We start from the raw sequence: 57,671 nt of genomic DNA on the forward strand, positions 1-57,671 counted from the left end.
TTTTACTCATAAAATTATCCCGCTCCTTCAAGTTAGGTATAGTATAGCGGGTTTTTTCCATAGAAAAAACCCCGAAAGGGGTACTTTTTTAAAGTGTCCGCTTTTCGGGGTTCAGTTCAATAATTCTATTCCTGTGCTTTTTCTTTATCCAGTTTTTTAACCAATAGATTTATAAACTTTCATAGTTTATTGGAGTCTGTAGTTGATTGGAGTGGAGGGTGGCGACTTCTAAGGGAATAGAGGGCAAAGAGGGAAAGAGAAAGTTCACTCTTTCCTTATCAACCGAAAGCCCCGCAGAAAGAGCCGTCACGAAGAACGCCCTTTTGCGACCGAAAAGCGAAGCGTTTGGGAGCACGGTTTTGGTGACGAGGAGACCCCGGTGATGCCCGTGGAAAGCGCCGCCCGCAACGGAAATCAATGGTCTCCAGGACGTTTTTTATTCCGAATAAAACAAGCCGTGCTTTTTTAGGTTGTCCAAGCATAAGCTTATTGTATGAAATCAGAAAGGGAGTGCGACATGTATGGTTCAATAACGAAATACATGGGGACAGCTTATACAGGTCTAGGAATCTCACATAAATACGATGAACTCATCGCATCGGCAGACGAAACGGTATTTTTGAAATGCCCGCCAACCACCGCATTATCAACAATCTTAAACAACACAGGCATGCACTTTGTAAAACGTGGTTTTGATATCGACAAATTTATGAATCCGGCACAACCAGATATTACCGACGCAGTTTTCGTCAAGGAACCCAATCTGCTATTCATTCAAGCATCGCATCCAGTAGCACTTGAACCTTCAGATATCGGAGGACGCCACCGAGTCATCAGTTTTTACGATATGTACGACGAAAAAAAGTTGCGCGAACAAAATGGATACATTGTTGAAAATCTAGCTTTAGCAGAAACGGCCTTGGATAAATCGCTTGGTGCATTGGCCGAAGCGAAAACGATTCACGATCAATGGGAAGCGCTTAATATTAAACGTATGAAGTGGCATGAACACGAACATCTGATTAAATCATTAAAAGAAGAGTTATTTGGGACAATCCGTCTAAACAAACAATCGACAATTTCACATCGGCTCATCGGATCTTTAACATCCGCCGGCGCTTGCGATTTTGTCCCCTCGATTACTAGCCAAGTAAAACGACGGATGCTGATTAAAGGGCTTCCTGGAACAGGAAAGTCGACTTTGATGAGAGCGCTTGGAAAAGAGGCCGAGTCAAGAGGATTCGATGTCATTTATGGTTGGTGCGGCTTGGATCCTGCAGGTATCGACCTCGTCTTATTTCCGGAGTTGTCCATTTGTTTTCTAGATGCGACAAAACCGCATGAATACGACCCTGAACTAAAAGGCGATGAAATTGTCGATTTAATATCGATGTGCGAGGAAAACGAAGAAATCGAAGAAGAAATCCTGCCAATTAGCATCGCTTACCGAGAAAAAATTCTAGATGCAACAGGTTATATGCAAGCCTATGCGCAAGCTGAAAAAGCCGTCAAAATAACGATGGATTCGGCAATTAAAGACATCATCTTTCAAGATAAATCCCAAAAGCTTATAGCCCCGCACTGACAGGCTGAAGGACTGTATGGTACTATGAAGGCATATACAGTCTGAAAGGAAGAGTGCCTTGTCTAAAATTTTAGATGCATTTTTAACAGAAAACTTAGAAGAGCTTAAAGAAGCAGGGTTATACAATGAAATCGATCCTGTTGAAGGACCAAATGGTGCAATCATCAAAATTGATGGAAAAGAGTTAATCAATCTATCCTCGAATAACTACCTTGGGCTTTCGACAGACGAAGACTTGAAAAAGCTTGCGAAAGAAGCTATCGATAGATACGGCGTGGGTGCGGGAGCTGTTCGTTCTATTAACGGAACCCTCGATATCCATATCGAACTTGAAAAGAAACTTGCTGAATTTAAAGGAACTGAAGCGGCAATTTCTTATCAATCAGGATTTAACTGTAATATGGCGGCAATTTCAGCAGTCATGAATAAAAAGGACGCCATTTTATCCGACGAATTAAACCACGCTTCAATCATTGACGGATGCCGTTTGTCCGGCGCGAAAATTATTCGCGTAAATCACCAAGACATGGACGATCTTCGTGCGAAAGCGAAGGAAGCAACTGAATCCGGTTTATATGAAAAAGTGATGTACATTACGGACGGCGTATTCTCCATGGACGGCAATATCGCGAACCTTCCTGGAATCGTGGAAATTGCTAAAGAATTTGACCTCATCACATATGTTGACGATGCGCATGGATCAGGCGTAACGGGTAAAGGAAAAGGAACGGTCAAACATTTCGGTCTTGAAAAAGAGATCGACATGCAAATGGGAACGCTATCGAAAGCGGTCGGAGTTGTCGGCGGATATGTCGCCGGTAAACAGAACCTGATAGATTGGTTGAAAGTTCGCTCGCGTCCATTCCTATTCTCGACAGCTGTAACTCCAGCCGACGTTGCAGCAACAATCGGTGCATTGCAGCAAATTATTGATTCAACAGAACTTCACGATAAACTATGGGAAAACGGAGACTACTTAAAAGCAGGTCTCAAAAAGCTTGGCTTCGATATCGGCGCATCCGAAACGCCGATTACGCCATGTATTATCGGAGAAGAAAAGCTCTCACAACAATTTTCCAGACGTTTAATGGAAGAAGGCGTTTACGCCAAGTCAATCGTCTTCCCAACAGTGGCAAGAGGAAAAGGCCGCGTTCGAAACATGCCAACTGCAGCGCATACGAAAGAAATGCTAGACCAAGCACTTGCGATTTATGAAAAAGTTGGAAAAGAACTAAACATAATTTAATGGAACGAAATAAACCCTAGACAGCGGTAATTGTCTAGGGTTTTTCTATTTCTACTGCAGCGTATCTTTTCCCAATCGCCGCATGGTATGGAAGAGCACAAATCGTTGTATCCCGAGCGCGCTCTCAATCGATTTATTCGCTTCAATTTTAAAAGCTCCCAAATCCCTGCGCTTCTTTGCATCAGCAGCTTTTAATGAATGAATCATCCACGGAGTCCGCACTTTTTCAGAGAACTCGATGGCATCCATGAATTTTCCTTTCAAAATATAGGCATAAGCTTTGAAATAGTAGCGGTGGTCATCACTTTTTATTTTCTCGGCATGACGTAATAACGCCTGGGAATTATTCTGATGAATGGCGAGATTGGCCCCGTAAATATCATGCATATCTTCTTCGGTATATGTATTCATGATTCGTTTTAAAGCAACCTCGACATCTTGATCCGTGCCAGTCGCCAATGCATAGGAATAACCGAAAATTGGTCGCTTATGGTTATTATTGATGTAACGGCCGATTGCTTTGATCGATTTGGATTTGTAAATAATATGCGCCGGCCAAAAAGCTGTGAATACAAGATAGGAAACAATAATCAACGCAATGATAATCAACTTCGGAACGCCATACGATGTTAGGATGAAAGAAAGCAGGGCAACGACGGTAATGATGATGATAAACCGAAACACTTTCGAAAAGATAGATGGTTTTTTGTGCAAATCTCCACACCTCGAGTTTTCTTTTAGTATAACAGAACAAACAATTAAATATTGTTGTCTTTTCTGTGTGAACATTTTATAATGAAGGAAAGTTATTGTATGCATGTTTAATTAAATGAATATTTAGAGTGTCCTTTCTAAAAATACAAATGACCGCCAATGAAAGGGGTATGAATTTGAAGAAAATAATTGTCACCGGAGCCCTCGGACAAATAGGTTCCGAGCTGATTACTAAGCTTCAATCTGAATACGGTGTGAATAATGTGTTAGCTACCGACATTCGTCATCCAAATTCGGATGCAGCTGTCAAAGGCCCATTTGAAATCCTAGATGTCACGGATGCCAAAAAAATGCACGCACTTGCAAATGATTTCGGGGCAGACACCATGATGCATATGGCCGCGCTCTTATCAGCAAAGGCAGAAGAAAATCCGATGCTCGCATGGAATTTAAATATGGGGGGACTCATGAATGCGCTTGAAGTCTCCCGCGAATTAAAACTGCAGTTTTTCACACCGAGCTCGATCGGCGCATTCGGTCCGACAACTCCGAAAAAAGAAACCCCGCAAGAAACTTTACAACGTCCAACAACAATGTACGGGGTAAACAAAGTAGCGGGCGAGTTACTCTGTGATTATTATTTCAATAAATATGGTCTCGATACTCGAGGTGTCAGATTCCCGGGACTAATTTCGAATGTAGCCAAGCCGGGCGGGGGAACGACAGATTACGCGGTCGATATTTATTATAAAGCGCTTGAAGAAGGAAAATATACATCGTATATCGCAGAAGGGACGTATATGGATATGATGTACATGCCCGACGCGCTTCAAGCAATTGTTGATTTACTGGAAGCCGACCCTTCCAAACTTGTTCACCGCAACGCATTTAATGTCACAGCGATGAGCTTCGAACCATCAGAAATCGCGGCATCCATTAAAAAACAACTACCAGATTTCGAAATATCGTATGAAGTAGATCCAATCCGCCAAGCAATTGCCGACAGCTGGCCAGACGCCATCGACCCATCCGCCGCAATCAAAGAATGGGGCTTCAAAGCAGAATATAACCTCGATAAAATGACAATAGATATGCTAGAGAAATTAAGAATAAAGCTAAATAAATAACAAGCAAAACCGTGAGTATATGAACAAATAACTCACGGTTTTTTCTTGTTATTAAAGGGGAAACGACCAAAGTAGGTGCTGAAACGACTAAAGAGGTTGACGATGCGACTAAAGTGAATGTTGAAACGACTAAAGCAGATTCTCAAACGACTAAAGAGAGCGAAACGACCAAAGCGGAAGTCGAATCGACTAAAGTGAATCAGCAAACGACCAAAGCCACCCCCCGCATCACACCTGATCAATCAACCGATGACTCGCGAACCTTCCCGAACTTTATAGAATGCAGATTCATCAACACCAAACTAACAATCATCAACGGCAAACCGATAGCAATCCCGATATGAAGCGGTTCATCTAAGAACATAACGCCCAGCGCAATCGAGACAAATGGAACGATAAACGTCACCATGACCGCAAGGATTGGTCCACTTATCGAAACAATCACGTAAAAAATTACATAGCCGAGTCCCGAGCTTAAACTTCCAAGCACCAAAAGTGGTAGGAAAACAGAAGGGGACCCAAGTTGTAGAAATGCTGTCGGTTCAATCAGCAAACTAATCGGTCCATTAATCACAACAGCAATCGCAAGCGTCCAAAAACATAATTGGAGTGCAGGAATATGAGAATAGTATTTGTTCACATAAATCGAATTAAGTGCGTAACACGAAGTAGTCCCGAACATCAATAACGCATGGAACAATGAGAATTGAGCGCCGATCGCCTGTCCGGAAAAAGCAAGTAACGAAACAACTGCAATAAACCCGATAATCAAACTGAATACTTGGTTTCGCAGCGGTTTGACTTTAAGTAAGAAAACAGAAAACACGACAGCCAATAATGGAGTCGTCGCATTCAAAATACCGCTTAAGCCCGAATCGATACCTTGAAGCGCAAACCCCATAAAGTTCCATGGAATCGCGCCAGCCAAGGCGACTACAAGTAAAAACTTGGGCGTTACTTTTTTTAAGTCGATCCGATTTTTCGATCGCAATAAAAAAGGGAGTAACGCCACGATTCCAAATAAACAACGTAGAAAAACAATTGTCGTCGGTTCAAAATAATCGAGAAGCTCCTTTGTCCATAAAAAAGAAGATCCCCATAATACACTAAGAAATAATAAATATAGCACTGGCTTCATCAATCGTTCACCTATCATTCATTTGAAATTTCACTATTATATCAAAAGCGTTGTTACTCATCGTAGCATGGAAAATAACGAAATGCCGAAATAGCGGCCTAAAAATAAAAAAAGACCTCGCCATTCATCATGCGAGGTCATCATCAACCACCAACTCAAAACAACAAATGCGCAACACCCGCAACAATCGGCAGGGCAATAAGCGTACGCAATAAGAAAATCAGTACTAGATCCAAGAAGTTAACAGGTATTTTTGACCCTAACAGCAATCCGCCAACTTCCGCCATGAAAATAAGTTGTGTAACCGAAATTGTCGCAACAACGAACAACGTCAATTCAGAAGTAATCATGCCTTCTGCTAAAATTACTGGCAAGAACATGTCCGTAAATCCGACAACCATTAGTTGCGCGGCTTCTGCAGCTTCAGGTATGCCGAGTACTGATAAGATTGGCTCGAACGGTTTACCGAGTATAGCAAACACCGATGTATACTCCGCTAAAATTAGCGCGACCGTACCGAAAGCCATAACAACAGGAATTACACCAATCCACATATCAAGAACGTTTTTAAATCCATCCGCAAACGTCTTGCCAAATGAACGATTTGTATCCGCCTTTGCCAACGCATTTTCCAATCCGTGAGAAAGAGAATTATAACCCTCAGGCAACTTTTCTTCATCGCCAGTAAACGGTCGGCCATCGATATACTCTTCGGCCTTGCCGCCAAGCGGGTAAATCCGCGGCATAATGAATGCTAAAATGAGACCAGTTAACACGACAGTTCCATAGTACGGCAAGAAATAAGAACTTAGCCCGACGTAATCAATAATAACAATAGAAAATGTAATGGATACAACCGAAAATGTCGTTCCAATAATCGCCGCTTCTTTTTTCGTATAATAACCCTCTTCATATTGCTTCGCAGTCAATAAAACACCAATCGTTCCATCCCCAATCCACGAAGTTAGCGCATCAATGGAAGAACGGCCCGGCAGTTTGAATAGAGGACGCATCACTTTCACCATCATTGTCCCGAAAAACTCAAGCAATCCGAAATTGAGAAGAAGAGGCAATAGCAATCCTGCAAACAAGAAAATTGTAAACAGGAATGTGACAAGACCGTCCTCGCTCAGAAGAAGTCCGCCCGTATTTTCATTCCAAATCGCCTCAGGGCCTACTTGTAAAACAACCAGTAAAGCAAATACTGCACCGATAATTCTCGTAATCACCCAAAAAATCGACACACTAAACAAATTTGTAGTGAATGATGTATCTTCTGCATCTTTACCTTTAATCAAATAAAGTACAGAACCTAGCGCCGCAATAATAAGAATAACGGTTGCGGTCCAAGGCATAATCGGTGCGATAAACCCGGAAAGAATATCAGCCAACGTCGCAATCGGCACTTTCCAATCCCCAGTAAGTTTTACCGGTATCATAAATAATAAAATTCCAAGAATAGATGGAATAAGGAATAATAACCATGTTGATAATGTATATTTCTTCATTTCAAATATCGCCCCTAATAGTAGTCTCTAAGTTGTATATTAATACAATATAACTGCTTTATATGCATAAGTAAAGAGTAAAAATCATGTAAGCGGTTGCATTTTAATTCTAACAGAACGAGAGAGAAAATGTGACGTTTAAATGTAAAATTGACTATTCCTGAAATTGGTTAATTTTAAATGCATCATCAGTTATGAGGAATCACGGAAACATTGGCCAAAGCCGCAACGACATCGGGCTTTAGAGTGAATACCATTGCACCTGGGTTCATCGCCACAGAAACGACGGCAGATTAATCAATAAAAACCGTAAAAGCGTATCACAGCGCTCTTACGGTTTTTTCGTAGCGATTATTCAAAGTCCTTATCCCATTTATATGAGAAGAAACGTTCGTAGCGAACCCATTTCATTCGTTCTGGATCTTTCGCGGCAAGCTTTTCATCAAGTTCTTTCATCATCCATACAGTTTGAGACTCATGTGCGCGCAACGCAGCAAGTTTTTGCTCAATCGTATCCTGGATGTCATGAATTATATCGGGCGTACCTAAATCTTCTTCTGTATTATTTGCGAATGCAACCGCATAAAGCTTTGGACGGTTTGTTTCATCCATCCGGCGAATTGCTCGAACAACTGCACGTGCAGTCGCTTCATGATCTGGATGAACGGAATAGCCAGGGTAAAACGAAATGACGAGTGATGGATTCGATTCCTGAATTAGATCTTCAACAAGTTTGACCATTTTTTCATCATCTTCAAACTCTAACGTTTTATCTCGAAACCCCATCAGTCTTAAATCATCAAGTCCCATCGCTTCACATGCTTTTTCTAATTCAGCTTTACGAATTTGCGGCAATGTTTCGCGAGTAGCAAACTGCGGATTCCCGAGGTTACGACCCATTTCTCCTAAAGTAAGACATGCGTACGTAACTGGAACCCCCATTTTACGGTACGCCGCTATCGTGCCGGAAATTCCGAACGCTTCATCATCTGGATGCGGAAGGACAATAAGGACGTGGCGTTCTTTTTTTATCATGAATTTGTTCCTCCTTAATATGTGAACGGTGTTTCACTTATATGCAAGGCTACCGAAAGTTTCCCTTCATGATCAAGCCCCGCGAGTAACAGTCGATCGTGTTCGTCAACTGTGTAATGTGTAATTCCTTGTGCATAAATCCAACCGGAAGGAAGTTTTAAACCGACCCGGTGCGGAGAATCCCCAACAATCTTTCCGAGTTCGAATTTAATAACGACATTGCGAATAAATGCCCCGGCATTTAAAAAACCTTCCTTGAAATGGCTTGCATACGACCCATTTGTCGTTTCCAAATGGATGTAAACGTCTTTATTTGCGAAGGATGTGAGTAACTCCTGTACGTGTTCTTGGTTCACAATTTCCATAATATATCCTCCTAAACGAAAATCACAACTCTCCATAGTATATAGATAAAATCTCAGGATGATAAAGAAAACGACCTCGGAATCTCCGGGTCGTCGCTTGTATTTATGATATTAAACTTCTGTCGTCTTTATCGATGGTCCGCCGAATTTATTCTTAGCTCCGTGATAGACAGGTCCAACGTATTCGTTAAGCTGCCAACCATTCGCGATTGCAGCTGAAACGAATTTCTTTGCTTCAGTGACTGCTTCTTTAATATCAAACCCGTTTGCAAGATTTGCCGTAATGGAAGCAGCAAGCGTGCAACCGGCTCCGTGGTTATAATGATTTTCGCTTTTTTCCGCTTCAAGCAATGTGAAAGTTTCACCGTCAAAAAGTAAATCAGCTGCAGCGTCATGTTTGATGGTCTTTCCGCCTTTAATAAAGACGTTCTGCGCACCAAGTTCGTGAATTTTTCTCGCAACTTCTTTCATATCTTCAATGGTTTTCGGCGTTTTCATACCTGCCAATTGGCCCGCCTCAAATAGATTTGGCGTGACAACAAGTGCATTTGGAAGTAAATGTTCAATCATCGCATCGACAGTTCCAGGGTTTAACACTTCGTCTTCACCTTTACATACCATTACCGGGTCAATCACGACTTTAGAAAGTCCGGCTTCTTTAATCGCGTTACCCGCGGTTTCAATCACTTCTTCAGTACTAAGCATTCCTGTTTTTATGGCATCGATTCCTGTCGAAAGAGCAGTCGCGATTTGCGCTTTTAGTACGTCTACAGGAAGTGAATATACGCTGTGACTCCAATTAGTCGGATCCATTGTGACCACGACAGTCAATGCTGTCATGCCGTATGTTCCATGTTCTTGAAAGGTTTTCAAGTCGGCTTGAATACCCGCGCCGCCTGAAGTATCTGATCCTGCTATAGTCAATATCTTCTTTAATGTCATTTTGAAGTCCCCTTTTATTGGAATGGAATCAACCTTTATTTTATCAAATTAATATCAAACTACAAATTTCGGATATCACCCGCGGTTATTAATTTAAACATCGCGTAACTAAATAAGCCGGAAATAATGATGAAAATGACTGCGATAATCCAATATCCGTAGAACAGTAAAGCTGTAGAAAGTCCGACAAGGGCTATTATTCCGAGTGCAATGAAAGCTAAAAAAACTGTGAATCCGATACTTTTCGCACGTTCAGTAACATGTTCTCCATTTTTCGTCGCTTCGGTAATTTTGATCAATTTATTTCTCATGTTCATATCGGACATATCGAATCCCTCCAAGAATAGTTTAGCACTAAATTCTAGTTGTTGAAACTTCGATTTTGCTATAATGTGAGTAGAATAGATTCAGATGAAAAGGAGGGTTTTTATGTCGAAAAATGAAAGAATAGATGAGATTGAACGGCTCCTGAAAGAATTAAAAGCAAGTGAAGAAGAAACAGCCGTCACAGTAGAAGAAACGGGAAATCATCAATCAGGCTTTTGGAAAGTCGGGAAACTATTCTTTTCTGTCTGGAAGAAATCGTTTTTGATCATAGCCCTTCTAATGCTAACGTTAATCATTGCGTTGCCGTTTGCGACGTTTTATTTCTTGAAAACAGGGAGCACATTCACGGAAGAAAAAGGCGTGTTTTTAGAGCAAATAAAAGACTTGAATGAGCTCGCGACAGCAGAAGCCTATACCAAGGTGATTATTGAACGACAAGACAATACAGTATTCGGCAAAGACATCGGACTGAACCTCCCTGGCACGAAGCGTCAACTTTTAGTCGTCATTCCGGGATCTGTGAAAGCCGGCGTGGATTTATCCGGATTATCGAATGACGATATCGTTTTCAATGAAGTGAAAAAAACGGCCAAATTGACTTTGCCGCACGCAACATTTTTGGGCGGCGCTGAAATATTCTTCGATAACGTCGAGATTTATTCATATGAAGGTTTATTCCGTGAAAAAGCCAATATCGAAGAAGCCTATGAATTGGCCGAAGAAGCCAAAAAGCTAATTCTAGAAGAAACGGCTGGACAAGGTGTTTTGCAAATGGCAGAAAAAACCGCTGAAAAGACATTGCGAGAAATGTTTTTATTCGCGGGCTATGATGTAACGATTGAGTTCAAGGAGTGACAAAGTGAGCATCGAGATTTTCGGGAATGATTGGGACGACGCTTTGCATGTAGAATTTACGAAACCATATTATGCGAAGCTTCGCCAGTTTTTGAATAAAGAATACGCTGATGAGACGATTTATCCACAGCAAGATGATCTATGGACAGCTTTCAAATTAACACCATTTAATGATGTGAAAGCCGTCATTTTAGGACAAGATCCCTATCACGGACCTGGACAAGCGCACGGCTTAAGCTTTTCCGTAAAACCGGGCGTGAAAATACCGCCTAGTTTGCGAAATATGTTTAAAGAACTCGCGGAAGATATAGGATGTCCAATTCCGAAAGATGGCACGCTTACCGGCTGGGCTAAACAGGGTGTTCTTATGATGAATACCGTCTTGACAGTGAGGGAAGGGAAAGCCCATTCCCACAGAAATAAAGGATGGGAATTATTTACCGATGAAGTCATTCGGAAGTTATCAGATAGGGAAAAACCAATCGTATTTATCTTATGGGGGAGGCCCGCGCAGGAAAAGAAAAAGCTGATCGATGTTTCTAAACACGCCATTATCGAATCATTTCACCCGAGCCCATTAAGCGCAAGCCGCGGCTTTTTGGGAAGCAAACCCTATTCAAAAGTAAATGCCGTGTTGAAATCTTGGAATGAAGAGCCGATCAATTGGTGCCAAACAAGCGACATTCTTTAATTCGAACGGAACGCGTGATAAGGTAAAGTGACACTATATATTCGAAAGACAAAGGGATGATAATGTATGATTTCCTACAATCAAGTATTGCTTGAAATGGAGCGCCAACTAGCTGCCGCCAAAAATACTGAAGATGAACGTGAAATGAGGGAAGCCCTCGCTGCGATCAGATCGCTTTGTGAAGTCGCACTCGGGGGAAAACCTAGAAATGATGAAAAGGTGATTCCAAAAATGCTATCATCGCATTCAGTTCAACCACTTACACCAATCCAATCGCTTGAAGCGAAGCCGATGGAGGAAGAAGGAGCAAACGGCGGCTCGATATTCGATTTTTAACAAATAGATAGAAGGTAGGAATAGATATGCCATTTTTCATTATTGCCGGCGCGGTGAACGCGGCAATCGCCGTCATGCTCGGCGCATTCGGTGCGCATGCATTGAAAGAGAAACTATCCGAACATTACTTAGCCATTTGGGAAACTGCCGTTCAGTATCAAATGTTTCACGCCCTCGGCTTGATTGCCATCGGAATATTGATGAGTTCATCATTAATAGGTCCGATTACTCAACTGACATGGGCAGGGTGGCTACTACTTGCCGGAATCATTATTTTCTCGGGCAGTTTATACGTTTTGAGCCTATCGGGCATCGGTGTTCTTGGTGCCATCACGCCAATTGGCGGCGTCGCATTCATTATCGGATGGATTATGCTCATCATCGCAGCGCTAAAATTCTCAAATTAAAAAACTTCCGCTAGCCATAATCAGGCAAGCGGAAGTTTTTTTTCATACTTGACGCGGTTGCATCGTTTGCGGAAAATATTTCACTTCGCCTTCAAACTCTGCAAAATCAAAGTAAATCATCGGGAAAAGGAATTCGTTACCCGTTGCTGTTTCATGGACGATGACGTGATCACGGCCGGCGGCAACTACGTACCCGGTGACATTCCTCACGTTCAAAGCCTCTGCAATTGTATGTTGAAATGAAAAGTGGAAAATCCCTGGATTACCGATATTTAACCGTAAAATGTTTTCGATGTACGATTGTTCCCCCATGGGTAGACCAGTCGGTATTCCGCTTGGAATTGGGGGCGGGACCATCAGCTGTTGCATAGGCTGCACTGGTTGCATCGGCTGTTGCATTTGTTGCATTTGTTGTTGCATGGGCTGCATCTGCTGCATATTCTGGTTCGGCATTCTTGGTTGTTGAAGATTTGGGTTCCAATAATATTGGACCATTCATTCATCCTTTCATTGTATGTTAAAACATGTGGACGCTTTAAATCTATCAAGTTAAACTGTCGGACATACATCTACGAGCGGAGAAAAAAAGCAATGCGACTTGTAACGGCCAGTATTCCATTGACCATACCACTGAGCCGGGCAAGCGCCTGTCGGCATGAAAAACCATAACGAACGGGTAGCGGGATGAAAACGTTCGCCAGCGAGAACTCTTCTGGCAAGTAGTATATCTTGCGGACGCGCACGTTGGTAAAAGTAGCCCTTTGTTGTTGCTTCAAAGCCCCCAGGTCGTTGGAATACCATCTGTTGCAAGGTACGAATATCGGTGAAATCGAGGCAGTCACCAAGCACGCGGTTTACGCCAACGTTTCCGACCATGAGCATGCCAAGCTGGCCATCTCCTTCCGCTTCGGCGCGCATTAACCGGGCTAGTAATTCGACCTCTGCCGTATTGTGAGCAATCACTGCCAAAGAAAAACCTCCTCACGTAAAAGATATGCAAAGGTCGATATAAAGATGACAAAAAGCATGAATCCCTATGGTAAACTATGGGAAAGGGGGATTTCTTATGCACATAGAAAACACCATTCCAGACTTTTTAGCAGTATATGAATCAAACAAAGATTTTAGAATGCCTGATTTGGAGAAGAATATATATGGATACTCCGAAATATTTGATCAATACTTTCCGAATCACTGTCCGAAAACAGAGGAACGTCTTCAGATAATAGCAAAATATCCATCCAAAATCGATGACATCCGTAGAATTTCAGAACAGCTTCCAACGATTATTAAAGACATTGAAGCGCTCGCCCGCAGGAAAGCGTCCGCCCGGAACGGAATCAACGATCCATATAAAAAACGAGTACTCGAATAAAGAACTCAAGTACTCGCCAAAATTATAATTGTTAATTAGTTAAATCTTAAAAAACTCAGTAGTCTTATCGCCATCTAAAATCGTACCAACGAAAAACGATCCGAACTCGGCATAACGCGCGCTCGCTTCATCAAAACGCATTTCATAAATGATTTTCTTGAACTGAAGAACGTCATCTGAGAACAACGTAACGCCCCACTCAAAATCGTCGAAACCGACAGATCCTGAAATGATTTGTTTGATCTTACCAGCATAACTACGACCAATCATACCGTGATCGTACATCAACTTTCTGCGCGTCTCCATATCAAGCATGAACCAGTTGTCGTCGCCGTCGCGCTTTTTATCCATCGGGTAAAAACAGATATACTGGCTGCGTGGCAATTCCGGATATAAACGTCCGCGAACATACGGGTTTTGATACGGATCTTCATCCGACTCGCCTGCAAGATAGTTTGACAACTCAACTACAGAAACATAAGAATACGCCGGGATTGTAAAGTCCGCAATCGCGAGCTTATTGAACTCCGTCTCAAGCTCTTGTAATTCATCCATTGTCGGACGCAAAATCATCAGCATGAAATCCGCTTTTTGCCCAACAACTGTATAGAAAGCATGGCTGCCTGTTTTTTCATCATGTGCTTTTTGGAGCTTGTCCAGATATTGATGAAACTCATCAATTACAGTTTGGCGTTCTTCCTCAGAAATTGTCTTCCAAGACGACCAGTCCATCGTGCGAAGATCGTGTAATGCGTACCATCCATCGAGCGTAACTGCTGCTTCATTCAAAATAATTCAGACTCCTTCATAAAAAATTTTGCTTACTAAGAATAGTTTAGCACAATTGAATAGAAAACTACTTGTCGGGCGGTCTTTGTCATGAATTCGACAAAGTGTGTCACTGTATACCGGCAGTCAAATCGTGTATGCTAGATGTATAAGAAAAGGTTGAAAGGTGGACTATTAATGACTGATTTATTCAGTGAAATTCAAGAAAGTTTAAAAGGGACCCAAAAGACAATTGTATTGCCTGAGGGAACCGACGAACGCATACTTCAAGCGGCAGCACGCTTACAAAGCGAAGAACTTGTGCAGCCGATTTTACTCGGGAACGAAGACGAAGTGAAAAGTGCCGCTTCCGCAGCCGCTATAAATATCGAAAACATCTCAATTATTGACCCCGCTACAGCGCCTTATTTTGACGAACTTGTTGATCAATTCGTCGAACGCAGACAAGGCAAAAACACAATCGAGCAGGCAAGAGAGCTCCTTCTAACAGTAAATTACTTCGGTACTATGCTTGTCTATTCAGGACGCGCGGAAGGGCTAGTTAGCGGAGCTGTGCATTCTACAGCAGACACAGTTCGCCCTGCACTACAAATCATACGCACAAAACCAGGAATATCAAGAACCAGCGGCGCTTTCATCATGATGAAAGGCGAAGAAAGACTCGTCTTTGCAGATTGCGCAATTACAGTCGCACCGAATTCGCAAGAACTAGCAGAAATCGCAGTTGCAAGTGCGAAAACAGCCAGTTCATTCGGGATAAATCCTCGTGTCGCCATGCTGTCATTTTCAACAAAAGGTTCTGCTGTGACAGAAGAAACGACAAAAGTAGCCGATGCTGTCGCGATAGCAAAAGACATTGATCCGGACTTAACGATAGACGGAGAATTCCAGTTCGATGCGGCGTACGTTCCAGAGGTCGCTATCAAAAAAGCGCCCGATTCAATGATTCAAGGCGATGCGAACGTGTTTGTTTTCCCATCACTTGAAGCTGGCAACATCGGGTACAAATTAACAGAAAGACTTGGAGGGTACGAGGCAATCGGACCAGTTTTACAAGGGTTAAACGCGCCAGTCAACGATTTATCTCGTGGTTGTTCCGCTGATGACGTGTACAAGCTAAGCCTATTGACCGCAGCTCAAAGTCTTTAATCAGGAGAATTAATGATGTCATCATATGAATCTTATTTACGCATCCCCGAATGGCGGTTTTTGGATGAATCGATTAGCGCGCAAAAGCGTTCCGCTCTCGAATCATTCGCCGCGGACGATACGCTTTGCCATCTCGTCGGACAACAGATGAGCATCCCTGCGGTTCGAACTTGGGTTCACGATAAAACAATCGTCCTCGGTATTCAAGATCACCGGCTTCCGAACATTTCGGAAGCTACTTCACTATTAGAGAATGCAGGTTATCAATCGATTGTCCGGAATTCTGGCGGTTTAGCAGTCGTCTTGGATGAAGGAGTTTTAAATGTTTCGATGGTCCTTTCCGAGCAAAACACATCGATTGATATTCCGACAGGTTATGAAATCATGCTGGAATTCGTCAAGCTGCTATTTCCAGAAGCGGGCGACCGAATTCAAGCCTATGAAATTGTCGGCTCGTATTGTCCGGGCTCCTATGATTTAAGTATCGAAGGATTAAAATTTGCGGGGATTTCACAACGAAGACTTCGACAAGGAATCGCTGTCCAAGTGTATTTATGTATTGAAGGAAGCGGCGCAAAACGTGCGGAGTTGATACGTGAATTATACGAAGCAGGATTAAACGGTGAAGAAACGAAGTTTGTCTATCCAACGATAAAACCAGAAGTGATGGCATCCCTTTCTGAACTGCTTAATCTCAAACTGACAGTCAGCGATGTAAATGTCCGTGTTCAAATGTTATTGCGCTCACTTGCTGAAAATGTTGTTACAGGCGGATTTCGCGACGACGAAATGGACATGTACGCATTTTATTTGAACCGAGTCGTAGAGCGCAATAAAAAAATGCTCATAAAATAATTACTTTTAACTTATCAAAAAAAAGCCACCAATCAGTAGCTGATTGGTGGTTCTTTTGATACGAGATTTCCGTTTTGTTCCATTTGGAAAACAGGCGCGGTACGTTCTTCTTCACTGTCAAGCGTGACTAGCCTGCGAGCGCGGTTCATGATCTGAACAAATGCTTCGTAATCGGAACGAAGTGTTTCATTCTCGTTTTTGAGCTTAGTAATTTCCTTTTCAAGCTGTTTAATAGTGTCGTTTGCTGCTTTTGCCGTTTGTCTCCACCGGAAAGACTCGCTATCTCCCGCACCTGAATGATGCAGGCGGACAAGGTAAGCGATGACCGTATCTAGCGTTAGTGCAGATAGTGGAACCGCCACCCTATTATCCTCGTTGCTTCCTTGTGTAGGTGTGTATAATTGTTGACCGCGTCTCTTGAAATCTTTACCAAGCATGCGAATCGCTTGTTTTCTTTCTTTTTTGGCATCCTCGAGTTCTGCTTCATAATCGCGTCTAACCACTGCGTTCCATCTAAATCCACAAGCAGCTGCCGTACGATTTAAAGCATCACCGACTTCTTCAAAGGCGCTTAATTGCGTACTACCTTCTCGAACGTGTCGAAGTACTGTCTCTGCCAATAAAACATCATTTTCTTCCATCCAAGCATCCTGCCTAACTTTCACCATAGTAGTGCCTCCCTGCCATGTTCATAATCTCTTTCTATCGATAGTGTGTACATCGAATCGCTATTTTATTCACTTGATAAATTCATTGTGTCCAGATTTTTATTATTTCATTCTGATTTCACGCTTTATGAGCCGACTTTTTTTGAGTACAATAGAATTAGGGAGTAACGGAGGTGCGAAATGGACTATAAAAATGAAAAGTTAATTGAAGAAAAAGTGTTTAAAGATCCGGTTCATCGCTATATTCATGTCCGTGACAAAGTGATTTGGGATGTGATCGGGACACGCGAGTTCCAACGTCTCCGCCGGATTAAACAACTCGGGACTACATATCTGGTCTTTCACGGAGCCGAACATAGCCGATTTCATCATTCGCTCGGCGTTTATGAAATCGTTCGGCGGATCGTAGACGATGGTTTCAGCGGCCGGCCAGAATGGGATGATGAAGAACGTCTCGTCACGCTATGTGCGGCGCTTTTGCATGATTTGGGACATGGTCCATATTCACACGCTTTTGAAAATGTTTTCGATCTTGATCATGAAAAATTTACGCAAGCAATTATACTCGGTGAAACTGAAGTGAATGCGGTACTCAAAAAAGTATCGCCAACCTTTCCGCAAAAAATTTCAGATGTCATTGGAAAAACTTATCCTGACAAACTTGTCGTTAGTTTAATTTCGAGTCAAATTGACGCCGACCGAATGGATTATCTACAACGAGATGCTTATTTTACAGGCGTTTCTTACGGCCATTTCGATATGGAACGAATATTACGCGTGATGCGACCGACAGAAGAACAAGCAGTTGTTAAATCCAGTGGAATGCATGCTGTAGAGGATTATATAATGAGCCGCTACCAAATGTATTGGCAGGTCTATTTTCATCCTGTTTCCAGGAGCGCGGAAGTTATTTTAAAGAAAATACTCCATCGAGCTAAATATTTATTTGAAACGGGGTACGAGTTCAAGCAAAAACCGGTCCATTTCCAAACGTTTTTCGATAAAACATTGGTATTGGAAGACTATATCGCTCTTGATGAGGGCGTTATGACGACTTATTTTCAAATGTGGACGAAAGAATCGGACCCGGTCCTCGCCGATTTAAGTAGTCGGTTCCTTAACCGGCGCCTCTTTCAATACGTGGAATTTAACCCGGCGATTGAATATGAAAAGATGCATGAAATCAAAAAACTTTTTATAGAAGCAGGGATCGATCCAGAGTATTACCTTGTGGTCGACTCGTCATCGGATTTGCCATATGACTTTTATAGACCGGGGGAAGAGAATGAGCGGCTTCCGATATTTTTAAAAATGCCAAACGGCGAGCTAAGTGAAATATCGCGTTCTTCCGATATCGTTGAAGCGATTTCAGGAAAACGCAGAACAGATCATAAACTTTATTTCCCAGAGGATTTGCTAGAAGCGGGAAAAGCAGAAAATCCGTTGTATCGTCAAATTTTAAAGATGTTGAAAAACTAGAAAGGGTGGGCAACTTGTTGCAAGAACACGCAAAAATCGTGCAATTCATTTCATTGGCCGGAGAAGTAACAGGACGAAAAAAACTTCAGAAAATGATTTACATCGCAAAAAAGATGAATTTCCCTTTCTCGGAGAAATTCGAACTACATATGTATGGTCCTTATTCGGAGGAATTGACATTACGAGTGGAAGAATTATGCGAGATGGGTTTTCTGGATGAAGAGCGCATCGACAAAGGCGCCTATTTTCAATACCAATACAATGTATCCGGAGAGGGAGAGCGGTTTCTAGAAACGGCCGGCAAAGTGCCAGGCAGCCTTTCGGATTTCATTCAAAAAATGCAAGTGAAGAGTTCGCGTTTTCTAGAGTTGGTCTCAACGCTTTTATACTTCGACCATTTCGAGAAAAAGGAACAAATTGAAAAAGTTCAAGTTGTGAAAAACAAGCTGAAGTTTTCCGAAAAAGAATTCGAAGAGGCATTCGTATTTTTAAAGGACTTGGAGTTTATTTCAAATAAAAAATAAAATGGCATTTGCAAGAATAATAAAAGCTGGCTACCAGTGACGAATCGTCGTGGTGCCAGCTTTTATTTTGGATGAATCATTCATCAACAGGGCGTTTTCCAGCTACGGAATAATCATTTTTTGACATTTCTTCAATGAAAACAACGACATTCTCCGCAGGTGCACCTGTCGTTTCTGAAACAGCTTCTGTCACTCTTTCACAAAGTGCGCGTTTTTGCTCATCAGTACGACCTTCGAACATTTTCACAGTCACATATGGCATTTTCTTTTCCCTCCTCCAAAGTATTCAGTATACTAATGATACTATCAGAGTTGGAGGGGTAAACAAATGGGAAATGAAAAACCAAAGCCGAAAATGGGTTTTACAATCATAAAAGATGATCCGACAGACGGTCATAAAGGATTCGGAATAGGGTCATTGTCATTGGAAAATGTATCGCCAGTCATTATCGACGTTGAAGAAGAAATAGCGACGATTGAAATTGGCGCGATGCATGCGAGAAGCCCTCTCGAACGAGGCATTCGATTTTTACCGACACGCGAAGAGTCCGCGAATGGGAAACCCTATTGGCTGATCTGGGTGACCATTGATTATAAAGAGGATGGCCCATATTATTCAGGAGTGACCGCATGTGAAATGGTGATCGACCGATCCATTCGCCGGGGTTATAAAAATTTCGTAGATCATATGAATCGCATGGATCGCTCGATGAAAGGAAAAATCATGGTCGACAATATGGATGACACGTCGAAACGCGTACTTGCAGACTTTTTAAAAGAACATAACGAAGAAATGTGGAACCGAAGCAATCCGGAATTACATGATGGACTTCGTGTATAATCGTCAAGATTATGAACAAATATCGACGTTTTTCGATAACTTTCGTCAGGATAGTTGAATGTCCGGATAAAAGAAAGTACACTAATTAATAGCTTGCAAATGTAAGCTAGGACTACCGATTAGTTCTTGTGAGCACATTTAGGACATCAAACCAACCCAAGCATGATTTTCTATTTGTGTAAGCGGTTCTAAAAGGTGAAAAAAGCTTCCACTCCCTTGAGATCAGGGAATGGGAGCTTTTTTAATCTTTGCGTTTAGTCGTTTTAACAAGTGTTTTAGTCGTTTCTCGGCCGCATTAGTCGTTTTGAGGGCTAGTTTAGTCGAATCGACATCAACTTTGGTCGTTTTACCCTCATTATTGGTCGTTTTGCAAAAAACGCCGCATCACCGCGTCAATCAAAAAATGAAAAAGGGAATAAATTGAAGCCGCCGTCGTCATTGGAATTATGTTTTTCTTGCAATGATTTATCCGTGCATAATTTTTGGGGCATATCTTTTTCCTTCACATAGACGAGTCGCTGCTTTTCGCACTCCGTTACGGCGAGGCCTCCCGTTTCAACATCGATAATAACGCCGTTCACCCCATCAGGCGGAATGAATGATTCAACGGGCTTGCCACTATGCGCCGCCTCCATAAATTCAATCCATATTTTTTTCGATGCGGCTTTATCCTCTACACTTTCCAGACGCAAGTCAACATCATAACCTGTCCAAATCCCGGCTGTTAAAGAAGGCGAATAGCCGATTAGTTGTTGATCCCAAAGTGTCGTGCCTGATTTCGCTGCATAAGGTCTCGTCATTTTGGGGCGCATCGACAACCCTGTAGAAGGTAAGTGATCATTGAAAACGGGATCGAACATTCCGGTTAACAGATGCGTTAGAACGAATGCATCTTGCTCGGAAAGAACGCGTTTGACTTTTTTGGTCGGTTTTTCGTAAACAACTTTTCCTGTCGCATCTGTTATCGAACGAATCGTAGTCGCTTCAATATCTAATCCGCTTGCCGCGATCCGACTGAATGCATTCGTTATTTCGTATAAAGATACTTCAGTAGTGCCTAAAGCAACCGCGGGCGTCGCTGGCAATTCCACGTCCAAACCAAGCCGATTGGCCATGCTTTGGTAGTTTTTAAATCCAACTTCTTCAAGCGTCTTGACCGCAAACACATTATCGGAAATGGCCAAAGCTTGGGCAAGCGAAATCGGATGTGACGCAAATTTTCCATTCACATTTTTCGGTTCGTAAGTCTTTTCACCATACGTGAAAATAGTTTTTTCCGGGAACAAAAACGTCAGCGGATTAAACCCGTTTTCCAATGCAGCCGCATACAAGATCGGTTTCATAGCGGAACCGGGTTGGCGTTTCGCTTGCGTTGCCCGATTAAAAGGGCTTTCGTTATAGTCCACGCCGCCAACAAGCGAAGTTACGGCGCCGCTTTTTGGTTCAATGGAGATGAAGCCGACTTGAAGTCCGCTTTCAGGCATCCATTTTTCAATAACTTCTTCCGCTGTTTTTTGATGGTGTTGATCGAGCGTCGTCCGAATTGTCCATCCGCCTTCTGCGGGCGAGCGGCCCTTCTCCGAAAGAATGTTTTCAGCTTCTCGCCACACTTCATCCAGAAAATAAGGGGCGACGCGCTTAGAGTCAACCCATTCTTCTGCCTTCAATACAATTGGAACTTCCACGGCGCGTTTTGCCTGGGCTTCCGTGATGAATCCTTGTGCTTTCATCAAAGCTAAAACAAGCTCTTTCCGTTTTTGTGAATTATTCGGATGGTCAACAGGCGAATAAATGGAAGGTCCTTTTGCAATCGCGGTGATGACCGCTGATTCTTCTAACGTCAAATCTTTCGCGGATTTTCCAAAATAATACTTGCTCGCCGCTTCCACGCCGTACATCCCATGTCCGAAATAAACGGTGTTTAAATAACCTTCTAAAATCGTATCTTTTTCATAAAATAACTCCAACCGATATGCATAAAGTGCTTCGTTAATCTTTCTAGTCCATGTTTTTTCATGTGTCAAATAGAGATTTCGGGCATACTGTTGAGTAATCGAACTTGCGCCTTCAGCCTTTCTTCGCGTTTTCACATCTTTCAAAACGGCGCCAGCAATTCGTTTATAATCAAATCCATGATGCTCGTAAAAGTTCCGGTCTTCAGTAGCAATGACCGCATCTAGTAAAAACGGAGAAATTTCATCCAAACCAACCCAATACCGCCGCTCTGCGGTGAACTTGTCGCCGATTTGACGGTCATTATTGTCCAAAAAAACAGATGCTGTCGGAACAATGAGCGATGGAGCTCCGGCTATTTGTGCATATAATCGGAGCGACCCATATAATGTGAGCATAGCGGTAAGCATTGTCAAAGTAAGTAACAAAATCCTGCGCCAAAACATTCGTCTTTTTTTATTTTTTACATAAACCGTACGTCGCATAAAATCCCCCGTTCCGTCCATGTTGTTCTTTGTAGTATGCGACGCAAATCAATAGATTAAACGGAAATTATTGCTTAATTTAACAAAACTAACGACCTTAATTGGAATATTACGCAGGAAAACGCTATAATAAGAGGATATTTTTATGAAGAAGGTGAACGAGGTGGAATCGAAAAAGATAGGTCAACCTGTACGCATTCGGCTTCATTCATCAATCCGGCATCCAGGACAGGAAATCGAAACACATGAATTACAAGCGACGGGTCGATTAATAGAAAAAGCGAACGCATTCTATTTAAAATACGATGAAAATCATAATGGAGACAAAATCCAAACGACATTGAAAATGAGCGACCGGGATGCGCTCATTATGCGAAGCGGTGCAGTTAAAATGCGCCTTCCATTTGACACCGAGCACAACCGAGTCGGTGAATATGGTAACGGACCGGCAACGTTCGAATTACAAGTAAAAACAAATCATCTTGAATTCACGAGAGAAACAACAGATAAAAGCGGTCAGTTCATTGTTCACTATGAATTACATACAGAAGGATCGCTCCTCGGAACTTACAAATTAAACATCACCTATATGGAGGGAACAAAATGAACGCAGTCGAACAAATTCAACAAAAAGTAAAATCAGCAATACATGAAGCAATCCTTCTGGCAAAATTGACAGAAGAGGAAAATATACCAGCAATCATGCTAGAAACGCCGAGAAATAAAGAAAACGGCGACTATGCGACGAATATCGCGATGCAACTCACAAAAATAGCCAAGAAACCACCACGTGCAATCGCGGAAGCCATCGTTGAACATATCGACAAAGAAAGTGGATCTATCGAGTCTATCGATATCGCGGGTCCGGGTTTTATCAACATCACATTGAAAAAAGATTATTTACAAGAAGTTGTGAAAACAGTTCTTGATCAAGGCGCGGAATACGGCCGCAGCAATGCAGGCAACGGTGAAAAGATCCAAGTGGAATTCGTTTCTGCGAATCCAACCGGGGATCTTCATTTGGGGCATGCGCGCGGAGCATCAGTCGGGGATTCCCTTAGCAACGTGCTAGACTTTGCGGGCTATGATGTTCACAGAGAGTATTATATTAACGATGCAGGCAGTCAAATCGACAATCTCGCGCTATCCGTTGAAGCACGATACTTCCAAGCCCTCGGTGAAAATAAGGAAATCCCTGAAGACGGCTACCATGGTCAAGACATTATCGATATTGCCGGGAAGCTCGTTGAAGAATTCGGCGATAAATATAAAAACATGCCAGAAAAAGAACGCTATGAATTTTTCCGTGACTACGGATTGAAATATGAACTTGAAAAATTAAAAACAGACTTGGAAAACTTCCGCGTGCCATTCGATAATTGGTTTTCAGAATCTACATTATACGGTAGCGGAAAAATCGAAAATGCGATGAACAAACTTCGTGAGAACGGTCATATTTTCGAAGAAGACGGCGCAACTTGGTTCCGTTCAACGACATTTGGCGATGACAAAGACCGTGTTTTGATTAAAAAAGACGGATCCTTCACATACATCACGCCGGATATCGCGTACCATGAAGACAAAATCCAACGCGGCTTCGACAAGCTCATTAACATTTGGGGAGCTGACCACCACGGCTATATTCCGCGAATGATGGCAGCGATCGAAGCGTTAGGATACGAAAAAGATAAGTTAGAAGTAATCGTCGCACAGATGGTGCATCTGTACAAAGACGGCGAGCGCATGATGATGAGTAAACGTACTGGAAAAGCAGTTACCTTACGTGAGCTTGTCGAAGATGTCGGCCTCGATGCCGTTCGCTATTTCTTCGTGATGCGGTCCGGAGATACGCAAATGGACTTCGACCTCGACCTCGCAGTTTCCGAGTCCAATGAAAACCCGGTGTACTATGCACAATACGCACACGCGCGAATCTCTTCGATTCTTCGACAATCAAAAGAACTAGATTTGCATCCATCAGCAGAGAACGCTGCATTATTAACTGCAGAACGTGAAATTGATTTGTTGAAGAAAATTGGCGATTTCCCGCAAGTAGTAGCGGACGCAGCTAGAATGCGCGCACCGCATCGCGTAGCAACTTATATTCAAGAACTAGCGGCAACATTCCATTCATTTTACAATGCCGAAAAAGTCTTGGACCCTGAAAACCGCGAACTATCCGAAGCGCGTCTCGCATTAATCACAGCAACACGCACAACCATCGCAAACGCCCTAAAACTAATCGGCGTATCAGCACCAGAAAAAATGTAATCACTTATACCACCACACCCGAGAATTTGTTGATGACAGTTTCTGGGTGTGGTGGTTTTTTGTAATTTAATTTAATCGGTGATATGAAAATTGGGATTACTATGATATTTTTGTAGTGAGTGTTAACGAACGTGGCACGCACTAAATAATATTTTATATTTAGTGAAGATAGTTGATTGGAGTGGAACGCGTCCGCCCGGAACGGAAATCAACGGTCTATATAAAAAACATATACTTGAATAATGAATTGTTTAATTACACAGTAAAGGTCGGATCGATTCGTTGACCTTACAATGAGGGGGGATGTTTATGCGGAAACTAATATCAATCCTATTGATTACAGTCGGTGCTGGCCTATGCCTTTTAGCAGCCTGGCAATTTAGCGTTTCCTATTTTCAACAAGACAAAATGTTGGAAGAAGCAAAAGCATTTGTCTCTGATGAAATTATCTCACGCGACGATCTAACAGCTGGAAATGCTGAACTCCTTGATTATAGCGACCTGAAAAAAGGCGATTCAATCGGTATTTTGTACATCCCGCGTTTAGACCGTGAAATCCCTATTATAGAAGGAACGCATGAAGACGAATTAGCCAAAGGTGTCGGACATTTCAGCGGCACCGCATTACCCGGTCAAAATGATCAAATCCTATTATCGGGCCATCGCGATACCGTGTTTCGCCAGTTCGGCGAACTTGAAAACGGCGATGAAATACACGTCAAAATGAAAAATGGAACATTTGTCTATACAATTTACGACACAGACATCGTCGACGCCGATGATCGAACCGTGATTCGTTCAACAGCACCCGATGAAATATTAACGTTATCCACATGCTATCCATTTTCCTATATTGGAAGCGCGCCGGATCGGTATATCATCTATGCGAAATGAGTTTAAATGTCCTCGACACAATAGTAATTTGTAGTATACTAATAATCGACCATACAAAAACATATCCAAGCATAAAGGTGCCTCGCTGTAACGAACGAGGTTAAAAGGGAAGTCGGTTTAATTCCGACGCGGTCCCGCCACTGTAAGTGTGAGCAATTCGCAAAACGTCACTGGAAATCTCCGGGAAGACGCGAAACGCTATGAGCACGAGCCAGGAGACCTGCCTTTATGAATCTGCCAAAACCTACGAGGAATAGGATTGGTGAAAATCTGCCCATTTTGGTGCTAGATTTTTACTGACATTATTCCTCCGTGCGATACGGGGGATTTTTATTTGGGAAAAATGGAGGAAAACAGAATGAAGAACTTATGGAAGTTAATGCTTACGTCGGTATTGGCAGTATTTTTGCTAGCTGCATGCGGAGGAAATGCGGCAGACGATAAACCGAAACAAAACGAAACAAATACAGAAAATGCAACCGGGGAAAAAGCAGAATTCCCGGTGACATTGACGGACGCGGTGGGCAAAGAAGTTACGATTGAGGCGGCTCCAACAAAAATCGTCTCAATGATTCCGAGCAACACAGAGATTTTATTTAGCCTTGATTTAGCGGATGAAATCGTCGGTGTCAGCGATTATGATGATTATCCAGCAGAAGCTGCTGAAAAAGAAAAAATCGGCGCAATGGAATTTAATGTTGAAGCGATCATTGCTTTGAATCCTGATATCGTTTTTGGACATGAATCAGCATTCGGAATGTCTGAAGAAGGATACCAACAAATTCGCGACGCGGGAATTCCTGTATTTGTCGTGAAAAATGCACTGAACTTTGAAGAAACCTATGAAACGATTGAAACAATTGGTAAAGCAACAGGCAAAACAAATGAAGCAACTGAAATCATCGATACTATGAAAGCAAAAGTCGATGAAGTTGTCGCGAAAGTAAAAGACGTAGATGCGAAAAAGACCGTATTTGTCGAAACTTCACCGGCCCCTGAAATTTACACGCCAGGTGCCAAAACATTCACACAAGAATTGCTCGAATTAGTTGGTGCAGAAAATGTTGCAGCAGACCAAGAAGGCTGGGTTCAAATGGATCCAGAAGAAATCGTTAAAAGAAACCCGGATGTCATCGTCGTCATGTACGATTACATAGACACAGCTGTTGAAGATGTTTACGCACGTGACGGCTTCGACACAATTACAGCGATCAAAGAAAAAGCAGTCGTTCAAGTTGATGAAAATATCACTAGCCGTACAGGTCCGCGACTTGCTGAAGGACTCGAAGCATTTGCAAAGGCAATATATCCAGAGGTTTTCGGTGAATAAATCAAGCATCGCCTACATCGTATCCATCGCCACACTCGTTGTGGCGATTTGGCTCGGTGTATCAATCGGTACGGTGGACATTCCATTAAGCACTTTTTGGAATAAAGGAGCGGACGAAATCGCGACAAATATCCTGTGGAAAATCCGCATGCCGAGGGTTCTATTAGCAGGACTTGTCGGCGCATCATTGGCAATTGCCGGCGCGGCGTTCCAAGGACTCCTGAAAAACCCGCTTGCAGATCCCTACACACTCGGAGTGTCATCCGGCGCCTCGGTTGGTGCTGTGATGACACTCTTTTTCGGCTTATCGCTTCCGATTCTAGGCGCATACACGTTGCCTGTTTTCAGCATGATTGGCGCGGCGCTGACAATGTTTCTTGTTTTAGGCTTCGCAAGACTCGTCGACAGAGCCATGAAAATGGAAACCATTATATTAACAGGGATTATTTTCGGTTCATTTTTAGGTTCCGTTTTATCACTAATGATTGCACTCACAGGCGAGGAATTACGGCAAATTATCGGATGGCTTCTCGGCAGCGTATCGATGCGGGGTTGGAATTATATCACGATGATTCTTCCCTTCGTAATAATCGGTTCGGCCATGCTCTGGTTCAACCGACGCGAATTAAATGCGATGCTATTCGGGGAAGAACGTGCGCATCACCTCGGCGTTAACGTGAAACGCCGGAAATTTATGATCTTAATCGGCGGCTCGATACTAACCGGATCAGCCGTAGCCGTATCGGGAACAATCGGCTTTATCGGTCTCGTCGTGCCGCATATGACGCGGCTTATGTGGGGAACCGACCATCGTCATTTATTAACATTATCTTTTATGAACGGCGCATCTTTACTGATTATATGCGACCTCGTCGCACGAACGATTATTTCGCCAACGGAACTTCCAGTCGGCGTCATCACTGCATTTATCGGGGCACCAGTTTTTGCATTCATCTTTTACCGTCAAAGAAGGAGAGGGGCGATGTAATATGTTACAAGTTGAAAACCTATCAGGCGGTTACGGCGATGAATTAGTCGTTAAATCCGTCTCCTTCGACGTGAAAAAGGGAGAAGTGCTCGGCATTTTAGGCCCGAATGGCAGCGGGAAGTCCACATTATTAAAAATAATTTCTGGCATTTTATCCGCACAAAGCGGTTCGGTAACGATTGACGGGAAGAAAGCATCCGATTATACCCAAAAAGAATTTGCTCGAAAAGTAGCGGTATTGCCCCAATTGCATGCCCATGCATTTTCCCATTCCGTGCGAGAAACGGTGGAACTCGGCAGATATCCGCACCAAACAGGAATCTTTTCCTCTTGGTCAAATAAAGATGAACTTGCCGTCACAGAAGCGATGAAAAGCACGGCAGTCTCGCGTTATGAAAAACAGTCCATTGAATTATTGTCTGGAGGGGAACAACAGCGAGTTTTCGTTGCCCAAGCACTCGCCCAAGTCGCCCCGATTTTATTATTAGATGAACCGACAAATCACTTGGATATCGCACATCAACAACAACTTCTGGACACAATTCGGAAAGAAGCGGTCGAAAAAGGACTCACGGTTATCTCGGTATTCCATGACATTAACTTAGCTGCATTATATTGCGATCGACTATTACTTATGGACAACGGCAAGATTTCAAAAATCGGTCGGCCGCAGGAAGTTGTCAAAGAACAAGCAATAGAAAACGTTTATCATGCGCGCATAAAAACACAGCCGCATCCGGAACTGCCGAAGCCGCAAATTACATTACTTCCGGATGTGAACGGTGAAAAAATTGCAACGAAGGTGACCAGGGCGAATTTTTTCAGCTCAGAAGAATTTGTCGTTTTCCGTGCGAGTCAACCGCTAAAAACAGTATCATCAGCGGTCCATAATGCGGGATTGGGTTGGTATCGGACATTCGTGAATCGCCATGTGGACAGCGCTTATAACTACGATGATGTAAAAAGCGAAATGGCAGATTATCTGGAAACAAAAGGTTTTCCATTAACCGAAACCGTTGCAATGATGACAGCAGTTACGACAGAACACGTCGAAATTGGCGAATATGAAGGTGGTTTCGGAAAGGTTTTCATTGCAGTGACTGCTGGAATCGGCAATGCAGTCGATGTTTCGCAAGCACTCTCACGCGATGAAACGCCAAAAGTAGGCACGATCAATACGTGGGTCATCATTAACGGAGAATTACCGGATGAAGCATTTATTCAAGCGATGATAACAGCAACCGAAGCGAAGTCAAAAGCGCTTCAAGTAGAAAAAATAAAAGATCCATTAACGGATACGATCGCAACGGGAACGTCTACAGACAGTATCCTTATCGCAGCTACCCAACAAGGAAAATTGCTTCCATACGCCGGTCCAATCACTGAACTCGGCAAACTCATCGCACAGGGGGTCTTCGATTGCACAGTGAAAGCGATTCAAGCGTATAAGAAAGCGAAAGGATGGTCGACTTGATCCCAGCGCATTTCATAGCCATTTCGATAGGTTTTTTACTGGATCGGATTATAGGCGATCCACCCAACTGGCCGCATCCCGTCCGGTGGATTGGCGCGTTAATCACTAAACTGACCTCTCGTTTCAATAAAGGAAAAAACCGCACGCTAAAAGGCGCAATCACGCTCATTATTACTGTGTTGATTGTTTTTGCCATCGTATTCCTCATGGTAGAATTTGCATATTCTCTCCATATACTGATTGGCATTGCGATAGAGAGCGTTCTGATCGCCATCGGCCTCGCACAAAGAAGTTTAAGAGATGCAGCATTGGAAGTTTACAAACCGCTTGCCGCAGGTGAAATAACTGAAGCGCGCATGAAACTATCATGGATTGTCGGTCGTGATACCGATAAGCTTGAGGAAAGTGAAATTTCAAGAGCCACGATTGAAACGGTATCGGAAAACATTGCGGATGGGGTCACATCGCCGCTTTTTTGGGCGTTTTTATTCGGAGCGCCTGGATTATGGTTGTATAAAGCAGTCAATACGTTAGATTCAATAATTGGTTATAAAGATGAACGCTACGAGAAATTCGGAAAGTTTTCAGCACGCGCTGATGATCTATTGAACTTCATTCCAGCACGCATGACCGGATTACTCTTGATTCTTTATGCGCCAAATAGAAGTCATCTTCCATTTCTTGAACGATTTTCGGGATGGTTGAAAGATGCTCGTCGACATCCAAGTCCAAATAGCGGTTACTTGGAAGCGGCAACTGCTTGGCAACTTGGCGTTTCGCTGGGAGGAAGAGCAACTTATCGGGGGAGGAAATCAGAGCGACCAAAACTCGGACCCGCTCTAGTTCCATTGGATGCGACGCATATAAAAGCTTCTATTTTTGAACTGCATGTCATTTCGTTCTTTTTTTGGTTTATAGGTACTGTCTTAGGAGTGTTGTTATATGCAATTACCTGAACATGGCGCAAACCCATTTAAACTATACAAAAAACTTGGCGTAATTCCGCCAAACCGTGTTTTAGACTTTAGCGAGAATGTTAATCCAGCAGGCCCGCCGAGGAGCGTTCAAAAAATATGGGCCGATTTATTCAATAAAATAAATCAGTATCCAGATCCTGACGGGGAGCCGTTTTTAACAGCTGCAGTAAACTTCCATAAGATTGACAGGGAATCTTTAATCATTGGAAATGGGGCAGCGGAACTTTTATCGCTGATGGCTGAAAGATACAGAGGGAAAAAAGCGATAGTTGTGCATCCGACCTTTTCAGAATATGAAACAACTTTGAAAGCAAAAAACGTTGAAATCGTACGTGTTTTATCCGCCGCAGAAAATGGATTCAAATTACCGATGAATGAAATTCAGAAAGCAATGGAAAATGCCCAAGTTCTATATTTGTGTACACCAAACAATCCAACGGGTATCTTACCAGAACGTAAAGAACTGATTAAACTCGTTCGTTATGGTGCGAAAGTGAACTGCGAAATTGTTTTTGACGAAGCATTTATTGATTTTATCGATGAGTCACTGTCATTCATATCTGAAATAAAGGAATTTCCGCATGTAATCGTCGTCCGTTCGATGACGAAAATGTATGCCATTCCCGGAATTCGTCTCGGATATGTCGTTGCAAGTCCAACCGTTATCTCGGAAATTAAAGCGCATGCCCCGCATTGGAATGTGAACGGCATTGCGGCGCAAGTCGGCGCGTTATGTTTGGATGTAGCTGAGTACCGAGAAAAGTCGATTCTACAGAGCAATGAACAACGAAGAAATTTGAAAGCGTTTCTCGAGACGAATGACTGTACGGTGACTGATTCTGTCGTGAACTATCTTTCATTCAAACCAGGCGGGGATCGTACTTCACGTCAACTCCATGCAGACTTATTGCAACGCGGGATTGTCCTTCGACATTCCGAGAACTTTTACGGGATGGACGGTGAATGGTTACGGGTCGGCATGAAAAATGCCGAGGAGATGGCTGTTTTACAAGAGGAGTTGGCTAAATGGTTCGCGGAAAACTGACATTCATAAGCGGTGGCGTTCGAAGCGGGAAAAGTGCTTTTGCCGAAAGGCAGCTCGTTGAAATAGCCGAAGATTGCGGCGGACGGCTCGTCTATATTGCATCCGGAACAAGGGTGGACGCTGAAATGAAAAAGCGCATCGAAACCCATCGACGAGACCGCGCTGAAAACAACTGGCTGACGATTGAAAAACCGGTGAACTTGGAAGAGGTCGTGCCATTCATACGGGAAAATGATTTCGTCCTATGGGATTGTTTAACGACTTGGCTCGCGAATGAATTATACACAGGTTGGGAAACGGGAACAGCTTGTATCGCACTACCTAATTGTATGGAGCGAAAAGAAACTCATCTTTATAATACAATTGAAGCGATTTTGGCAAAAGCCCCGCAGCTCGTTATCGTGTCAAATGAAGTACTAGATGATTTGCCGCCACAAGATGCCGAAACAAAAACGTATCGCAGGTGGCTCGGTATGATTCACCAAAAGCTCGTTGCACGGGCCAATACTGCGATTGAGATGGAATATGGCATGCCAATGTTTTGGAAAAAGGGGGACGATAGATGAACGGGGTAATCGTCTTAGGAACCGCCTCAGATTCTGGGAAATCGATGATCTGCGCAGCACTATGCCGCATATTGGCCAATGAGGGAGTGTGTGTGACGCCGTTCAAATCGCAAAATATGTCTCCTTTTACAGCACGGGCTGAAAACGGCGAAGTGTTAAGCCGTGCGCAGTTCATACAAGCGGCAGCAGCCAGAACGACTCCATCAACTTATATGAATCCAATTATGCTAAAACCGTTAGCAAATATGAAATCAGAAGTGTTCATTTTGGGCAAGAAATTCGGTTCTATCGTTGGGATGACGTACCGAGAACAATTTTTTCACCGTGCAATTGAGGCGATTCGTTTATCGCTAGCAAAATTGTCGCAAACGTATGAGACGGTCATAATTGAAGGAGCGGGAAGTCCTGCGGAAGTAAATCTGAATGACCGAGAAGTTGTCAATATGCGTGTGGCGGAAATTGCAGATGTCCCTGCAGTGTTAGTCGCAGACATTGACCGAGGCGGTGCCATTGCATCCGTTGTTGGAACCCTTGAGCTTCTTGAACCGAAGCATCGCTCTCGCGTAAAAGCGATTATCATTAATAAATTTCATGGGGACATCTCTTTATTTCAAGAAGGTGTCGAATTCATTGAATCATACACTGGCATTCCTGTTATTGGAGTTATTCCGTACAAAGCGGATCACGGCATTGAAGAGGAAGATGTAGATCGTCCAGTGGCGAATGCTCCTGTGGATATTGATATATACGATGCATGGGCGGCCCATGTGAAAGCGCATCTTGACTGGCCATTGATGAAGGAAATTCTATCGTAAGGGGGAAGACTATGAACGGCATCTTGCTCGCATTACAATTTTTCACAGTGCTCCCGATACGAAAAGAGTTGCCGCTCGGTCGAAGAGAAGTGACGGCGATGTATATAGCGCTTCCGTTCGTCGGGGCTACAATCGGACTTAGTATGTACGGTATTTCGGAACTACTACTAAGCGGATTTTCGACTGGCACGTTCTTCGCGGCTGTATCGATCGTGTTGACAGGAATACTCCTAACAGGCGGTTTGCATCTCGACGGTTGGACCGACACAGCGGACGCGTTCTTTTCCTATCAAGACCAAGGAAAACGGCTCGAAATTATGGAAGATCCAAGAATTGGCGCGTTCGGTACAATGGCATTAGTTTTTCTTATCCTAATAAAAATCGCTTCGTTTCACGAGTTATTGGAACGCGATGTAGCGCATTTTATATTGTTTGCCGCAATACCTTTTCTTGCAAGAGTGGGGATGAATATTTATCTTTCTATGACATCTTCCGCTAAAAGTTCAGGGCTTGCGTATTTCTTTCGAGAAAAAATACATACAAGAATTGTAGTCGTCGTTTCGTTACTAAGCGGGCTTACTATTTTAATCGGAGTTTGGCTCCTAGTTGAAAGCGTAATCATCCCCATTCTTTTATTCGTCCTTCTCGCAATGGGTATTCTGTTTTTCCGTCACTGGTCATTAAAACATTTCGGGGGCGTAACAGGCGATTTATCAGGCGCTTTCATAGAAGGGATGGAGGTCATTTTATGGTTTGCGGTATTACTGTTCATTTAATCCGTCATCTTCCCACACTCGGCAATCAAAAACGGCAGTATATCGGTTGGACAGACGAGTCGATTTTACCCATCGGCGAACCCACTTCAGTGATGCTGCCCTGGAAACCCGAAATCGTTTATGGAAGCGACTTAATGCGCTGTCGAGAAAGCGCGGCACTGTATTTTCCTGAAGCGATTTATGAATCTGACGAGCGATTTCGTGAAAGTCATTTCGGTGCGTGGGAAGGAAAAACGTATGAAGCGTTGAAAGATAATAGGACGTACCGTTCATGGATTGATAATCCATATGAAAAAACGCCCCCGAATGGTGAAGGTTTATTTGAAGTGAAAAGTCGAGTGCTAGCCGCGCTGACTGAATTACCCGAAGGAAAAGGGGAGCATTTTATCGTCACGCACGGAGGTCCGATTCGGATGATGTTGACGCAATTCTCGCCTGAAAAACAGGATTTTTGGTTCTGGCAGATTCTACACGGTTCGATTTGGTCATTGAAGTGGAATCATCGTAACGACTTTGTGGAGGGGAAGAAATGCACGTCATTATCGGCGGTGCCCATAACGGGAAACGAGAGTTTGTTCGAAAGTTACTAAATGAGCTGAATGAGGAAGACATAAATTGGTGTGAAGGGGAAATTCCGGCACCTGGAAATGATACCGTTGTCCTTGCTGGCCTGGAAAACTGGTTGGCTCAATGCGAATTAAGTGAAGAAAAAGCATATGATTTTATTATAAAAGCAGTAGAAAAACGCCCGGCTATTATCATTTTGACCGATATTAGCCGTGGAATCGTACCGATGGATGCAAATCTTAGAAAGTTGCGCGATACATGCGGGAGAGTCTATCAACGTTTATTTGCAGAAGCGAGTGAAGTAACAAAAGTTTGGTACGGCATTCCACAAACCATAAAGAAAAGGGGAGAATAAAAGATGAAAATCTATACGAAAACTGGGGACAAAGGCAAAACAAGTTTAATCGGAGGACGTGTCGACAAGGACGATCTTCGCGTTGAAGCATATGGCACAATGGACGAATTAAATTCATTCGTCGGAAAAGCAATGACTGAACTTGATCCAACTAAATTTGGGGATTTACTCGAAGATCTTGAAGAGATTCAAAATGAGTTATTCGACGGGGGCGGGGATCTTTCAAACGTCATGAAAGAACGCCATTATAAATTAACCGAAGAACCAATTGAAGTGTTGGAAAAGCGTATTGATGAATTAATGGATGAAGTGCCGCCACTTGAGAAATTCATTTTACCAGGCGGATCTCCTGCGGCTGCCTCGCTACACATTGCGCGCACAGTTACTAGGCGCGCCGAACGTCAAACCGTGACATTGATGAAAGCGGAGGAAGACGTATCACCAGTTGTCGGACGCTATTTAAATCGTCTTTCCGATTACTTTTTCGTCGCAGCGCGCATCGCAAACTCACGCATCAACATTCCAGACAATGAATATGTCCGAAGTGCAAAGGTGTTTCGAACAGGAAATACCGATAAGAAAAACGATAAAAAATGAAGTTGAAACATTTAACACTAACCGCCATGTTTACTGCCTTATGTGCAGTAGGCGGGTTAGTGAAAATCCCGCTAGGCATCGGTTCAACCGCACTCGATTCTGCACCAGCACTACTGGCGGCAGCATTTTTACCGCCCATTTTTGCAGGAACCGCCGCCTTATTGGGGCATATCGCATCAGCTATGTATTCGGGATTTCCGCTAGGTCCGTTTCATCTTTTGATTGGGCTTGAAATGTTCGTCATCGTCCTGATTTTCGCGCGTCTTCACAATGCGAAGAAGAATGTGTTGAAATGGATTGTTTTCATCGGTGCAAACGGTTTACTTGCGCCTCTGCCGTTTTATTTTCTTATATCGCCGGCTTTCTTTATAGCGGCAGTCCCAGCCATTTTCATCGCTACAGTCATAAACGCTTTTATCGCGACAATCATATTCCCAGCACTAAAACATGTTAAAGGCAAAGGATTAGGTGGATTTCGATGAGAAATGCAATAGATATTGGCAATGGTTTTATCATCACAACCGATAATTCAGGCGGCATCGGGGAAAAAATAGGGGATTATGTATCAGTTCCAGACAATGTAACCTCGTATTTTGCCGCCCGAGTCGCCTTGCTTGAACAATGGGCAGCAAATGCCGAGCCCGTAACTGTATTAATTCATAATTTTAGCGGAAGTAAAAGTTGGGAAAAGTACGTCCAAGGTGTAGAGGATTTATTCCGAGAGGCAGACCTAGACATCCCAACAATTACGGGAAGTTCGGAAACGAATATGGGCCTCGCCCAATCAGCCGTTGCAGTGACAATAATCGGCAAGAAAAACCCCGCACCAATTCTTGATGAAGTACAATGGTTCACCTATGGAATCCCCCTCGTTGGCGATGAAGTAACCGAACACGCCAACAAAATAGCCTCCCTCCGAAAACTCCGCGAAGCATTGGACAATGGAATTATTAAACAACTATGGCCAGTCGGCTCCCGCGGAATTCTAGCTGAAGCAAGGGAAATGATGCAAAACGATGAACTGTCAGTTGAATCAGATGTCGATTTAGAGAAATCCGCCGGTCCCGCAACAGTCGTTATCGTCGGAGTACCCGCATCTCAAATCAAAAAAGCTTACACACATTTTGAAGAATTTTTGAATGAGTTACATATGAAATAACTTTTTTCGTATTATGAGAAAGTCGACTATCTTCAGAATGAAGTAGCATTTGGAATGGTTGGCTCTCCCTTTTTTAGTTTTTACTTTTATATCTATATAAAAGCTTCTTTGGCTAAAAGGCGATTTTTTTCGGGTGCTTTTCAGGAGTAACGAAAAAAGCCCGATTTCTCAATTTTACAGCTGAGAAACAGGGCTTTTTTCTATTTAATTATAGTGCAAAATAACTCGAGAGAATATAATCCTTGAAATTGAAACTTTTTCTACTTTTTCTGCCTCTAATAAGTGAAAGGTGGTTACTACATGTCATATTCTATTCAATTAGTCGAGTTAGCTGTGGCAGGGAATAAAGAAGCATTTGAGAAAATAGTAAAGATTGAGAGTGAGAAATTGTATAAAATTGCTTACCTGCACATGCACAATAAAGAGGATGCACTCGATGTATTACAAGAATCTACCTATAAAGCATTTATTTCAATCAATCAACTCAAATCTCCGGTTTATTTTAGTACCTGGCTTGTCAAAATATTAATTCGAACAGCTTATAAAGAATTGGAACGTAAAAAGAAAACGATTCAATTGCCTGAAGAAACGATTCAATATCTTTTAGAGTCGAATCAAATAGAAGCTCCGTCTATTGATTTATCAGATGCACTTTCTGAGCTAAATGTTGATTATCGTAATGTAATTACTCTTTTCTATTATTACGATTTGCCAATTCGCACCATTGGAACTGTATTAAATAAGCCTCAGTCGACTGTGAAAACCTATTTACGCCGGGCTAAGTTGGAATTAAGAAAAACATTAGGAGATGATTATTATGCAAAAAAACTTATTTAGGGATATTGAAATACCGAAAGAAGATATTTTGCTCGCAATTGATAAAGGGATTGAACGTGGAGAAAAAGCTCGGCACATGAATAAACAAAAAGGTATTATAAAAAGAACGTCACTTTTCACTTCGGTAGCAGCGGTCATGATACTTGCTTCAGGATTTGTCTTTTCACCCATTACAAACGCTTTAGCACAAGTTCCGATACTAGGTAGCATTTATGAAAAATATCAAATGCCAATTGGCCAAGAGTTAGCTTCAGATCAACTTCTTACAGAAATCAATGAAACGGTTGAGGACCAAGGTGTAAGTATGAGTATCACATCAATATTTTATGACGGTCAATATGTTGGTTTGACATTTAAAGCCGCTGGAGAAAATCTAACCGATTCCATTGGCGGGGAAAAAGCCCCGGAATCTGGTTATTCATATGAAATGTTTGACCGAACAGATGAAACTACATGGTGGAGTGGTACAATGGGCTCTTTAATAAAGGAAGGTGACGGATATACTGGTGCAATGATATTAGAAAATCCAAATACGGATTCAGTAGATTCCCTAACGCTCCCTATTATATTTACAAAAATTGCAGGCGTTCAAGGAGAATGGTCATTTAATCTCTCGGTTGAAAAATTACCGGGAAAAGAAAAACACATTTCGCAATTAGTATCATCCATGAATGAAGCCTACCGTATCCACTTTGACAAAATAGTTGTGGGCCAAACAAATGCTATATTATCGTATGAAATTTTGAATACAGCTGGTGTAGAAGGCGAGCAATTAGAACTCAACATATTGGATAGCCAAGGTTTCCCTGTTTCAACAAACGCAATATCTGATTCAAAAATAATCTTTGAAATCGATCATGAAAAAACAGACTATGTGTTAGTAGAACCCCTCTATAAAATCGGTACAAAAGAAATAAAACTAGAGACGCTAAAAATAGATTTAAAATGAAAATGCCTTAAATAAAAAGCCTGATTCTTCCTGTAAGTATAGACTTTTTAAAGACGGAAATTCGCTTTATTGTAAATAGATAAAAGTATCTCCGAAGCGACTACAGTTTATTAGAAATGAGATTAAAGAGGATAACAATCGCTATCCTCTTTTTGTTTTGCCCTAAACTCTTTTTTTTGCAGGTAGATTTTCACGTTTAAAAGACAAACTAAATAACTTTCCAGATGAATTGAATCTATAGTTGACTGGAGTGGAGGGGGGACGACTCCCGCGGGAATAGCGAGGCAGGCAAGCCCCTGGACTGAGCGTAGTGAGGGAAGCGTCCCCTCGGAACGGAAATCAACGGTCTACATGAAACCTCAAATTAAATATTATTAAATCCCCCGTAAATATTCCTACCCAACCAGAAACCCCGACTGATATAATAAACACCAAACCCAATAAAAGGAGAGGACGCCATATTGAAAAAAACCATTAAATATCTCATCTTATTTACTTACACAGTGTTGTTTCTCTATTTTTATGACATGATCATGCCGAAGAACATCTGGTATTTACTCATTGGAACCCCATTTCTTATAATCACAGCAATTTTCGTCATAAATTTATCAGATAAGCTGCTGAAAACAAAAAAGAATTAGTTTCAAGTTCAATGAATTTTTTATTTCAACGTAATTTTTTAAATATTACCATTGACTGAATGCTCATTCATTACTATACTAAAAATAGATTATCGACATTATCCTTTTTTTCTACTACACTATTCATAATGTAAAAAGTTTCACTATTTGGAAAGGGGAGAAAACAATTGGGCCTATTGCTCATCGCGAACTGGATACTATTTTTCGCTGTCGTTGCCTATGCGTTAGCGCTATTCACGCATTTAATTAAAACAAGAATACAGTTTATCAAACTCGGAAGAAAAACAGAGTTCGATGAAAATGTAAAAGAACGACTCCGGAACATTGGGATTTATGTCTTCGGGCAAAAGAAATTATTGAAAGACAAGAAGAGCGGAATCATTCACGTCCTGTTCTTCTACGGCTTCCTGATGGTGCAATTCGGGGCGATCGACCTCATTTGGAAAGGCTTAAAACCAGGATCGCACTTGCCGTTCGGACCGGTCTATGGATTCTTCACGTTTTTCCAAGAAATTGTCATCTTCACGATTTTAATCGCCGTAGTTTGGGCTTTTCACCGCCGCTATATCGAAAAACTTGTCCGCCTAAAACGCGGTTGGAAATCAGGACTCGTGCTCATATTCATTGGGGGATTAATGCTTTCGACACTTTTGGCGAACGGCATGAATATGATTTGGCAAGGACATGAATTAACATGGAAAGAACCAATCGCATCGTCCATCGCATTCATTTTCGGCGGAATCCCGACTGTCGCCGCTGCAAGCGTTTTCTTTGTCGCTTGGTGGATTCATCTATTAATTCTATTAACATTCTTGATTTACGTGCCGCAATCAAAACATGCGCACTTAATTGCAGGACCTGCAAACGTTTACTTTCACCGCCTTGACAATGTTGGAAGGCTCACGCCAATCGATTTCTCGGCGCTAGAAGAAGAAACTGAAAACGAAGAAGACATGCCAGCACTCGGAGTAGGAAAGATTACAGACTTCACGCAGCTGCAAATGATTGATTTTTACGCCTGTGTTGAATGTGGACGCTGTACGAATATGTGTCCTGCGACAGGAACTGGAAAAATGTTATCGCCGATGGACTTAATCACGAAGCTTCGAGATAACTTAACAAACCACGGTGCGCTCGTGACGAAACAAAAGCCGTGGGTACCCGCGCCGATGTTTGCGAACACAAAAGGGAATCAAATCGCGATGGCAGCTGGACTCGAAGGCGCGTCCATGGATGAGATTTACAGCCCGTCGTTAATAGGCGACGTTATTACCGAAGAAGAAATTTGGGCTTGCACGACTTGCCGTAACTGTGAAGACCAATGTCCGGTTATGAACGAACACGTCGACAAAATTATCGACTTGCGTCGTCACCTCGTCATGGTAGAAGGTAAAATGGATCCCGACGCACAACGCGCGATGACAAATATCGAGCGCCAAGGAAATCCATGGGGCCTTAACCGCAAAGAAAAGGAAAACTGGAGAGACGCACGACCAGATCTCCGTATTCCAACTGTAAAAGAAATGAAAAAAGCGGACGAAGAATTTGAGTACCTATTCTGGGTCGGTTCAATGGGCGCATTCGACAACCGTTCACAAAAGATCGCTCTGTCATTCGCGCACCTATTAAACAAAGCCGGCATCAAGTTCGCAATTCTTGGCAATAAAGAAAAGAACTCTGGAGATACGCCGAGACGTCTTGGAAACGAGTTTTTATTCCAAGAGCTAGCAGAATCTAATATAAAAGAATTTGAAAAAGCGGGCGTCACAAAAATCATCACAACAGACCCGCATGCATATAATATTTTCAAAAATGAATACCCAGATTTCGGATTCAAAGCAGAAGTCATTCACCATACTGAATTGCTTTTCGAACTAGTCCAAAATGGAACACTAAAACCTGTACATCCGATCAATGAAACGATCACATTCCATGATTCCTGTTACTTAGGCCGTTACAATGACGTTTACGACCCGCCGCGTGAAATTTTGAAAGCAATTCCTGGCGTGGAATTAGTCGAGATGAAACGAAACCGTCAAGACGGCATGTGTTGCGGTGCGGGCGGCGGACTCATGTGGATGGAAGAAGATACGGGTCACCGCGTGAACGTAGCCCGAACAGAGCAAGCCATCGAAGTGAATCCTGGAATAATATCTTCAGGTTGTCCGTATTGCTTAACGATGTTGTCCGACGGAACGAAAGCGAAGGAAGTCGAAGATAAAATCGGCACATACGATATTGCAGAGTTGCTCGAGCGATCCATCTTTGGAGAAGATTTCGTAGCATCAACTGAAGAAGTCGAACCTGCTTTACAATAACGAACTATTATTCTATTGCGACAAATAAAAACATACGATATACTAAGAGTAATTGGATGGGGGTGGAACTCACTCCCATTTTTCTTGAAATGGTGTCGAGCGAGCGTTCAGTCGCTTTCGTTTCACGAAGATTGTAAGCGTTATCAAAAACTACTTTGGAGGCGTTCATCTTGAAAAGAACAGTCATACTTGACGGAGCAAGAACAGCATTCGGACGATTCGGGGGTTCCTTGTCCACTCTTTCGGCAAGCGATCTCGGGGGAGTTGCTATAAAAGAAGCGCTAACACGTTCCGGCGTGGAGGGAAATGAAGTCGATGAAGTCATTTTCGGAACGGTATTGCAAGCGGGCCAAGGGCAAATTCCATCCAGGCAAGCGGCCACGAAAGCGGGACTTCCTTGGAGCACAAAAACAGAAACCATTAACAAAGTGTGCGCTTCCGGAATGCGCAGCGTGACGCTCGGCGACCAACTCATCCGCCTCGGCGATGAAGGAGTGATTGTCGCAGGCGGAATGGAATCCATGTCGAACGCGCCGTATTATTTACCAAAAGCGCGTTTCGGTTTGAAAATGGGCGACGCACCGTTAATCGACGGCATGATTTTTGACGGGCTTTCTTGTTCGTTTTCACCAGACAACGTCCATATGGGCACCTACGGCAATAAAACCGCTGATGAGTTTTCTCTAACGCGTGAAACGCAAGACGAATGGGCGCTTCGCAGTCATGAACGGGCCTTGAAAGCGATCGATGATGGTTTATTCAGAGAAGAAATTGTTCCTGTCGAAATCGCACAGCGCCGCGGCGATTCGATCAAAGTCGACTCGGACGAAGCACCGCGACGCGATACATCGCTAGAAACACTCGCAAAATTGCGTCCGGCTTTCGGAAAAGACGGAACGATCACCGCTGGAAACGCACCAGGCATAAATGACGGAGCCTGCGCGCTCGTTTTGATGAATGAAGAACGCGCAGAACGAGAAGGCAAAAAAGTGCTCGCGACAATTATCGGCCATGCAGAAGTTGCAATCGAGCCGGCTAATTTTCCGCAAACACCAGGACTCGTGATTAATAAACTGCTCGAAAAAACAGGGAAAACACTAGAAGAAATCGATCTTTTTGAAATAAATGAAGCCTTTGCAGCCGTTGCGCTCGCAAGTTCGCAAATCGCGGGGCTCGATCCGGAAAAAGTGAATGTCAATGGAGGAGCTGTGGCACTCGGTCACCCGATTGGAGCAAGCGGCGCGCGCATTATTTTAACGCTTGCTTACGAATTGAAACGCCGTGGCGGAGGAATCGGCATTGCATCAATTTGTTCGGGCGGCGGTCAAGGCGACGCGATTATGATTGAAGTTCCGAAGTCGGAATAATACGGGGGAATTAAACATGACAATCCAAAGAGTAATGGTTATCGGCGCTGGGCAAATGGGCGGAGGAATCGCTCAAGTTTGCGCCCAAGCAGGATACGATGTCTTATTGAATGACATCAAAGAAGAATCATACGAAAAAGGACTTGCGGTCATCTCGAAAAACCTTTCGCGCAATGTCGAAAAAGGCCGCATGTCAGAAGATGAAAAAACGGGAGTTCTCGGCCGCATAACGAAATCGCTTGATCTACAGGATGCCAAGAACGCAGATATCGTTATTGAAGCAGCCGTTGAAAACATGGAAGTGAAACGCTCCATTTTCGCGAAGCTTGACGAAATCGCGCCTGATCATGCGATCCTAGCCTCAAATACATCTTCATTACCAATCACGGAAATCGCGGCTGCGACCAACCGCCCAGAAAAAGTGATCGGCATGCATTTCATGAACCCGGTTCCAGTGATGAAGCTCGTGGAAATTATTCGCGGACTGGCGACAGACAATGATGTTTACGAAGCAGTCGAAACGATGACGAAAAAATTGTCGAAAGTTCCAGTCGAAGTGAATGATTTTCCTGGATTCGTCGCCAACCGCATTCTCATGCCAATGATCAATGAAGCCATTTACACGGTTTACGAAGGCGTCGCGACAAAAGAAGCCATCGACGAAGTGATGAAACTCGGCATGAACCACCCGATGGGGCCTTTGCAATTAGCGGATTTCATCGGACTCGATACATGCCTATACATTATGGAAACATTGCACGAAGGATTCGGAGATTCAAAATATCGTCCATGTCCATTGCTAAGAAAATATGTGAAAGCTGGTTGGCTCGGCAAGAAAACAGGCAGAGGATTTTACCAGTACTAAAAAGATTCTAAATTTAAAGGGGCAAGAATGCGATGGATTTAACACTTACTGATGAGCAGAGAATGATGCGTGACATGGTACGAAATTTCGCGAAAACTGAAATTGAGCCTTTCATTCCCAAAATGGAAGAAGGCGAATTTCCTCGTGAAATTTTAACGAAAATGGGGGAGCTTGGCTTAATGGGAATTACGGTTCCCGAACAATACGGTGGTTCAGAGATGGACTTTGTTTCATATATTCTAGCAATCGAAGAATTATCGAAAGTCAGCGCGGTAGTAGGGGTTATCCTATCGGTCCATACATCAGTTGGCACAAATCCGATTATGTACTTTGGGAATGAAGAGCAGAAGAACAGATACTTGCCGAAAATGGCGAGCGGGGAATATCTCGGCGCATTTTGTTTAACAGAGTCATCTAGTGGATCAGATGCAGGCGCACTGAAGACGCGTGCAGTAAAAGACGGCGACCATTATGTGTTGAATGGATCGAAAATGTTCATCACGAACGGCGGGGAAGCCGATGTTTACATCGTCTTCGCCTCGACGAATCCAGCCGATAAAACATATGGAATCACGGCGTTCATCGTCGATAAAGATACACCGGGACTCATTATCGGCAAAGAAGAAAAGAAAATGGGGCTTCATGGTTCGCGAACGGTTGAATTAGTCTTCGATAATATGAAAGTTCCGGTAGAAAACAAGCTCGGTAAAGAAGGCGAAGGGTTTAAAATCGCCATGGCCAATCTCGATGTCGGTCGAATCGGTATCGCCGCGCAGGCACTCGGGATCGCAACCGCCTCGCTCGATGCTGCCACTGCATACGCCAAAGAACGCGTACAATTCGGTAAACCGATTGCGAGTCAACAAGGAATCGGTTTTAAATTAGCGGATATGGCAACAGCGGTCGAAGGAGCAAGACTACTCGTCTACCGCGCCGCCCAACTTCGCGCAGAAGGCTTGCCTTGCGGAAAAGAAGCGTCCATGGCCAAACTTTTCGCATCAAAAGCGGCTGTTGACGGATCGATTGAAGCGGTCCAAGTATTCGGCGGCTACGGCTATACGGAAGATTATCCAGTCGAACGCTACTTCCGCGATGCAAAAGTGACCGAAATTTACGAGGGCACAAGTGAAATCCAGCGAATTGTCATTTCTAAACACTTGACAAGGTAGGGAGAAGGTCACGACTTGCAAGCAAAGTGTCGGTGAGTGAAAGCAAACTCTGCCTAAGTGCAAGCAAATTCCAATCGACCGCAACTCAGTCCGATTTTTCAAGCAACACCAAGAAAATTAACCAAAAAGGCGGGGAAACAAAAGTGAATTTTAAACTATCCGAAGAACATGAAATGATCCGAAAAATGGTCCGTGATTTTGCCGAGAAAGAAGTCGCGCCAACTGCGGCTGAACGCGATGAAGAAGAACGCTTCGATATGGATTTATTCAACAAAATGGCGGAACTCGGCCTGACGGGAATCCCGTGGCCGGAAGAATACGGCGGAATTGGAAGTGATTATCTCGCTTACGTAATCGCTGTTGAAGAACTATCGCGTGTTTGCGCGTCCGTCGGCGTCACGCTTTCCGCGCATACATCACTTGCAGGATGGCCTGTCTATAAATACGGAACAGAAGAGCAAAAGCAAAAATACCTGCGTCCAATGGCGGAAGGAACTAAAATCGGCGCATACGGGTTAACTGAACCAAGATCCGGCTCCGATGCAGGCGCAATGGGAACGACTGCGAAGCTAGACGGGGATGATTATGTTCTGAACGGTTCGAAGATTTTCATTACAAACGGCGGCATAGCGGATATTTATATCGTATTTGCCATTACGAATCAAGAAGATGGAAAGCGTCCGGAAACGAGTGCTTTCATCATCGAAAAAGACTTCCCAGGCTTCTCCGTCGGGAAAAAAGAGAAGAAATTGGGCATTCGTTCATCGCCGACAACTGAAATCATGTTCGACAACTGCCGCGTGCCGAAAGAAAACCTGCTCGGCAAACTCGGTGAAGGCTTCGTAATCGCCATGAAAACGCTAGACGGCGGAAGAAACGGCATTGCGGCTCAAGCTGTCGGCATTGCACAAGGTGCGCTCGATGCTTCGGTCGACTATGCAAAAGAGCGAAAGCAATTCGGCAAACCAATCGCAGCCAACCAAGGCATCGGCTTCAAACTTGCGGATATGGCAACATCAATCGAAGCATCCAGATTATTAACGTATCAAGCGGCTTGGCTCGAATCGAACAACTTGCCGTATGGAAAAGAATCAGCAATGGCAAAACTAATGGCTGGAGATACGGCGATGAAAGTGACGACAGAAGCAGTCCAAGTATTCGGCGGATATGGCTATACGAAAGACTATCCAGTCGAACGCTTCATGCGCGACGCAAAAATCACGCAGATCTATGAAGGGACGCAAGAAATCCAACGTCTCGTCATCTCCCGCATGCTTACTAAATAAGCTGGCTGCTGAAAAACGTCCTCTGTATAATGGGATTTGCAGTTGATTGGAGAGAAGGATTGACGCTAGCTCGCAAGTAAGCGTCCGCCCAGAACGGAAACCAACGGTATGGACTAGACTTTTTTCAGCTGCCTAACAATCGGGAGGTTCATTATGGAAACAAAACGCGAAATTAAATCATCCGTAAAAGATGAAAGTCTCATCGAAATGAGACGCGAACAAATGATACAAGGCGCGGTGAAACTCTTTAAAGAAAAAGGGTTTCATCGAACGACGACGCGTGAAATCGCGAAAGAAGCGGGTTTCAGCATCGGAACGCTCTATGAATATATTCGGACGAAAGAAGACGTATTATTTCTCGTCTGCGACAGCATTTACAATGAAGTAAACGATCGATTATACGTACTGGCAAAAGAAGAAGGGACCGTCAAAGGGCTCCGTTCAGCCATTCAACAATACTTCGAATTGATCGATGATATGTCAGACGAGTTCGTCGTCATGTACCAAGAATCAAAATCGTTGCCGAAAGACGCGCTTCAATATGTGCTGAAAAAAGAAATGGAAATGGTCGCATTGTTTGAAAACATTTTGCAGTCTTGCGTGGAGTTAGGGGAACTTCGCATTCAACAAGACGACATTCAAATCGCGGCACACCACATCGTCGTCCAGGGACAAATGTGGGCATTTCGAAGATGGGCATTGCAAAAAAACTATTCGATCGAGAAATTCATCGAAATTCAAACAGATCAAATTTTCAAGGGGATTGTGGGAACAAGGGATATTCACGTAGAAGGAAAGGGTGTTTAACTATATGGCTACAATTGAAGTGTATAAACCGAAACACCATGTAAGAATGGTTACAGCATCAAGCCTTTTCGACGGGCACGATGCTTCGATCAATATTATGCGCAGAATTTTACAAGCGAGCGGTGCGGAAGTCATTCATCTCGGGCATAATCGCTCAGTTGAAGAAGTCGTCAATGCTGCCATTCAAGAAAACGTTCAAGCAATCGCGATGTCGTCCTATCAAGGCGGACACGTCGAATACTTCAAATACATGTATGATCTACTCCAAGAAAAAGGGGCGCCGCATATCCGCATATACGCGGGCGGGGGCGGCGTCATCATTCCTAAAGAAATCAAAGAATTGCACGAATACGGAATCGCATGGATTTTCTCTCCTGAAGACGGTCGGAAAATGGGGCTTCAAGGAATGATCAACCGGATGATGGAAGAATGCGATTTCGAAACTGCGACCGATTGCACGATTTCGGATTTGGAAAAAGTAAATACCGAAAATCCAGAAGTACTCGCAAAGCTCATTACGTACGCTGAAGAAATGTACGACAAAGACGATGAGGATGCGAAAGAATTCATGAAAAAGGCGAAAGAATTATCGAAGAACACGCCTGTTTTCGGAATTACGGGTACAGGCGGAGCCGGAAAAAGTTCATTGACAGATGAATTGATTCGGAGATTTTTGAATGAACTACCAGATAAAAAAGTGGCCATTCTATCGATTGACCCGACGAAACAAAAAACGGGTGGCGCACTGCTCGGAGACCGGATCCGCATGAATTCCATTTTCAATAAACGCGTATTCATGCGCAGTTTGGCAACAAGAGGTTCGCGTTCGGAACTTTCAGGCGCGATGCAAGATGTACTCGATATCGTCAAAGTCGCGGGGTATGACTTGATCGTTATCGAAACAAGCGGTATTGGCCAAGGGGACGCCGATATTGCCGACATTTCGGATGCGTCGATGTATGTGATGACAAGCGAATTCGGAGCGCCGACGCAGCTTGAGAAAATCGATATGATCGACTACGCTGATTTGATTGCCATCAATAAATTCGAACGTAAAGGCTCTGAAGACGCAATGAGCCAAGTTCAAAAACAATACCAACGCAGCCGGATGCTATTTGATAAAGAGTTAACAAAAATGCCGGTTTACGGTACGATTGCCAGTCAGTTTAACGATAAAGGAACGAACTCTTTATTCGCGGCGATTATCCGTGTATTGAATGAAAAATACAATCTTGATTGGAAAACGTCTTATGATGATCTTGCGAAAGCGCAAAAAGAAAATGTCATTATTCCTGTAGACCGTCTGCACTACTTGCGGGAAATTTCGGAAGCGGTACGCGGCTACCACCGAAAATCGCAAGTGCAGGAAGAATTGGCCCGAAAACTATTTCAATTAGAAGGCTCTATTAATCTAGTGAAAGAAAAATCGCCTGATGATGTTTTAGTGAATTCGCTTCAATCATTGGCAGACAGTGTTCGGGAAGAATTAACGCCTGAATCGAAAAAAATTCTCGCAAACTGGGAAACTTTAAAAGAATCCTATGCGGGCGAAGAGTTCGTTACGAAAATACGCGACCGCGAGATTCGCACATTGCTGCGCACAACGAGTCTGGCAGGGCTTAAAATCCCGAAAATCGCACTACCTAAATATAAGGATTACGGCGAAATTTTACGTTGGGTCTACCGCGAAAACGTACCTGGTTCATTCCCTTATACGGCAGGCGTGTTTCCGTTTAAACGTGAAGGCGAAGATCCGAAACGTCAATTTGCGGGCGAAGGCACACCTGAACGTACAAACCGCCGCTTCCACTATTTGTCGAAAGATGATGACGCGAAACGACTTTCGACAGCGTTCGATTCCGTGACGCTTTACGGGGAAGACCCGGATGAGCGACCGGATATTTACGGGAAAGTCGGCGAATCAGGCGTCAGCATTTGCACGCTGGAAGACATGAAAAAGTTATACGATGGTTTCGATTTATGCGCGCCTTCGACATCTGTCTCGATGACCATAAACGGGCCAGCTCCTATTATACTTGCGATGTTTATGAATACAGCGATAGATCAGCAGGTTCGGATCAAGGAAGAGGAATTAGGTCGTCCGTTGTCGATTGAAGAATTCACGGAAGTGAAAGACGGCACGATGCAAGTCGTTCGCGGAACGGTTCAAGCGGATATTTTAAAAGAAGATCAAGGGCAAAACACCTGCATCTTTTCGACAGAGTTTGCGCTTCGGCTAATGGGCGATATTCAACAGTATTTCATCGATAAGAAAGTGCGAAACTATTATTCGGTATCGATTTCGGGCTACCATATCGCAGAAGCGGGCGCGAACCCGATTTCGCAACTCGCATTCACATTGGCAAACGGTTTCACATACGTTGAATATTACTTGAGCCGCGGCATGAACATCGATGATTTTGCACCGAACCTGTCATTTTTCTTCTCCAATGGACTGGATCCGGAATATACGGTCATCGGACGCGTCGCCAGGAGGATTTGGGCAGTCGCCATGCGCGAAAAATACGGTGCAAATGACCGCAGTCAAAAATTGAAATACCATGTGCAAACATCGGGACGCAGTTTGCATGCGCAAGAAATTGATTTCAACGATATTCGCACTACGCTGCAGGCGCTAATGGCGCTTCAAGATAACTGTAACTCGCTTCATACGAATGCATACGACGAAGCAATCACGACGCCGACCGAAGAGTCCGTTCGCCGGGCGATGGCGATTCAAATGATCATTACGAAAGAACACGGCCTATCGAAAAATGAAAACCCGTTGCAAGGCGCATTCATTATTGACGAATTAACCGACCTTGTCGAAGAAGCGGTTCTCGCAGAATTCGATCGTCTCAATGATCGCGGCGGGGTGCTCGGTTCAATGGAAACGCAGTACCAGCGCGGTAAAATTCAAGAAGAATCCATGTACTATGAAATGAAAAAACATACAGGCGAACTTCCGATAATCGGCGTAAACACGTACTTAAATCCAAATCCGCCATCTGAAGAAGATATCGACAATATGGAAATCGCCAGAGCGACGAAGGAAGAAAAGGAAATTCAAATTATTAATTTGCGCGCTTTCCAACAGAAACACACAGGTGAAACAGAAAAAGCATTGGAACAGCTGCAACAAGTAGCCATTTCAGGCGGAAATATTTTTTCAGAATTAATGGAAACGGTAAAAGTTGCTAGTCTCGGCCAAATTACCAATGCGCTTTATGAAGTCGGCGGACAGTATCGTCGAAATATGTAATAAAGCTTGGAAAAATAAATCCATAGAGAGTGTATATCTCTGTGGATTTTTTCCAATTACTGTGGGACAATGAATAGTAACCTAAATGAGAATATGGCGTATGCAAATGGAAAGGAAGAGATGCGAAAATGAAAGTGTATCAACATATAATAATCATTGTCGCACTCATCCTGTTTACTATATTCTTTTATAAAGAAGGATTTGGTTCCATTGCATTTTTACTTGCTACTATTTATTTGACCATGATATTTATTCGAGAAATAAGACGTTCTAAAAAAAACGATAAGAAAGCGTAAAGCATTTTGGCGATATCTTTACGGAAAAAAATGCGTGTGGTATAATCATTCAGATAATGTTTAATTCTAAGGACTGGTAATCTGGTCCTTTTTTTAGAGCTTTAACTGGATTACCGGCTAAATAATTGTATATAATAGTGAATAGTGTAAAAGAAGAGAGAGAAAGTTCACTCTCTCCTTAAGAGTAGAGAGGGCGTGCATTTGTATGAATATCCGTGAAATGACGAAAGAACAGTTAACGGAAGAATCGATTATCGATATTGCCTATGCGGTATTAGCTGAAAAAGGCGAGAATCTTACGTTAAGACAGTTAATGGATGAGGTTCGTAAACTAAATGGCATAACGGTCAGAGCGATGGCTGAAAAACTACCTAGAGTAAATACAGACATTAATATTGATGGACGATTTCTTTCAATCGACGACATTCGATGGGGACTGCGCGAATGGTATCCGGTCGATCAATTAGAGGTGGAAACTGCGCCGGTCGTACGTACGCGAAGAAAAAGAAAAGCTGTTGTTGATGATGAAGACGATATCGATTTGGAAGACGATGAAGATGTGGTGGACGAGGACGGATTCGACCTTATCGACATCGATGAAGAAGACGATGAAGATGATATTGAAGAAGTCGATGATCTTCTCGACGACGATGAAGAAGAAGTTGAAATCGATGTAGACGTGGATTTGCTTGACGACGACGAAGATGAAATTCTCCCGGAAGATCTTCTCATCGATGATGAAGAAGAAGAGGAAGAAGAAGAGGAATAATTCCCGCTTGACTTCAGCGCAAAATCAAGATAAGATTCTACTGGGCTCCTGAAAAAGGACAAATGACTCAGAGTATATGCGCTCCTACTGCGAAACGTTGCAGCGGGGCGCTTTTTTATTTTTACTAGACTAAATTCGGAGGAATTGAACATGACAAAATACATTTTTGTAACAGGCGGAGTTGTTTCTTCACTTGGAAAAGGAATCACAGCAGCATCACTTGGTCGCTTGCTAAAAAATCACGGACTGCAAGTGACAATTCAAAAATTCGATCCATATATTAACGTCGACCCGGGGACGATGAGCCCGTATCAACACGGTGAGGTTTTCGTGACAGAAGACGGGGCAGAAACAGACCTCGATGTTGGTCATTACGAACGCTTTATTGATATTAATTTAAATAAATACTCCAACGTCACAATGGGGAAAGTGTATTCTTCCGTACTGAAAAAAGAACGTCGCGGCGAATATGAAGGTGCAACAGTTCAAGTAATTCCCCACATTACGAATGAAATAAAAGATCGTATTCTGGCTTCAGGCAAGAACACAAATGCAGACGTCGTCATCACGGAAGTTGGCGGAAGTGTCGGGGATATCGAGTCCCTTCCAATTCTAGAAGCCATTCGTCAGATGAAAACGGACTTCAATAAAAATGACATTATGTACATTCACTGCACGCTGATTCCATACATGAAAGCTGCGGGCGAAATGAAAACGAAACCGACACAACATAGCGTAAAAGAACTCCGCAGTCTTGGAATTCAACCAGACGTAATCGTCGTTCGTTCTGAACAAACCGTTCCGCAAGATATGAAAGAGAAAATCGCTCTTTTCTGCAGCGTTCGTCCGGAAGAAGTCATTGAAGCAGTAGACGCGGACATCCTGTACAGAATGCCGCTCATGCTGAAAGAACAAAAAATGGACGAAATCGTCATTGACCATCTCCAACTAAAAGCTGGAGAAGCGGACATGTCAGACCTCCATGCACTCGTTGACTTAGTGAGTGCGGTTTCGAAAAAAGTACAAGTCGCCCTGGTCGGAAAGTATGTTGAACTTCCAGATGCTTATATCTCAGCGGTCGAAGCATTTTCACATGCGGGATACCAATTCGCTACAGAAGTTGAAGTGAAATGGGTTGATTCGGAACAAGTGACTTCGGAAAATGTTGCCGAACTTTTAGGCGATGTAGACGGAATCGTAGTTCCAGGCGGATTTGGCGATCGCGGAATTGACGGGAAAATCGAAGCAATCACGTATGCAAGGGAAAACAACGTGCCATTTTTCGGAATTGCACTTGGGTTGCAACTAGCCGCGGTTGAATACGCGCGCAATGTGGTCGGCTTGCAAGATGCACATTCAACTGAATTCAATCCAGATACAGCCAACGCGATCGTCCAGTTATCGATTGCGAAAAATGTAACTGAAAATGGAACAATGCGTCTCGGCGTTTACCCATGTAAAATTGAAGAAGGAACAAAAGCAAGCGCGGCATACGGAAAAGAGTTAATTTACGAACGTCACCGCAACCGTTATGAATTTAACAATGAATATCGTGAACAGCTCGAAGAAGCCGGCATGATCTTCTCCGGAAACAGCCCAGATGGCCAATTTGTAGAAACAATTGAGCTTGGGAGTCATCCGTTCTTTGTCGCATGCCAGTTCCACCCAGAATTCGCATCACGCCCAACACGCCCGCAACCGCTAATTAGCGCGTTTGTCGAAGCGACGTTAACGCATCAATCAGGTAAATAATAAATAAAAGCTACACGACAATGGAGAAGCACTCCATTTTTCGTGTAGCTTTTTTATTGTAGAAATAATTAAGAGTTGTTTTAGAGCGAAACGACTAAAGCGGGTGGTGAAACGACTAAAGCGGATTGCGAAACGCCCAAAGTCGTCCGCGAAACGACTAAAGCGAGTTACGAAACGACCAATGACGTCCGGGAATCGACTAAAGCGGGTGGCCGAACCGACCAAAGTCCGCGAATCGACTAAAGCGTGCCCAAAAACGACCAAAGTCGTCCTCGAACCGACTAAAGTCGACTGCCAAACGACCAATGACGCCCGCAAAGCGACTAAAAGCATCTCTCAAACGATTAAAGGCAACCCATCAATAATCTTCCGAAACCATCTCATCATAAGAAATCTTCACGGCTTCATAGATAAACAACGCAGCCAACGCTTGTGGTTCGACGATTCGATTTCCGTCTTCACCGGGTAGCAAGCCGCGAGTAAGTCCAGTAGAAATATATGTCATTGCCAGTTCAGCAAGTTCATTGTCTTCCGCATTTTGAGATGAAACAGCCGCGAAAGGGATGAATTCGTCAGCGAGTGTTCGTGCTAGCGAAAGCGCTTCTTCATCCCGGGACGACCTGGTGAAAATCCAAACGCGATCTTCTGACCCGATTTTCATTCCCGGCTTGTAAGTAACTGCGCCAACTAACTTATCCACACCTTCCGTAGCAACTAGTTGAACAGCTTTCATTTCACCGAAACATGCAAGAATAACTTGTCCTTCACCAATTGTAGCTTGTGCAAGAAGGCGAGCAGTTTCTTCAATAGAATCCTCATTGTTTCCTATAATTCGTTGCAATAAACCGCTGATTTGTGTTGTCAACATCTTCATTGTAAGCACCTCCACGTCCATTATAGTGACAAATTCGCGCGATTGTAAAATAGAAGCGTGTAATAATAAATCTATGAAAAGGCAAGTGATTCCAATTGCAGACTTCTCAATTAATTTTTAATCTTCAGTGTATAATTGCGATAAAAAGAGGGTATTGGGTACTAGTTGTCAAATATACATTAAGAATCTAAACCTATAAAAAATATATATGTATAGAGAGGAGGTCAATTATGTGAGAAGTATATTGATTGTCGATGACCAACCTGGAATCCGATTATTACTTGAAGAATTGTTTCGAAAGGAAAACTATTCGGTAAGGCTTGCGAAAAACGGGGTGGACGCTTTTAAAAATATTGAAGCGGAACAACCTGATTGTGTACTATTAGATATGAAAATGGCGGGTATTGACGGAACGGAGGTATTAAAGAAAATAAAAATAGACTGGCCGGCAGTCCCGGTTATCATGATGACTGCATACGGTGAATTAGAAAAAATAGAGGAAGTACTAGCCTTAGGCGCGGAAAAATATTTTACAAAACCGTTTGATATATATGAAGTTCGCGATACCGTCAATGCGCTAATTGAAAGGAAACAACCTGAGCAGTGGTAAACACTAAATGTTTTTGTTATGATAATAAACGTATGGATGGTTACAATTACATTAATAATAAACAGATAAATTCAAAAGTTTATTATCTGAAGGAGGAAACTAATCATGGCACTCGTTTCGATGAGAGAAATGATGATTAAAGGTAAAAAAGAAGGATATGCAATTGGTCAGTTCAACTTGAACAACCTGGAATATACGCAAGCAATTTTACAGGCGGCAGAGGAAGAACAATCCCCTGTTATTCTTGGAGTTTCAGAAGGAGCAGCTCGTTATATGGGCGGTTTCACTACAGTTGTTAACATGGTAAAAGGACTAATGCACGATTATAAAACGACAGTTCCAGTTGCAATCCATTTAGACCACGGTACTAGCTTTGAAAATTGTAAAGCAGCTATCGACGCAGGATTTACTTCTGTCATGATCGATGCTTCATCGAAGCCTCTTGCGGAAAATATTGAAATTACAAATTCGGTTGTTGAATACGCACATGAACATGGTGTGTCTGTTGAAGCTGAACTCGGAGTAGTTGGCGGAGAAGAAGATGACATCATCGCAGACGGCGTTATTTATGCAGATCCGGCTGAGTGTAAAGAGCTTGTTGAAAAAACAAATATTGATTGCCTGGCACCTGCACTTGGATCCGTTCATGGTCCTTACAAAGGGGAACCAAACTTAGGATTCGAAGAAATGGAAGTCATTTCAAAACAATCTGATCTACCACTTGTCCTCCACGGCGGAACAGGAATCCCGCTTAAAGATATTCAACGCGCGATTTCACTAGGAACAGCAAAAATCAACGTAAACACAGAAAACCAAATTCAAGGAACAAAAGCTGTTCGCGATTTCCTCGCATCAGATGCAGAAGCTTATGATCCACGAAAATATCTAGCGCCTATGCGTGAAGCGATTAAAGAAACAGTTATCGGGAAAATGCGCGAATTCGGAAGTTCACAAAAAGCATAAAATAACGTAAAAAGGAGAAGCATCTCATAATAGTGAGTGCATTCTCCTTATTTACCATTGACTTGGAGGAATATATAATGAAATTTTTTATTGATACGGCAAACTTTGAAGAAATTAAAGAAGCACATAGTTGGGGGATTATTTCCGGAGTTACTACAAACCCTTCACTCGTAGCAAAAGAAGACGTTCCATTTCATGATAGACTGCGACAAATCACAGAACTCGTCGACAGTTCAGTGAGTGCGGAAGTTATTTCACTTGATGCTGAAGGCATGTTGAAAGAAGGACGCGAGCTGGCAAAAATCGCTCCGAATATCACAGTAAAACTTCCAATGACACCTGAAGGATTAAAAGCATGTTCAGTATTTGCCGAAGAGGGTATTAAAACAAACGTCACATTGATCTTCAGTGCAAACCAAGCACTACTCGCTGCTCGTGCAGGCGCTACATATGTGTCGCCATTCTTAGGCAGACTCGATGATATCGGACAAGATGGCATGCACCTAATTGAAACAATCGCGAATATCTTCGTGATTCATGATATTAAATCAGAAATTATTGCGGCGTCCATTCGTAGTCCGCAACATATTACAGATGCAGCACTAGCAGGTGCTCATATTGCAACAACACCATTTAATGTACTAAAACAACTGTTCAACCATCCATTAACAGATAAGGGAATCGAAGCATTTCTTGCGGATTGGGAGAGCAGAAAGAATAAGTAATGCCAAGGGGGAGCGACATGGACGTTTATAAAATCACAGGTGAAAAACGGCTGCAAGGTACAATTTCAGTTAGTGGAGCGAAGAATAGCGCGGTCGCTCTCATTCCGGCATCGATTCTAGCAGATTCACCTGTCACACTTGAAGGTCTACCGGAAATTTCGGACGTTTTGACCTTGCAAGCGCTTCTCGAAGACATTGGCGGGAAAGTTGAATTGGACGGCAAGACAATGGTCATTGATCCATCCGAAATCATTTCAATGCCGCTTCCGAATGGGAATGTGAAAAAGCTCCGGGCTTCGTACTATTTAATGGGTGCGATGCTCGGACGTTTTAAGCATGCCGCGATTGGGTTGCCGGGCGGTTGTCACCTCGGTCCTCGTCCAATCGACCAACATATTAAAGGGTTCGAAGCGCTCGGGGCAACAGTCACAAATGAACACGGCGCCATTTATTTACGCGCGAAAGAACTGCGCGGCGCTAAAATATATTTGGACGTCGTCAGCGTCGGCGCAACGATCAATATCATGCTAGCAGCAGTCCTTGCAAAAGGACGAACGACAATTGAAAACGCAGCAAAAGAACCGGAAATCATTGATGTCGCGACATTATTATCCAATATGGGCGCGAAAATTAAAGGTGCCGGCACGAATATCATTCGTATCGACGGTGTTGAGAAATTGCATGGTACTCGCCACACGATTATTCCGGACCGCATTGAAGCAGGCACATTTATGATTATGGCCGCTGCGGCAGGAGACGGCGTTACCATCGACAACGTCATTCCTTTTCACGTAGAAGCGTTAACATCGAAGCTTCGTGAAATGGGTGTCACGATTGTTGAGAAAGATGAACAAATCTTTATTCCGAAAGCAGAGAATTTATCGGCAGTCGATGTGAAAACTCTCGTCTATCCTGGCTTTCCAACAGATTTACAGCAACCGTTTTCAGTTCTTCTAACTCAAGCGGTTGGTTCGTCAATGATTACCGATACAGTATATTCCGCAAGATTTAAACATATTGATGAAATTGGGCGGATGAATGCCAACGCGCGTGTCGAAGGCAGATCGGCAATTCTGGCTGGTCCGACACAATTAGAAGCAGCAACCGTTCGTGCATCAGATCTTCGAGCAGGGGCGGCTCTCGTACTCGCGGGTTTATTGGCTGACGGCGAAACTGAAATTAGAGATATACATCACATCGAACGCGGATATAGTTCTCTTATTGAAAAATTACAAGGGATCGGCGCGGAAATCAGCAAAGTTAATATTTCCGAAAGCGCTTCGATTCGCGAATAAATGATATAATTGAACCGTTCAGTAATGTAAAATGTTGTTTATTTTACAGGTGGAATCGAAAATCGGGGGGAAACGATACATGGAACGCAGTTTATCGATGGAATTAGTAAGGGTTACTGAAGCAGCCGGCGTAGCAGCAGCTCGCTGGATGGGACGCGGATTGAAAAACGAAGCGGACGATGCAGCAACAACTGCAATGCGACTAGTCTTTGACACAATTCCAATGCAAGGAGTCGTCGTGATTGGCGAAGGCGAAATGGATGAAGCGCCAATGCTTTATATCGGCGAAGAGCTTGGAATGGGGAATGGTCCGCTTGTCGACGTGGCAGTCGATCCTCTTGAAGGAACGAACATCGTTGCATCTGGCGGCTGGAATGCACTTGCGGTTTTAGCAATTGCGGATCAAGGTAATCTTCTACACGCCCCGGACATGTATATGAACAAAATTGCAGTCGGTCCTGAAGCGGTTGGGAAAATTGACATAGACGCTTCTGTCACAGACAATCTATTAGCAGTCGCAACAGCTAAAAACAAAGATATCGAAGATGTTGTAGCCACAGTATTAAGTAGGGATCGTCACTTAGAAATTATAGAAGAAATCCGAGCTGCAGGCGCGCGTATTAAACTAATATCGGACGGCGACGTTGCCGGTGCCATTAATACGGCGTTTGACGGAAC

Annotated in this window: 59 protein-coding genes and 1 riboswitch (1 of these 60 running past the window's edge); of the genes, 45 read left to right on the plus strand and 14 right to left on the minus strand. The window is 43.2% G+C overall.

Annotation, left to right across the window (positions count from 1 at the left end):
- Positions 1–517: 517 nt before the first annotated feature.
- On the plus strand, positions 518–1,585 hold the full coding sequence (locus tag G8782_RS11320) for a hypothetical protein (protein WP_172371243.1): 1,068 nt from the start codon (positions 518–520) through the stop codon (positions 1,583–1,585).
- A gap of 58 nt (positions 1,586–1,643) precedes the next feature.
- The gene (locus G8782_RS11325; protein ID WP_172371245.1) at positions 1,644–2,831 is read left to right on the plus strand and encodes a glycine C-acetyltransferase; all 1,188 of its coding nucleotides are present in this window, start codon (positions 1,644–1,646) and stop codon (positions 2,829–2,831) included.
- Positions 2,832–2,882: 51 nt separating this feature from the next.
- Here G8782_RS11325 and G8782_RS11330 read toward each other — a convergent pair whose 3' ends face one another.
- Positions 2,883–3,545, minus strand: a complete 663-nt coding sequence (locus tag G8782_RS11330; protein WP_172371247.1) for a hypothetical protein — start codon at positions 3,543–3,545, stop codon at positions 2,883–2,885.
- 176 nt (positions 3,546–3,721) lie between these two features.
- On the opposite strand from G8782_RS11330, the gene G8782_RS11335 reads away from it, so the two are divergent.
- Positions 3,722–4,672 carry an L-threonine 3-dehydrogenase gene (locus G8782_RS11335; protein ID WP_172371249.1) on the plus strand — a complete coding sequence of 317 codons (951 nt, stop codon included), beginning with the start codon at positions 3,722–3,724 and terminating at the stop codon, positions 4,670–4,672.
- Positions 4,673–4,910: 238 nt separating this feature from the next.
- Here G8782_RS11335 and G8782_RS11340 read toward each other — a convergent pair whose 3' ends face one another.
- From G8782_RS11340 to G8782_RS11365, 6 genes are all read right to left on the minus strand, one after another.
- Complete coding sequence (locus tag G8782_RS11340; RefSeq protein WP_172371251.1) at positions 4,911–5,810, minus strand: DMT family transporter; 900 nt, start codon at positions 5,808–5,810, stop codon at positions 4,911–4,913.
- 155 nt (positions 5,811–5,965) lie between these two features.
- Complete coding sequence (locus tag G8782_RS11345; RefSeq protein ID WP_172371253.1) at positions 5,966–7,318, minus strand: YjiH family protein; 1,353 nt, start codon at positions 7,316–7,318, stop codon at positions 5,966–5,968.
- A gap of 351 nt (positions 7,319–7,669) precedes the next feature.
- Positions 7,670–8,353 carry a bacillithiol biosynthesis deacetylase BshB2 gene (bshB2, locus tag G8782_RS11350; protein ID WP_172371255.1) on the minus strand — a complete coding sequence of 228 codons (684 nt, stop codon included), beginning with the start codon at positions 8,351–8,353 and terminating at the stop codon, positions 7,670–7,672.
- A gap of 14 nt (positions 8,354–8,367) precedes the next feature.
- Complete coding sequence (locus tag G8782_RS11355) at positions 8,368–8,718, minus strand: YojF family protein (protein WP_172371257.1); 351 nt, start codon at positions 8,716–8,718, stop codon at positions 8,368–8,370.
- A gap of 111 nt (positions 8,719–8,829) precedes the next feature.
- Positions 8,830–9,660, minus strand: coding sequence for a bifunctional hydroxymethylpyrimidine kinase/phosphomethylpyrimidine kinase (gene thiD / locus G8782_RS11360; protein ID WP_172371259.1), 831 nt, complete (start codon positions 9,658–9,660; stop codon positions 8,830–8,832).
- Between the two features lie 59 nt (positions 9,661–9,719).
- Positions 9,720–9,986 carry a hypothetical protein gene (locus G8782_RS11365; RefSeq protein ID WP_172371261.1) on the minus strand — a complete coding sequence of 89 codons (267 nt, stop codon included), beginning with the start codon at positions 9,984–9,986 and terminating at the stop codon, positions 9,720–9,722.
- 103 nt (positions 9,987–10,089) lie between these two features.
- On the opposite strand from G8782_RS11365, the gene G8782_RS11370 reads away from it, so the two are divergent.
- From G8782_RS11370 to G8782_RS11385, 4 genes are all read left to right on the plus strand, one after another.
- Positions 10,090–10,842: a DUF4230 domain-containing protein gene (locus tag G8782_RS11370; RefSeq protein WP_172371263.1), complete on the plus strand. Its 753-nt coding sequence runs from the start codon at positions 10,090–10,092 to the stop codon at positions 10,840–10,842.
- A gap of 4 nt (positions 10,843–10,846) precedes the next feature.
- On the plus strand, positions 10,847–11,533 hold the full coding sequence (locus tag G8782_RS11375) for a uracil-DNA glycosylase (protein WP_172371265.1): 687 nt from the start codon (positions 10,847–10,849) through the stop codon (positions 11,531–11,533).
- A gap of 66 nt (positions 11,534–11,599) precedes the next feature.
- Positions 11,600–11,869: a YwdI family protein gene (locus G8782_RS11380; protein ID WP_172371267.1), complete on the plus strand. Its 270-nt coding sequence runs from the start codon at positions 11,600–11,602 to the stop codon at positions 11,867–11,869.
- Positions 11,870–11,895: 26 nt separating this feature from the next.
- Positions 11,896–12,276 (plus strand): DUF423 domain-containing protein, encoded by a 381-nt coding sequence (locus tag G8782_RS11385; RefSeq protein ID WP_172371269.1) that lies wholly within the window; start codon positions 11,896–11,898, stop codon positions 12,274–12,276.
- Between the two features lie 42 nt (positions 12,277–12,318).
- Here G8782_RS11385 and G8782_RS11390 read toward each other — a convergent pair whose 3' ends face one another.
- Positions 12,319–12,771, minus strand: coding sequence for a spore coat protein GerQ (locus G8782_RS11390; protein ID WP_246231652.1), 453 nt, complete (start codon positions 12,769–12,771; stop codon positions 12,319–12,321).
- 54 nt (positions 12,772–12,825) lie between these two features.
- Complete coding sequence (locus tag G8782_RS11395; protein WP_281357923.1) at positions 12,826–13,194, minus strand: cell wall hydrolase; 369 nt, start codon at positions 13,192–13,194, stop codon at positions 12,826–12,828.
- Positions 13,195–13,342: 148 nt separating this feature from the next.
- Here G8782_RS11395 and G8782_RS11400 point away from each other — a divergent pair, with 148 nt between their 5' ends.
- A complete protein-coding gene (locus tag G8782_RS11400) occupies positions 13,343–13,651 on the plus strand; it encodes a hypothetical protein (RefSeq protein WP_172371271.1) in 309 nt (102 codons plus the stop codon).
- A gap of 39 nt (positions 13,652–13,690) precedes the next feature.
- Here G8782_RS11400 and hemQ read toward each other — a convergent pair whose 3' ends face one another.
- Complete coding sequence (gene hemQ, locus G8782_RS11405; RefSeq protein WP_172371272.1) at positions 13,691–14,440, minus strand: hydrogen peroxide-dependent heme synthase; 750 nt, start codon at positions 14,438–14,440, stop codon at positions 13,691–13,693.
- Positions 14,441–14,617: 177 nt separating this feature from the next.
- On the opposite strand from hemQ, the gene pta reads away from it, so the two are divergent.
- Entirely contained in the window at positions 14,618–15,589 is a 972-nt protein-coding gene (gene pta, locus G8782_RS11410) for a phosphate acetyltransferase (RefSeq protein WP_172371273.1), read from the plus strand.
- A gap of 15 nt (positions 15,590–15,604) precedes the next feature.
- Positions 15,605–16,444: an octanoyl-[GcvH]:protein N-octanoyltransferase gene (gene lipL / locus G8782_RS11415; RefSeq protein ID WP_172371274.1), complete on the plus strand. Its 840-nt coding sequence runs from the start codon at positions 15,605–15,607 to the stop codon at positions 16,442–16,444.
- Positions 16,445–16,476: 32 nt separating this feature from the next.
- On the opposite strand, the gene G8782_RS11420 is transcribed toward lipL, so the two are convergent.
- A complete protein-coding gene (locus tag G8782_RS11420; RefSeq protein ID WP_172371275.1) occupies positions 16,477–17,112 on the minus strand; it encodes an RsfA family transcriptional regulator in 636 nt (211 codons plus the stop codon).
- Positions 17,113–17,292: 180 nt separating this feature from the next.
- Between G8782_RS11420 and G8782_RS11425 the strand changes: the two genes are divergently transcribed.
- Together G8782_RS11425 and G8782_RS11430 are read left to right on the plus strand one after the other, a co-directional pair.
- Positions 17,293–18,591 carry an HD domain-containing protein gene (locus G8782_RS11425; protein ID WP_172371276.1) on the plus strand — a complete coding sequence of 433 codons (1,299 nt, stop codon included), beginning with the start codon at positions 17,293–17,295 and terminating at the stop codon, positions 18,589–18,591.
- Positions 18,592–18,605: 14 nt separating this feature from the next.
- A complete protein-coding gene (locus G8782_RS11430; RefSeq protein ID WP_172371277.1) occupies positions 18,606–19,115 on the plus strand; it encodes a YwgA family protein in 510 nt (169 codons plus the stop codon).
- 76 nt (positions 19,116–19,191) lie between these two features.
- On the opposite strand, the gene G8782_RS11435 is transcribed toward G8782_RS11430, so the two are convergent.
- Positions 19,192–19,377, minus strand: a complete 186-nt coding sequence (locus tag G8782_RS11435; RefSeq protein WP_172371278.1) for a 2-hydroxymuconate tautomerase — start codon at positions 19,375–19,377, stop codon at positions 19,192–19,194.
- 66 nt (positions 19,378–19,443) lie between these two features.
- Here G8782_RS11435 and G8782_RS11440 point away from each other — a divergent pair, with 66 nt between their 5' ends.
- Positions 19,444–19,956, plus strand: coding sequence for a YwhD family protein (locus G8782_RS11440; protein WP_172371280.1), 513 nt, complete (start codon positions 19,444–19,446; stop codon positions 19,954–19,956).
- Between the two features lie 392 nt (positions 19,957–20,348).
- Here G8782_RS11440 and G8782_RS11445 read toward each other — a convergent pair whose 3' ends face one another.
- On the minus strand, positions 20,349–22,394 hold the full coding sequence (locus G8782_RS11445) for a transglycosylase domain-containing protein (RefSeq protein ID WP_172371282.1): 2,046 nt from the start codon (positions 22,392–22,394) through the stop codon (positions 20,349–20,351).
- Positions 22,395–22,539: 145 nt separating this feature from the next.
- On the opposite strand from G8782_RS11445, the gene G8782_RS11450 reads away from it, so the two are divergent.
- The 27 genes from G8782_RS11450 to pyrG all read left to right on the plus strand — a co-directional run bounded on the left by G8782_RS11450 (position 22,540) and on the right by pyrG (position 52,526).
- On the plus strand, positions 22,540–23,001 hold the full coding sequence (locus G8782_RS11450) for a YwiB family protein (protein ID WP_172371284.1): 462 nt from the start codon (positions 22,540–22,542) through the stop codon (positions 22,999–23,001).
- Entirely contained in the window at positions 22,998–24,665 is a 1,668-nt protein-coding gene (argS, locus tag G8782_RS11455; protein WP_172371286.1) for an arginine--tRNA ligase, read from the plus strand. The genes G8782_RS11450 and argS overlap by 4 nt, the downstream gene beginning before the upstream one ends.
- Before the next feature lie 309 nt (positions 24,666–24,974).
- On the plus strand, positions 24,975–25,559 hold the full coding sequence (locus G8782_RS11460) for a class D sortase (RefSeq protein ID WP_172371288.1): 585 nt from the start codon (positions 24,975–24,977) through the stop codon (positions 25,557–25,559).
- A 58-nt stretch (positions 25,560–25,617) separates the two neighbouring features.
- Positions 25,618–25,801: riboswitch (cobalamin riboswitch) on the plus strand.
- 116 nt (positions 25,802–25,917) lie between these two features.
- Positions 25,918–26,889 (plus strand): ABC transporter substrate-binding protein, encoded by a 972-nt coding sequence (locus G8782_RS11465; protein WP_172371290.1) that lies wholly within the window; start codon positions 25,918–25,920, stop codon positions 26,887–26,889.
- A complete protein-coding gene (locus G8782_RS11470) occupies positions 26,882–27,877 on the plus strand; it encodes an iron chelate uptake ABC transporter family permease subunit (protein ID WP_172371292.1) in 996 nt (331 codons plus the stop codon). Before G8782_RS11465 ends, G8782_RS11470 begins: the two co-directional genes overlap by 8 nt.
- A 1-nt stretch (position 27,878) precedes the next feature.
- Positions 27,879–29,351: a heme ABC transporter ATP-binding protein gene (locus tag G8782_RS11475; RefSeq protein ID WP_172371294.1), complete on the plus strand. Its 1,473-nt coding sequence runs from the start codon at positions 27,879–27,881 to the stop codon at positions 29,349–29,351.
- Positions 29,339–30,307: an adenosylcobinamide-phosphate synthase CbiB gene (gene cbiB / locus G8782_RS11480; protein ID WP_216667859.1), complete on the plus strand. Its 969-nt coding sequence runs from the start codon at positions 29,339–29,341 to the stop codon at positions 30,305–30,307. The genes G8782_RS11475 and cbiB overlap by 13 nt, the downstream gene beginning before the upstream one ends.
- On the plus strand, positions 30,294–31,373 hold the full coding sequence (gene cobD / locus G8782_RS11485) for a threonine-phosphate decarboxylase CobD (protein WP_172371296.1): 1,080 nt from the start codon (positions 30,294–30,296) through the stop codon (positions 31,371–31,373). The genes cbiB and cobD overlap by 14 nt, the downstream gene beginning before the upstream one ends.
- Positions 31,355–31,939, plus strand: a complete 585-nt coding sequence (locus tag G8782_RS11490; RefSeq protein WP_172371298.1) for a bifunctional adenosylcobinamide kinase/adenosylcobinamide-phosphate guanylyltransferase — start codon at positions 31,355–31,357, stop codon at positions 31,937–31,939. Before cobD ends, G8782_RS11490 begins: the two co-directional genes overlap by 19 nt.
- Entirely contained in the window at positions 31,936–32,754 is an 819-nt protein-coding gene (locus G8782_RS11495; RefSeq protein WP_172371300.1) for a cobyric acid synthase, read from the plus strand. Before G8782_RS11490 ends, G8782_RS11495 begins: the two co-directional genes overlap by 4 nt.
- 11 nt (positions 32,755–32,765) lie before the next feature.
- On the plus strand, positions 32,766–33,530 hold the full coding sequence (gene cobS, locus G8782_RS11500; RefSeq protein ID WP_172371302.1) for an adenosylcobinamide-GDP ribazoletransferase: 765 nt from the start codon (positions 32,766–32,768) through the stop codon (positions 33,528–33,530).
- Positions 33,503–34,120, plus strand: coding sequence for a histidine phosphatase family protein (locus G8782_RS11505; protein WP_172371304.1), 618 nt, complete (start codon positions 33,503–33,505; stop codon positions 34,118–34,120). Before cobS ends, G8782_RS11505 begins: the two co-directional genes overlap by 28 nt.
- Complete coding sequence (locus G8782_RS11510; RefSeq protein ID WP_172371306.1) at positions 34,060–34,452, plus strand: bifunctional adenosylcobinamide kinase/adenosylcobinamide-phosphate guanylyltransferase; 393 nt, start codon at positions 34,060–34,062, stop codon at positions 34,450–34,452. Before G8782_RS11505 ends, G8782_RS11510 begins: the two co-directional genes overlap by 61 nt.
- A gap of 3 nt (positions 34,453–34,455) precedes the next feature.
- Positions 34,456–35,049 carry a cob(I)yrinic acid a,c-diamide adenosyltransferase gene (locus G8782_RS11515; protein ID WP_172371307.1) on the plus strand — a complete coding sequence of 198 codons (594 nt, stop codon included), beginning with the start codon at positions 34,456–34,458 and terminating at the stop codon, positions 35,047–35,049.
- On the plus strand, positions 35,046–35,531 hold the full coding sequence (locus tag G8782_RS11520; protein ID WP_172371308.1) for an ECF transporter S component: 486 nt from the start codon (positions 35,046–35,048) through the stop codon (positions 35,529–35,531). The genes G8782_RS11515 and G8782_RS11520 overlap by 4 nt, the downstream gene beginning before the upstream one ends.
- Complete coding sequence (locus tag G8782_RS11525; RefSeq protein ID WP_172371309.1) at positions 35,528–36,208, plus strand: hypothetical protein; 681 nt, start codon at positions 35,528–35,530, stop codon at positions 36,206–36,208. The genes G8782_RS11520 and G8782_RS11525 overlap by 4 nt, the downstream gene beginning before the upstream one ends.
- Positions 36,209–36,508: 300 nt before the next feature.
- On the plus strand, positions 36,509–37,045 hold the full coding sequence (locus G8782_RS11530) for a sigma-70 family RNA polymerase sigma factor (protein WP_172371310.1): 537 nt from the start codon (positions 36,509–36,511) through the stop codon (positions 37,043–37,045).
- The gene (locus tag G8782_RS11535) at positions 37,026–37,994 is read left to right on the plus strand and encodes a DUF4179 domain-containing protein (RefSeq protein ID WP_172371311.1); all 969 of its coding nucleotides are present in this window, start codon (positions 37,026–37,028) and stop codon (positions 37,992–37,994) included. The genes G8782_RS11530 and G8782_RS11535 overlap by 20 nt, the downstream gene beginning before the upstream one ends.
- A gap of 808 nt (positions 37,995–38,802) precedes the next feature.
- The gene (locus tag G8782_RS11540) at positions 38,803–40,953 is read left to right on the plus strand and encodes a heterodisulfide reductase-related iron-sulfur binding cluster (RefSeq protein WP_172371312.1); all 2,151 of its coding nucleotides are present in this window, start codon (positions 38,803–38,805) and stop codon (positions 40,951–40,953) included.
- Positions 40,954–41,123: 170 nt separating this feature from the next.
- Positions 41,124–42,320: an acetyl-CoA C-acetyltransferase gene (locus tag G8782_RS11545; RefSeq protein ID WP_172371313.1), complete on the plus strand. Its 1,197-nt coding sequence runs from the start codon at positions 41,124–41,126 to the stop codon at positions 42,318–42,320.
- A 16-nt stretch (positions 42,321–42,336) separates the two neighbouring features.
- Positions 42,337–43,185, plus strand: coding sequence for a 3-hydroxybutyryl-CoA dehydrogenase (locus G8782_RS11550; RefSeq protein ID WP_172371314.1), 849 nt, complete (start codon positions 42,337–42,339; stop codon positions 43,183–43,185).
- A gap of 32 nt (positions 43,186–43,217) precedes the next feature.
- A complete protein-coding gene (locus tag G8782_RS11555; protein ID WP_172371315.1) occupies positions 43,218–44,354 on the plus strand; it encodes an acyl-CoA dehydrogenase in 1,137 nt (378 codons plus the stop codon).
- A gap of 143 nt (positions 44,355–44,497) precedes the next feature.
- A complete protein-coding gene (locus tag G8782_RS11560) occupies positions 44,498–45,640 on the plus strand; it encodes an acyl-CoA dehydrogenase family protein (RefSeq protein ID WP_172371316.1) in 1,143 nt (380 codons plus the stop codon).
- A 153-nt stretch (positions 45,641–45,793) separates the two neighbouring features.
- A complete protein-coding gene (locus tag G8782_RS11565) occupies positions 45,794–46,447 on the plus strand; it encodes a TetR/AcrR family transcriptional regulator (RefSeq protein ID WP_172371318.1) in 654 nt (217 codons plus the stop codon).
- A gap of 4 nt (positions 46,448–46,451) precedes the next feature.
- Complete coding sequence (gene icmF / locus G8782_RS11570) at positions 46,452–49,709, plus strand: fused isobutyryl-CoA mutase/GTPase IcmF (protein WP_172371319.1); 3,258 nt, start codon at positions 46,452–46,454, stop codon at positions 49,707–49,709.
- A gap of 501 nt (positions 49,710–50,210) precedes the next feature.
- Entirely contained in the window at positions 50,211–50,774 is a 564-nt protein-coding gene (gene rpoE, locus G8782_RS11575) for a DNA-directed RNA polymerase subunit delta (RefSeq protein ID WP_172371321.1), read from the plus strand.
- A 150-nt stretch (positions 50,775–50,924) separates the two neighbouring features.
- Positions 50,925–52,526, plus strand: coding sequence for a CTP synthase (gene pyrG / locus G8782_RS11580; protein WP_172371323.1), 1,602 nt, complete (start codon positions 50,925–50,927; stop codon positions 52,524–52,526).
- A gap of 358 nt (positions 52,527–52,884) precedes the next feature.
- Here pyrG and G8782_RS11585 read toward each other — a convergent pair whose 3' ends face one another.
- Entirely contained in the window at positions 52,885–53,400 is a 516-nt protein-coding gene (locus tag G8782_RS11585) for a DUF2529 family protein (RefSeq protein WP_172371325.1), read from the minus strand.
- A gap of 232 nt (positions 53,401–53,632) precedes the next feature.
- Between G8782_RS11585 and G8782_RS11590 the strand changes: the two genes are divergently transcribed.
- The 5 genes from G8782_RS11590 to glpX all read left to right on the plus strand — a co-directional run.
- Positions 53,633–54,010, plus strand: coding sequence for a response regulator (locus G8782_RS11590; RefSeq protein WP_343035053.1), 378 nt, complete (start codon positions 53,633–53,635; stop codon positions 54,008–54,010).
- A 105-nt stretch (positions 54,011–54,115) separates the two neighbouring features.
- Positions 54,116–54,973 carry a class II fructose-bisphosphate aldolase gene (locus G8782_RS11595; RefSeq protein ID WP_172371329.1) on the plus strand — a complete coding sequence of 286 codons (858 nt, stop codon included), beginning with the start codon at positions 54,116–54,118 and terminating at the stop codon, positions 54,971–54,973.
- 77 nt (positions 54,974–55,050) lie between these two features.
- Complete coding sequence (fsa, locus tag G8782_RS11600) at positions 55,051–55,698, plus strand: fructose-6-phosphate aldolase (protein WP_172371331.1); 648 nt, start codon at positions 55,051–55,053, stop codon at positions 55,696–55,698.
- Positions 55,699–55,715: 17 nt separating this feature from the next.
- Positions 55,716–56,993 (plus strand): UDP-N-acetylglucosamine 1-carboxyvinyltransferase, encoded by a 1,278-nt coding sequence (locus G8782_RS11605; RefSeq protein ID WP_172371333.1) that lies wholly within the window; start codon positions 55,716–55,718, stop codon positions 56,991–56,993.
- A 79-nt stretch (positions 56,994–57,072) separates the two neighbouring features.
- Positions 57,073–57,671: the 5' portion of a class II fructose-bisphosphatase gene (gene glpX, locus G8782_RS11610; protein WP_172371335.1), read on the plus strand. The gene runs 367 nt beyond the window's last position; the window shows 599 of its 966 coding nt (coding positions 1–599); its start codon is at positions 57,073–57,075; its stop codon lies beyond the right edge, outside the window.

This window comes from Sporosarcina jiandibaonis, assembly GCF_013184495.1.
Lineage (GTDB): Bacteria > Bacillota > Bacilli > Bacillales_A > Planococcaceae > Sporosarcina > Sporosarcina jiandibaonis.

What these genes read in the sequence shown, in the direction of transcription:
- G8782_RS11370 (WP_172371263.1), top strand. Translation starts at nt 10,090, where the DNA reads ATGTCGAAAAATGAAAGAATAGATGAGATTGAACGGCTCCTGAAAGAA.
- G8782_RS11515 (WP_172371307.1), top strand. Translation starts at nt 34,456, where the DNA reads ATGAAAATCTATACGAAAACTGGGGACAAAGGCAAAACAAGTTTAATC.
- G8782_RS11400 (WP_172371271.1), top strand. Translation starts at nt 13,343, where the DNA reads ATGCACATAGAAAACACCATTCCAGACTTTTTAGCAGTATATGAATCA.
- G8782_RS11595 (WP_172371329.1), top strand. Translation starts at nt 54,116, where the DNA reads ATGGCACTCGTTTCGATGAGAGAAATGATGATTAAAGGTAAAAAAGAA.
- G8782_RS11525 (WP_172371309.1), top strand. Translation starts at nt 35,528, where the DNA reads ATGAGAAATGCAATAGATATTGGCAATGGTTTTATCATCACAACCGAT.
- pta (WP_172371273.1), top strand. Translation starts at nt 14,618, where the DNA reads ATGACTGATTTATTCAGTGAAATTCAAGAAAGTTTAAAAGGGACCCAA.
- cobD (WP_172371296.1), top strand. Translation starts at nt 30,294, where the DNA reads ATGCAATTACCTGAACATGGCGCAAACCCATTTAAACTATACAAAAAA.
- G8782_RS11460 (WP_172371288.1), top strand. Translation starts at nt 24,975, where the DNA reads ATGCGGAAACTAATATCAATCCTATTGATTACAGTCGGTGCTGGCCTA.
- bshB2 (WP_172371255.1), bottom strand. Translation starts at nt 8,353, where the DNA reads ATGATAAAAAAAGAACGCCACGTCCTTATTGTCCTTCCGCATCCAGAT.
- G8782_RS11435 (WP_172371278.1), bottom strand. Translation starts at nt 19,377, where the DNA reads ATGCCATATGTGACTGTGAAAATGTTCGAAGGTCGTACTGATGAGCAA.
- G8782_RS11510 (WP_172371306.1), top strand. Translation starts at nt 34,060, where the DNA reads ATGCACGTCATTATCGGCGGTGCCCATAACGGGAAACGAGAGTTTGTT.
- G8782_RS11450 (WP_172371284.1), top strand. Translation starts at nt 22,540, where the DNA reads ATGAAGAAGGTGAACGAGGTGGAATCGAAAAAGATAGGTCAACCTGTA.
- G8782_RS11550 (WP_172371314.1), top strand. Translation starts at nt 42,337, where the DNA reads ATGACAATCCAAAGAGTAATGGTTATCGGCGCTGGGCAAATGGGCGGA.
- G8782_RS11585 (WP_172371325.1), bottom strand. Translation starts at nt 53,400, where the DNA reads ATGAAGATGTTGACAACACAAATCAGCGGTTTATTGCAACGAATTATA.
- G8782_RS11440 (WP_172371280.1), top strand. Translation starts at nt 19,444, where the DNA reads ATGGGAAATGAAAAACCAAAGCCGAAAATGGGTTTTACAATCATAAAA.
- G8782_RS11535 (WP_172371311.1), top strand. Translation starts at nt 37,026, where the DNA reads ATGCAAAAAAACTTATTTAGGGATATTGAAATACCGAAAGAAGATATT.
- G8782_RS11445 (WP_172371282.1), bottom strand. Translation starts at nt 22,394, where the DNA reads ATGCGACGTACGGTTTATGTAAAAAATAAAAAAAGACGAATGTTTTGG.
- lipL (WP_172371274.1), top strand. Translation starts at nt 15,605, where the DNA reads ATGTCATCATATGAATCTTATTTACGCATCCCCGAATGGCGGTTTTTG.
- pyrG (WP_172371323.1), top strand. Translation starts at nt 50,925, where the DNA reads ATGACAAAATACATTTTTGTAACAGGCGGAGTTGTTTCTTCACTTGGA.
- thiD (WP_172371259.1), bottom strand. Translation starts at nt 9,660, where the DNA reads ATGACATTAAAGAAGATATTGACTATAGCAGGATCAGATACTTCAGGC.
- icmF (WP_172371319.1), top strand. Translation starts at nt 46,452, where the DNA reads ATGGCTACAATTGAAGTGTATAAACCGAAACACCATGTAAGAATGGTT.
- G8782_RS11365 (WP_172371261.1), bottom strand. Translation starts at nt 9,986, where the DNA reads ATGTCCGATATGAACATGAGAAATAAATTGATCAAAATTACCGAAGCG.
- G8782_RS11425 (WP_172371276.1), top strand. Translation starts at nt 17,293, where the DNA reads ATGGACTATAAAAATGAAAAGTTAATTGAAGAAAAAGTGTTTAAAGAT.
- G8782_RS11355 (WP_172371257.1), bottom strand. Translation starts at nt 8,718, where the DNA reads ATGGAAATTGTGAACCAAGAACACGTACAGGAGTTACTCACATCCTTC.
- G8782_RS11390 (WP_246231652.1), bottom strand. Translation starts at nt 12,771, where the DNA reads ATGGTCCAATATTATTGGAACCCAAATCTTCAACAACCAAGAATGCCG.
- G8782_RS11505 (WP_172371304.1), top strand. Translation starts at nt 33,503, where the DNA reads ATGGTTTGCGGTATTACTGTTCATTTAATCCGTCATCTTCCCACACTC.
- G8782_RS11385 (WP_172371269.1), top strand. Translation starts at nt 11,896, where the DNA reads ATGCCATTTTTCATTATTGCCGGCGCGGTGAACGCGGCAATCGCCGTC.
- G8782_RS11490 (WP_172371298.1), top strand. Translation starts at nt 31,355, where the DNA reads ATGGTTCGCGGAAAACTGACATTCATAAGCGGTGGCGTTCGAAGCGGG.
- G8782_RS11565 (WP_172371318.1), top strand. Translation starts at nt 45,794, where the DNA reads ATGGAAACAAAACGCGAAATTAAATCATCCGTAAAAGATGAAAGTCTC.
- cbiB (WP_216667859.1), top strand. Translation starts at nt 29,339, where the DNA reads ATGGTCGACTTGATCCCAGCGCATTTCATAGCCATTTCGATAGGTTTT.
- G8782_RS11555 (WP_172371315.1), top strand. Translation starts at nt 43,218, where the DNA reads ATGGATTTAACACTTACTGATGAGCAGAGAATGATGCGTGACATGGTA.
- G8782_RS11340 (WP_172371251.1), bottom strand. Translation starts at nt 5,810, where the DNA reads ATGAAGCCAGTGCTATATTTATTATTTCTTAGTGTATTATGGGGATCT.
- argS (WP_172371286.1), top strand. Translation starts at nt 22,998, where the DNA reads ATGAACGCAGTCGAACAAATTCAACAAAAAGTAAAATCAGCAATACAT.
- fsa (WP_172371331.1), top strand. Translation starts at nt 55,051, where the DNA reads ATGAAATTTTTTATTGATACGGCAAACTTTGAAGAAATTAAAGAAGCA.
- G8782_RS11380 (WP_172371267.1), top strand. Translation starts at nt 11,600, where the DNA reads ATGATTTCCTACAATCAAGTATTGCTTGAAATGGAGCGCCAACTAGCT.
- G8782_RS11605 (WP_172371333.1), top strand. Translation starts at nt 55,716, where the DNA reads ATGGACGTTTATAAAATCACAGGTGAAAAACGGCTGCAAGGTACAATT.
- G8782_RS11475 (WP_172371294.1), top strand. Translation starts at nt 27,879, where the DNA reads ATGTTACAAGTTGAAAACCTATCAGGCGGTTACGGCGATGAATTAGTC.
- G8782_RS11395 (WP_281357923.1), bottom strand. Translation starts at nt 13,194, where the DNA reads ATGCGCGCCGAAGCGGAAGGAGATGGCCAGCTTGGCATGCTCATGGTC.
- G8782_RS11520 (WP_172371308.1), top strand. Translation starts at nt 35,046, where the DNA reads ATGAAGTTGAAACATTTAACACTAACCGCCATGTTTACTGCCTTATGT.
- G8782_RS11320 (WP_172371243.1), top strand. Translation starts at nt 518, where the DNA reads ATGTATGGTTCAATAACGAAATACATGGGGACAGCTTATACAGGTCTA.
- G8782_RS11420 (WP_172371275.1), bottom strand. Translation starts at nt 17,112, where the DNA reads ATGGTGAAAGTTAGGCAGGATGCTTGGATGGAAGAAAATGATGTTTTA.
- G8782_RS11530 (WP_172371310.1), top strand. Translation starts at nt 36,509, where the DNA reads ATGTCATATTCTATTCAATTAGTCGAGTTAGCTGTGGCAGGGAATAAA.
- G8782_RS11345 (WP_172371253.1), bottom strand. Translation starts at nt 7,318, where the DNA reads ATGAAGAAATATACATTATCAACATGGTTATTATTCCTTATTCCATCT.
- G8782_RS11465 (WP_172371290.1), top strand. Translation starts at nt 25,918, where the DNA reads ATGAAGAACTTATGGAAGTTAATGCTTACGTCGGTATTGGCAGTATTT.
- cobS (WP_172371302.1), top strand. Translation starts at nt 32,766, where the DNA reads ATGAACGGCATCTTGCTCGCATTACAATTTTTCACAGTGCTCCCGATA.
- rpoE (WP_172371321.1), top strand. Translation starts at nt 50,211, where the DNA reads ATGAATATCCGTGAAATGACGAAAGAACAGTTAACGGAAGAATCGATT.
- G8782_RS11495 (WP_172371300.1), top strand. Translation starts at nt 31,936, where the DNA reads ATGAACGGGGTAATCGTCTTAGGAACCGCCTCAGATTCTGGGAAATCG.